Origin of the sequence: Streptomyces sp. NPDC002573 (assembly GCF_042889625.1) — a bacterium.
GTDB lineage: Bacteria > Actinomycetota > Actinomycetes > Streptomycetales > Streptomycetaceae > Streptomyces > Streptomyces gibsoniae.
The window spans coordinates 56,504-112,542 of record NZ_JBIARC010000014.1; the positions used below are offsets into that span (position 1 = coordinate 56,504).

Genomic DNA, 56,039 nt, shown 5'->3' on the forward strand with positions numbered 1-56,039 from the left:
ACCCGCCCCGGGTGAGGCCCGCCGCCGGATGCCGGGGGCACCCTGAAGGCCCCAGGGGCCGCTGTCGGGGCGCATGCCCGGAACGGAGGAGGAAATGGTCACACAGACGTACCTCGCGTACGACTACCCCCTGCTGAGCGCCTTCTGGACGCTGCTGTGGTTCTTCCTGTGGGTCATGTGGTTCGTCCTGCTCTTCCGGGTCGTCCTCGACATCTTCCGCGACGACTCCATGGGCGGCTGGGCCAAGGCCGGCTGGCTGGTCTTCTGTCTCGTCCTGCCCTTCCTCGGCGTCTTCGCGTACGTCATCGTGCGCGGCAGGGAGATGGGGCGCCGGGAGCTGGCCCAGGCCCGGGCGCAGCAACGCGCCGTCGACGACTACATCCGCGAGACCGCCGGCACCCGCGGGCCCACCAGCAGCGTCGACGAACTCGCCAGGCTCTCCGAGATCCGCGCCCGCGGCGACATCACGGACGACGAGTTCCGCAGGGCGAAGGAACTGGTCCTGTCGAGCCATGCCGCCGAGGCCCGCCCGACGTCCGAGCCGGCATCCACGCCCACCCCTCCGGGTCCCTCCACCCCCTTCACCACCTGAGGTTGCGGGACCGGGGGTGCATCACCCGCCCTGCGGCTGGTTCTGCGGACGGTGACGGAAGCCGTCGGCGTGAATGATCCGCTGGTGCGGACGCCCGTGATGGACGCTGGGCGTCCGGTGCAGCGCGATGAGCGCGGCGTCGTCGTCCAGGCGCCCGCCGGTGTGGGCGAGCAGATCACGACGGATGCGGTGCAGCAGCGTCTCGGGGTTCTCCTCGGTCCACTGGGCGACGCGGTCCGCGAGCGGATAGAAGCGGCCAGCGGCGTCGCGGGCCTCGATGACGCCGTCGGTGTAGAGCAGGAGGGTGTCGCCGGGCTCGAAGGAGAACACGTCCAGGTGGTAGTCGTCCGGGTGCGCCGATCCGATCCCCATCGGGGGTGCGGGGTGCACGCTCGGGACGGTGACCACGTGCCCAGGACTGAGCAGCAGTGGCGGAGGATGCCCGCAACTGGTCATACGGGTGATCGGGTCCCCGTCGGGGATCTCCATCAGCAGGGCGGTGGCGAAGCGTTCGCCCATTTCCTCGGGCGGCTCGAAGTCGGCCAGATAGCGGATCACGCTCTGCTCCAGGGTGGCGGCCAGATCCGGCAGCGACGACTGCCGGTGGCCCGCCTCACGGAAGGCTCCGAGCAGCAGGGCGGCCTCGCCGATGGCGGAGAGCCCCTTGCCGCGTACGTCGCCGATCAGGACGCGCACCCTGCTGTCGGCCCGGGTGGCGGCGTACAGGTCGCCGCCGATCTGCGCCTCGTCCTCGGCCGCCAGGTACAGGCACGCCACCCGCAACGGACCGATGTGCTCCGGCAGTGGCCACAGCAGGACATGCTGTGCGGCCTCGGCCACCGACCGGACCTGGGCCAGCTGTTCACGGTGCCGGTCCCGGATGGCGCGGTAGACCACGATCATCACCGACAGCACGGACAGGGTGAGGATCTGCACGATGTGGTTGGTGGTGCCCAGCCCGCCGTGCAGGACGGCGATGATGACCTGCGCGAGCACAGCGAGCGCCCCGACCAGGCCGGTCAGCCGGGGCCCGGCGAACGAGGACGTGAGCGCGGGCGCGATCACCAGTGCGGGGCCGAGATGGATGCTCTCGGGGGAGTGGATGTCCACGATCATGATCGCGACGATCAGCGCGACGGGGAGCAGCAGGAGGGCATGGTTCGACCGCCACTGCTCTCGTAGCCCCGCGACGGCCGATTGCCGGAGACCCATGCATACCACCCTGCCTCGCCATCGGTCGCGCGGCCACCGGGTGAAGGCCGCGCCCGCCCTGGTCGGGACGTCGCCGCCGTAAACGGGTCCGTGCCGGGTACTCGGCGCGATGACCAGGATCCGAGCGGCGGGCCCCGGCCGGTCGCGGTTCGATCAGCCGAAGGAGGCGCAGATGAGCACGGTCAAGGAAACGGTGGAGGTCGAGGTTCCCCTCCGTACCGCCTACAACCAGTGGACCCAGTTCGAGCAGTTCCCGAATTTCATGGAGGGTGTCGAGGAGGTCAGGCAGCTCGACGACCGCCACAATCACTGGACCACCAAGATCGGCGGCATCCGCCGGGAGTTCGACACCGAGATCGTCGACCAGCTTCCCGACGAGCGGATCACCTGGCGTACGACCAGCGGTGACACCCGGCAGAAGGGCTCGGTCCGCTTCCAGCGCGTGGACGACATGCACACCCGGGTGGAGCTCGTGATGGACGTCGAGCCCGCCGGGGCCGTGGAGCGGACGGCGGACACCCTGGGCGTCATCAACCGGCGCGTCAAGGGAGACCTGCGGCGCTTCAAGGAGTTCATCGAAGAGCGCGGGAGCGAATCCGGAGCCTGGCGGGATCGGATCCGGCCCGGTGACCCCGGCGGCCCCGGTCCGATCGGCTGAGGCCGTGGCTCCGCGGCGCCCCCGCCGTCTCCGGCGGCCGGGGCGCCGCGCTGTGCCGCCGTCCTCGGGCCCGCCCGGTGTGCCGTGGGCGGGGGCGGCCGTCCGCTCAGGGATGCAGACCGTCGAAGCCGATCCGCAGATGGCGCGGGCCGCGCAGCACCGCGTTCTGCCGGTAGGGGGGAGGGTCTTCCACCAAGTGGGGGTTGCCGAGACGGCGGGCCAGTTCGGACAGCGCGATCTGTGCCTCCAGCCGTGCGAGCGGCGCGCCGAAGCAGCTGTGGATGCCGCTGCCGAAACCCAGATGCTGGATGTCCCCGCGGTCGGGGTCGAACCGGTCGGGGTTCCTGAAGCGCTCGGGGTCCCGGTTGCCCGCGGCCAGCATCAGCCAGATCCGTGAACCCTTCGGGATGGTGATGCCGCGCACGTCGATGTCCGCGATGCAGGTCCGCTGCGGCACGAGCTGCACCGGTGGCTCATAGCGCAGCAGTTCCTCCACGATGTTGACGGACAGTCTGGGATCGTCGCGCAGCCTCTCGAGGTACTCCGGGTGGCGCAGCAGGGTGAGCATGCCGTTGGTGATCAGGTTGACGGTCGTCTCATGACCCGCGATCAACAGCAGCACCGCGGTGCTGAGTACCTCCATCGTCGTCATGGGGCCGTCCGGGCCATGGCTCGTGACCAGTTCGGACAGCATGTCCCCGGTGGGCTTCTTGCTCCGTTGCTCGACCAGCTGGGCCAGATACATACCCAGCTGCATCCGTGCATCCTGCGCCGCACTCCTGCGTTCGGCGTCCTCCCTGCCGGTGTCCGGGTCGAGGCTCGCCACGATCGGGTCGACCCAGGCGCGAAAGCGCGGCTCGTCCTCGCGTGGCACACCCAGCAGCCGGCAGATCACGGTCACCGGGAAGGGATACGCGAACTGATCCACCACATCGATCTGCCGGGTCTCTCCGAGGCCGTCGATCAGCTCGGAGACGATCTCGGCCAGTTCCCCGCGCATCGATTCGATCTTGTCGGGGCTGTGCGGGGGGCCGAAGGGACGATTGGCGATCCGGCGCAGCCGGTCGTGCTCCGGAGGGTCCTGCCGGATGAAACTCGGCGGCAGCCCCGTCTCCGCCCCGCCCATCTCGTCGGCGCCCGCGGCGGCGAGGTTGGCGGCGTCGGAGCTGATCCTCGGGTCGTGCAGCAGGTTGAGGATGTCCCAGTAGGAGCTGACCAGGTACGGGCCGCCGTCCCCCTCGTGCAGCACCGGGGTCTTGCGGAGCTCCTTGTACAGCGGATACGGGTCGGCGCGATTGGTGTAGTCGGTGATCTGGCGCAGGAGCGACTGGTGCGTCATGAGGGATCCTCGGGGCGTGAGGTCGGGCCGGCTGTCGGTCAGTGGTGGGCCGGGGTGAAGACCAGCCGCCGGTCGGCCGGCGAGTAACCGCTCAGGGTCACCGTCGGTCCGTGGCTCGGCAGGGACGGGTCGGGGAAGTCGGACGGGACCGGCCGCTGGCCCTCGGGACGGCGGTCCACCGTCGGGAACTCCACCGGGAAGGGCGCGGCCATCTCGATCTGCCGCCGGTAGAACTCCAGCCAGCGTGTGTTGTCGAAGCTCACGGCGGCGATGACCCGCCCCTGGTAGCCGTACGCCCCGACGAAACGGCGCTCGGCCAGCGAACCCTGCGTGATCATGATCTCGTCGCCCATGGGCGGGACGCCGACCGACTTGATGTTCACGCCGAACTGCGACGACCAGAAGGCGGGCACCCAGATGTGCGGGCGCCGGTCGGCGCTGGCGTTGATCATGTTGTGCGCGGCGACCTCGGCCTGGCTGACGGCGTTGCCCCAGTGTTCGAGGGACAGAAACTGGTAGTTGAACAGCGGGTGCGGGGAGCGTGCCACATCGCCCGCGACATAGATGTCGTCGGTGACGATGCCCCGGAAGTCGAAGGCCCGGCACCCCGCGTCGCAGGCGATGCCCCGAGGGCCCGCGCCCAGCCCCGATCCGGCCAGCCACTCGGTGTTGCGGGTCGCGCCGAGCGACACCACCACCACGTCCGCCTCGACGATGTCGCCGTCGGAGAGATGCGCGGCCCGCACCCGGCCCGCCGGGTCGCCCTCCAGGGCGGTGACCATGACGCCGGTGCGCAGGTCCACGCCGTTCTCGCGGTGCAGTTCCGCCGCCACCGCGCCGATCACCCCGCCGAGCGCACCCACCAGGGGCGCGCCCCCGCGTTCCGCCACCGTCACCGCGATGCCCTGGTCCCGGCAGGCGGAGGCGATCTCCGACCCGGTGAAACCGGCGCCGATGACGAGCACACGGCGTGGCGAGGCCCGCAGCCGCCGCTCCAGCCCCACCGCGTCGTCGCGGGTCCGCAGCACGAAGACGCCGTCGAGCTGGGCCTCCGCCTCCTTGGGCCAGGGCCGGGCGCGTACGCCGGTCGCGATCAGCAGCCGGTCGTACTCCACCTCGTCCCCGTCCTCCAGCCGTACCCGCTTGGCCGACAGATCGAGGCCGGTCGCCGCGACCCCGAGGAGCCACTTGGCATCGATGTCCCGGCGCCGGGGAAGCTCGGTGTACTGGGAGGAGGCCTTGCCCAGCAGGACCGCCTTCGACAGCGGCGGGCGGTCGTACGGCTCGTAGGGCTCGTCGCCGATCATGGTCAGCGAACCTGTGAAGCCCTCCTCGCGCAGTGTCTCGGCCGCGCGCAGTCCCGCGAGGGAAGCGCCCACGATCACGATCCGGCCCTCGCGCCGCAGCCATGCCAGATGGTCGTCAGCAGTCATGGGAGGCCTCCTGACCGGCCCGGACCGGCGGGTCGGCCGCGTCGTCCAGGCCCTCGTCCGTGATCGCCTGCACGGGACAGGCGGCCACGGCGCGCGCCACCTTGTCCCGGTGCTCCTCCTCGGCGCGCGGGTTGTAGACCAGGGACTCCTCACCGTGCATGGTGAAGACTTCCGGCGCCATGAACGCACACTGCGCATAGCCCTGGCACCTGTTGAGATCGACGACAAGCCTCATCACCACGCGCCCCTTCCGGCGACCAGGTCCGCCGGGCGCCTCACGCTCCGCGGGCACCCCCGGACGGCGGTCATCTCCCCACGCCAGCATGGGAGACCCGGGGGGACCGGCGCTCGCGGGGTGGGCCGGAGGAGTGAGGGCGGGCCCGAGGAGCGGCCGCTCCCGGCTCCGCGCCCCGTCTCAGGCCGCCGCCGGAGCGCCGGGCCGGGAGTGGCCCCACGCCGTGAGGATGTGGACGCTGACCAGCAGCGCCCACGCCGGGAACACCAGCTCCGACCAGGGGACGGCGGTCGCGACGAAGAGCAGCGTCAGGACGGTCAGAAAGCCCAGCAGGGCGAGCCAGCGGGGGAGCACCCCGATGCGGTACGCGATCGCCGACAGGGAGCAGGTGCAGACGGCCGCCATCCGCATCGCGTAGTCGATCATCAGCGTGTACGCGAAGTGACGGCCGTAGGCCCACGTGGGACCTCCGGGGGCGCCACGGGACGGGGGGGTGGTGTCCAGCACCGCCGCGGCGGCCGCGGCGGCCTCGAACAGCGTGGCCACGAAGATCAGCCCGCTGCCGAGGAACACGGTGGCGAGGAACTTGTCCTCCGCCGCCCCGATATGGGTCCGCACGACGCCGACGAACCACAGGAAGAAGATCCCGGCGAACGGGACGAGCCCGAGCGCCGCCCGCACCGAGCTGAGCCGCACGGGATCGGCCGACGCCTCCGGGGCGGGCGCGTCGGCGCCCTCGGGGATGCCCAGCCGGATCAGCACGATCATGGCCGTGAGCAGGACCGCGAAGACGACCCCTGCCAGCCCGGCGGCGCGTGGGGTCTGTAGTACCTGCTGCCTCGGCTCCGTTGTCTCCATGGGCGCTCGCTTCCTCCGTGCCGGATCTTGGCACCAGCAAGCCGCCGGCCGGAGGGGGCCGCCACCGGAGGGCGGCCGAACGGCAGACCATGACCGGCTTCGCACGGCGGTGGGGCCCGGCGTGTCGGTCCACGCCGTGAGCGCGCTCCGGACGGATGGTCACCGCCCCCTTGCTTCGGAGCGTCCGGTGACGGAAGTCCCCGGCCGAGAACCGGACTGACGGGCCGTCGGCAGCCAACGCGCCTTGTGCGCGAGGAAATTGACGCCCGAGCAGGTTGTCGGCATCCGGTGGGCCGCGCTCGGCCGGCAAGGCGTCCCGCAGTGGGCAATGACGCCGTGACCTGGCGAAATGACGAGGCGTCAGTGGCGGCGCTGCTCCGATCGGATTCATCCTCATATTGTCGGTATGTCCTGTATGACACGGATCGATCCGATATGTAATTTCAATCACGCATCGGTTCACAGCCGACGTGTCTGAGAACAGGAGAAGTGACATGGCAACGCGTTCCATCGCTGTTACTGCGGCCGTCGCGGCCGGCGCGGCCCTCGTGGCCACCGGCATCACGTACGCTTCCGCTGCCTCCGAGCCGGTCCAGGCTGCCCCCCTCGCTGCCCCTCAGGGGAGCAGTGGAAACAACAACAGTAACAACAACGACAACTACAACAACGACAACAACTCCAAGGGCAACGAGGGCCACCACCACGAGCACGGGGAAGAGCACGAGCACGAGCGCCACCACCACGGCGAGGGGCGCATCTTCGTCAACGAGCGGGAGTACTCCCCCCACGAGAGCAGCTGCATCACGGTCGTCAGCGGCCTCGGAGCGAACAGCCTCAACATTCGTAACGACAGCAAGAAGTTCGTCGAGGTCTTCAACGGCGCTACGTGCGACAACGGCGCCCCCATCGCCACGGTCGGCCCGCACAGCTCCAGCAACGGCCTGTTCCCCCGCCGCGTCCGCGGCGGCGTGAAGGTCAAGCACGGTGTGGTCGGCAGCATCCGGATCGTGCACCGTTTCGACGAGGATCACGGCGACAACGACAACGACAACGACGACGAGGGCAACTCGTACGAGTACGACTACAGCTACAGGAACAACAACAGCAACGACAACAGCACCACCACAAGCAGCCCCGCCCCCGGCAAGTGACACCCACTCGCCTCATACCGCAGAACGAGAACCCCGGCCCGCCGGAATCGGGCCGGGGTTCCGGTCTGTGTGGCCGTCGACCGGCGCGTTTCACCCTAGGACGTCGGCAGGCCCCCGCATGGACGCATCTCATCTCGGCAAAGAGTGTGAAAGTCGCGTAAACCCCCCGAATGGGGGAATCTTGTACAGGGCAGAGGCATTACAGCACTCGTGGAGAGGAGACGACAGCGATGTCGTATCCGCATCACTCCAGTGAGATGGGCACGCACCCCGAGATAGCCGAGATGCGGGAACGGCTCGAGCGTGCGGCCTCCGGCAAAGCGGTCATCATCGAGGGTCTGATCATGCTGGCGGGAATCTACGCCGCCATATCGCCCTGGGTCATGCACTTTTCGGGGGCTGAGCCCAACCTCACTGTGAACAACCTGATTGTCGGCCTGACCATCGGCCTTATCGGAGTCGGTCTGGCCATGATTCCGGAACGGATGCTCCGCCTGGCGTGGCTGGCCATTCCGCTCGGTGTCTGGCTGGTGATCTCGCCCTGGGTGGTCACCACCGGCCACGGCGCACGCGCCGGCATCATCTGGAGCAACTGCGTGGTCGGCGCGGTGACGATCCTGCTGGGTCTGGCCGCAATGGGCCTGACGATCGGCGTCGCCAACCGCACGCACCGGTGAGCTGGAGGGCCGGGAGCGCGGCCCCGACCGGGGCTCCGGTCGAGCCGTACCCCACCTCGCCCACGGCATGTGCCCCGCCATCGCCATGAGCGCACCGTTCGCCTGAGCGCGGCGCGCCGTACCCCACCGTATGCCCTGAGCAGGGTCCGGTACGGCGTCGGCGCGCTCGAACGGCGGCCGCACCGCAGAGACTCAAGCGGCGGCCGCTCCGTGAAGCTCAACCGGCGCCCGCACGGCAGAGTGCGAGCACCCGGGTGAGGACGTCGTCGCGGAAGAGCGTGCGCCCCCGGGCGACCCTGCGGTCCCGGTCGGGGCCGGCTGCGGTGAGCCGCCCCAGTGAGCCGAGCAGTCCGGCAGCGTCCGCGGCGAACTCCGAGAGGCCGAGTTCGGCCATCCTTCGTACGCCGTCCGCGCCGTGGCCCGGCAACGGGCGATAGCCCACCACCGGCAGTCCCGCGGCGAGGGCCTGCACGGCCGTCTGTCCGGCGGCGTTGTCCACCAGGGCGCCCGCCGCACGCAACAGACCCGGCATGTCGGACACCCAGCCCAGCGCGACGGTGCCCGGCACCTTGGCCAGCTCGTCACGGAGCCTTTCGTTCCGGCCGCACAGCACCACGGGCAGAAAGCCGTGCCCGGCCAGCAGCGCGGAGGTCGATGCCAGCTGCGAACCGACGCCCCAGGCGCCCGCGGAGAGCAGGACGGGCGCCCGCCCCGGGGCGTGCCGGGCGAACCGCGCGGACCACTGGGCCGCGCCAGGGGCGGCCGCGAGGAACTCGGGGGCGACGACCGCGCCGGGCGCCTCGGCGGGTACCGAGAGGTCCTGGCGCACCTCCCGCGCGGCCTCGTCCGTGAGGCAGAAGTACGTGTCGTTCCCCGGATGGAGCCATTGCCGGTGAACGGCGAAGTCGATCACCAGAACGGCGCTGGGCACCGCGAGCAGTCCCTTGGCCCTGAGGTGGCCGGTGAGCTGTGCGGCGAGATGGAAGACGGGTACCACCGCGTCCGCCCCGGTGCGGTCCGCCAGCTCCCGCAGACGCTGCCCGGCCAGTCGGGCCAACGGCACACCACTCGGGCGGCGGCCCCTCCCGCGCCGTAGAAAAGTGCGGTACAGGGCGCCGTACGCCCAGGGATAGTGCCGTACGGACGACCGGTAGAAGCCCCGCAGTCCGGGGCCCAGGCCGTACGGCAGGAGGGCCAGAACGTCCACGATCTGGGCGTGGTGGCCGTGCTGTACGGCGCGGCGAGCCAGTTCCGCGGCCACCGTGTCGTGCCCGGACCCCATGCTCGCGCTGACGATCAGCAGCCGTCTCGGCGCGTTCATGGAGCGCGCCGCTCACCGGCCACCGAGGGGGCCGCGGCGACCGCTCGCGTCGCCTGCCGTCGCCGAGCAGGGAAAAATACAGCCATCAGTACCGATTGTCCCTTTCCAAGGTCTTCCCCACACATCCATGCGTTCCGAGCTTCGGGGTGAGGCGGGCGGGTACCCGTCCCGCTCCGGCCGGAACCCGGGAGCAGTAGCCGTCCCGCCCGCCCGTCCGGTTTCGCCGTCGCAGCCGAGGTCAGCCGCCATGTCCCATGCTCCCTCCCGCGCACGATCCGTCCCCGGCCTGCCCGTGGCCACGCCGGGCCCGAGCGCCCGCCCGGGCCGCCGGGGGTCCGCAGGCCGGGCGGTCACCCGGGGCACGGCGCTCGTGACCGGCGCGTCCTCCGGGATCGGCGCCGCCGTGGTCGGCAGGCTGGTCGCCGAAGGGGGCTGGAGTCTGGTCCTGAACGGCCGTGACGTGCCACGGCTCACGGGTGTCGCCGCCCAGGCGTCGGCCGCCGTCTTCCCCGCGGACCTCACCCGGCCGGGCGCCGACCGGCGGCTGGCCGAGTTCGCCCTCCGACGCGTCGGCCGGGTGGACCTGCTGGTGGCCGGTGCGGGCATCGGCTGGGCGGGTGATTTCACCACCATGCCCCCGTCCGCCATCGCCGAGGTGATCGAGGTCGACGCGCTCGCCACGATGCGCCTGGTGCGGCATCTGCTCCCGCACATGGTCGACGCCGGTTCCGGACGAATCGTGATCATCGGTTCCTTCGCGGGCACCGTCGGCGTCCGGGGCGAGGCCGTCTACTCCGCCGCCAAGGGAGCACTCGCCACGTTCGCCGACGCCCTGCGCTACGAGGTGTGGGGCACCGGCGTGGGCATCAGCCTGGTGATCCCGGGGGTGGTCGACACCCCGTTCTTCGACCGCCGGGGCGTGCCCTACCGGCGCAGCAGGCCGAGGCCGGTGCCGGCCGAGCGCGTCGCGGACGCGGTCTGGCGTGCCGCGGTCCGCGGCCGGGACGAGATCTACGTCCCCGGCTGGCTGCGTCTGCCCGCCCGGGTGCGCGGCGCGGCGCCGGGCCTGTACCGGCGGCTAGCGGCCAGGTTCGGGTGAGTGCCGGGTGAGCGTCCTCACCGTCGTCCTCGCGCTGTTCACCGCGCTCTCCAACGCCTCGGCGTCCGTGCTTCAGCGCCGGGCGGCGACGGACCAGGCCGAAGGCGGCCGGGGAATCCGGCAGGCCGCCCGCTGGCTCGCCCAGGTGCTGCGCCGGCCGCACTGGCTGGCGGGCACCGGTCTGCTCGCGCTGTCCACCGTGCTGCAGGCCTCCGCGCTGGCCGTCGGCAGTCTCTCCGTCGTCCAGCCCCTGCTGGCCAGCGAACTGCTGTTCACCCTGATGGTCGGAAGCGTGGTCTTCCATCGGCGCCCCGACCGCCGTACCTGGCTGGCGTTCGCGGCGCTCGCGGCCGGGCTCGCGCTCTTCCTGGGGGCGGCGGCCCCCTCGGCCGGGCGGACCACGGCCGTGGCGGGCCGCTGGCTGGTGACGGGAACGGCGGTGCTGTGCGCGGTGGTGGTGCTCGTCGTGGCGGCCGTCCCGGTGACGGGATCGCCGCGTGCGGTGCTGCTCGGCCTGGCGTCGGCCGTGTCCTTCGCCGCCACCGCCGCGCTCATGAAGGAGGTCGTCGGGCAACTCGGGCAGGGTGTCGATGTCGTGGTGACGCACTGGCCGCTCTACGCCGGGATCGCCGCCGGAACGGTCGCCTTCCTGTTGCTGCAGAGCGCGTTCCGGGCCGGATCGCTGTCGGCCTCGCAGCCGGCTCTCACCCTGGGGGACGCGGTGACCAGCGTGGCTCTGGGGTGGGTGCTGTTCGAGGAGCGCATCGCCCTCGGGGTCCGGGTGCTGCCCGAGGTGGTCGGCGTGGCGCTCATCGGGGCGGGCAGCGTGGGCCTGGCGAGCGCCCTGGCCGCCGGCGGTGCCTGGGACACGGCGCCGATACGGCGGAACGGCCCGGGCCCCGGCGCCCAGGAGCCGACACCACAGCGGTCGTGAACGGGCCCGGAGTCGAACATCGACGAGGCCTGCCGAGTCCTCGGACCGTGGCGTCTCCCGGAGTTCGTGGACGAGTCGCGGGCGCACCCGGTGTGGGTTGCGGCCCGTGCCGCGCGGGCGTTACCTGGAAGGAGCCCGGCGGTGAGAACGAGAGCGCCCAGGGGCCACGGCACAGACCGCTGGCCCGCGCCTTTCTGTGTGCCCCGGTAGCGCCCCGACCGTCGCCGCCGTCATGCCAGCGTGCGACGCGGAGGTGACCCAGGTGAAGGCCGTCGTCTACGAGAAGCCTTTCAATGTGACGGTGCGCGAGGTCGACGATCCGCAGATCGAGCATCCGAACGATGTGATCGTGCGCGTCACGTCGACCGCGATCTGCGGCTCGGACCTGCATATGTACGAGGGGCGTACGGCTGCGGAGTCGGGCATCGTCTTCGGCCACGAGAACCTCGGCATCATCGAGGAGTTCGGCAGCGGTGTGGTCTCCCTGTTGCAGGGTGACCGTGTCGTGATGCCCTTCAACGTCGCCTGTGGATTCTGCAAGAACTGCCTGGCCGGCAAGACCGGTTTCTGTCTGACGGTGAATCCCGGCTTCGCCGGCGGAGCCTACGGATATGTGGCGATGGGTCCCTACAAGGGCGGTCAGGCGGAGCGGCTGCGGGTGCCGTTCGCGGACTTCAACTGCCTGAAGCTGCCGCCGGGGCGCGAGTTCGAGAACGATTTCGTCCTGCTCGCCGACATCTTCCCGACCGGTTACCACGGCTGTGAACTCGCCGAGGTGTCCACGGGTGACAGCGTGGCCGTCTACGGTGCCGGGCCGGTGGGACTGATGGCGGCCTACTCCGCCCTGCTCCGCGGTGCGGCGAAGGTGTTCTGCGTCGACCGGGTGCCCGAGCGGCTCGCCAAGGCGGAGGAGATCGGGGCCATCCCCATCGACTTCACCCAGGGTGACCCGGCCGAGCAGATCAAGGCGCAGACGAACGGCGAGGGCACCGACAAGGGCGTGGACGCCGTCGGTTACCAGGCCCAGGCGCACGACGCGAGCCACGAGGAACCCGCCGTCGTCCTCAACGCGCTCGTCGAGACCGTACGGCCGACCGGCCTGCTCGGTGTGCCCGGCCTGTATGTGCCCTCCGACCCGGGCGGACCGGACGACCACGCCAAGCACGGCCAACTGCTCGTCTCCATCGGCAAGATGTTCGAGAAGGGGCAGCAGATGGGCACCGGTCAGTGCAACGTCAAGCAGTACAACCGTCAGCTGCGCGACATGATCATCGCCGGTCGGGCCAAGCCCAGCTTCGTGGTCTCCCACGAGCTGCCGCTCGACCAGGCGCCGCAGGCGTACGAGAAGTTCGACAAGAGGGTCGAGGGCTACACCAAGGTGGTCCTGCACCCCGGCCACGCCCTGGCGGCCTGACGGCCCACGACACGCCCCGGCCGGTGCCCCGCCGGCCGGGGCGTGATCTGTCAGCACAATGCCGTAACTCCCCTGTGCGGCACGCTTCGTTGTGCTCCCGTGCGCCCCCTTGGGCAGAGGAATTCGGGCGGCCGTACGGGTTGCACTGGACGGGAAACGATTCAAGTGCCCCGCAGTCGGGACGTTTCACCGACTTCCATGTGCTGACCGAGGCAGGTGGTATTCCATGAGCGCTTCCATGCCCACCCAAGAGCGAGTCTGGAAGAGTGGAACTGCGCCAGGCATATTCCCATTCGTGGGGCACGGCATCTCCCTGTTCCGCCGGCCCCTGGCCTTTCTGAATTCCCTGCCCGCGTACGGGGATGTGGTCGAGATACGCCTCGGCGCCCAGCGCGCCTGGCTGGCCTGCCACCCGGAGCTGGTCCACCGCGTGCTCATGGACGCCCGCACCTTCGACAAGGGAGGCCCGCAGTACGACAGGCTCCGGCCGCTGATGGGCAACAGTCTCGTCACCTCGGCCCATGAGGAGCACCGACGGCAGCGCAGGCTCCTCCAGCCCGCCTTCCACCCCTCCCGCATCACGGGCTACACGCAGATCATGGCGGAGGAGGCGGAGGCGGTCTGCCGTACGTGGCGACCGGGGGAGACGGTCGATGTCAGCGCGGCGATGCTGGCACTGACCACCCGGGTGACCAGCCGGGTCCTCTTCTCGGACTCGCTCGACGCGGCGGCCGTCGCCGAGGTGCGGGACTGTCTCGCCGCCCTGGTCCGGGGCCTGTTCATCCGTACCGTCGTGCCCGTCGCCCCCCTGTTCCGGATACCGGCACCCGCGAACCTCCGCTATCGGCGGGCGTTCGACCGCCTGCACGCCATCACCGACTCCGTCGTCGAGCAGCGCCGCCGGAGCAGTCCTCGCGACGACCTGCTGGGCACCCTGCTGTCGGCCGAGGAGGAAGACGGGCCCGCGTCCCCGGTCACCGCGCAGGAGATACACGACCAGCTGATCACCCTGCTGCTCACCGGAGTCGAGAGCACGGCGATGTGCCTGGGCTCCCTCTTCGGCCTGCTCCCCGCTCATCCGGAGGCCGAGCGGCGACTGCACTCGGAGATCGACGCGGTGCTCCCGGGAGGCCGCCGGCCCGGGGGCGAGGACCTGCCGCGCCTGGTCTACACCCGCTGTGTCGTCGCCGAGACCCTGCGGACGTATCCGCCCGGCTGGCTGTTCACCAGGATCACCACCCGGGACACGGAGCTCGGCGGAGTGCGGCTCCCGAAGGGGACCACCGTCCTGTACAGCCCCTACCTCCTGCACCACGACCCCGCGTCCTTCCCGGAACCGGACCGCTTTCTCCCGGAGCGCTGGCTGCCGGGGCCCGGCGCGGCAGCCCGGCACGGCGCCATGCTCCCCTTCGCGGCGGGCAGCCGTAAGTGCATCGGTGACACGTTCGCCCTGGCGGAGGCCACGCTGGCCGTCGCGGCGATCGCCGGCCGCTGGCGGCTGCGGCCGCTGCCCGGACACGCCGAGCAACCGCGCCCCGCAGCCACTCTCGGGCCCAGGGCGCTCAGGATGATCTGCGAACCGCGCTCCCACGAACCGGCCACCGAACCGCGGCCGCACGGCACCACCGCCCGGGACCCGGGCCCCGCGCACTCGGCTCCCGCACCTTGAGCGGACCGGCCCCCGTCCAGCGCACCGCTCTCTCGGGACCGGAGCGAGGCTCCCCCGCAACCCGGACGGCGGTGACGTACAGCTCACGGGACTTCTCCAAAGAACCGGAAAGCACCGGAAAGAAGGTGAGAACGGTGACCACGGCGCACGAGGGCGGCCCGGCCGCGTCGCCCGTCCGGATACCGGCGGCGAGCCTGAAGGACCTGATCGAGACCCGGCTCCACATGCCCTTCCCCTTTCTCAGCAATCCCTACGAGGAACAGGCCGCGGCGGGCGTGGACCACTGGTTACGCGCCTGCGGGCTGACCGACGACCCGTCGGTGGCGGCGATGATCGCCCACACCCGCCCCGCCCAGCTGGCGTCCTACAACGGCCCCACGATGGACCCGGACATCCTCCAGGTCACGGCCAATCAGATCGCCTATCAGTTCGTCTTCGACGACCGGGCGGAGGAGGTCGGGCGACGGCGGCCGGGCCGGCTGATGCCGATGCTCTGCGAGAGCGTCGGCATCCTGCGCGACGGCCGGCCGCCGAGCACCCCGCTCGGGGCGGCCCTGGCTGATCTCCGGCGCCAGGTGACGGAGCGCTGCACCCCCGACCAGGCCGAACGCTGGGCATGGGCGGGCCGTGAGTATGTGCACGGCCTGCTGTACGAGGCGGTGGCCCAGGAGGACCCCGAGGGCCCCGGCATCGGGCTGTGCACCTCGATACGGTCGCTCATCGCGGGCGTGGAGCCCTTCTATCCGCTGTGCGAGGCCGCGCTGCCCGGCGAGTTGACGCCGGAGGAACTCGGTCACCCGGCCGTACGGCGCCTGCGTCGGCTGTCGGCTGACGCGGCCGTGTGGATTCCCGACCTGTTCTCCGCGGTCAAGGAACAGCGGCTGGGCGGAGTGATCAACTTGGCCCTCGCCTACCGCCGGGAGCACCGCTGCTCACTGGAGGAGGGGGTGATCCTGGCGGTGCGGCGCATCAACGACACCATCGGCGAGTTCGAGCGGCTCTTCAAGGAGACCGAGCCGGAGTTGAGCGCCCTGGGCATCGGCTATGTGAACGGCATGGCCGGCTGGATTCGCGGCTGTTACTACTGGTCCCGCGGCGTACCGCGCTATGCGGACACGGCCGCCGTACCCGTCGGCTCCCTGGAATAGGATTTTCGGCTTCCGCGCCACATCCGGGGCACACATCGGCATCCGTCCCGCAGGAAACTCGATTAACGTCCGTTACCCGAGGCACGGAAGGCCAAAACACCGAAATGGGTGATTCACTCTTTTCGTAGGCGAGGAACCTCCAAAACCTCTACTCGGCGTCCACCTGGGCGTACGCTCGTCGCTGTCGTCCGAAGCCGACGGCAGGAAGCGGCAGAGCACATGGTGGACGCAACCTCCTATCCGGTCATCGAGCGCCGGCCCCTGTTCGAGCGTCATCGGGAACTCCATGGCCTCGATGCCGCGTTCTCGGACCTCTGTGAGGCCGCCGACGGCCTGCCACGGGGGCGGCGGGGCGGGCTGCTCGCCTTCACGGGTTCGGCCGGACTGGGCAAGACGACCCTCCTCACGGAGGCGCGCGTGCGCGCCGTGGCACGGGGATGCACGGTCCTCTCGGGCCACGGCGGCGAGAACGAGCAGGGCGTGGCCTTCCGCCTGGTCCGCCGCCTGCTGCAACCCGCCCTGGCGGCCATGGAGGAGCCGGAACGCCGTGAACTGCTGGGGAGTTGGTACGACATCGTCGCCGCGGCCCTCGGCATCGAGGCGCAGGATGCCGCGCATGTGCCGGATCCGACCGCGGTGCGCGACGGTCTCGACTGGGTCCTGACCCGTCTGGCGGTGCGCAGGGCGCCCCTCGTCCTGCTCCTGGACGACATGCACTGGGCCGACGAGGAGTCGCTGAGCTGGCTCGCCTCCTTCGCACCACGGGCGGAGGACCTGCCCCTGCTGACCGTCGTCGCCTACCGGCCCGACGAACTGCCGCCCGGAGCGGCCGCCTTCCGCTCCCTCGCGGAACGGAACGGCAACCGCCCCTACTCCCTGGCGCCGCTGACCGCCGGCGGTGTGGCCCGCATCCTCCGGGACGAACTGGGGGAGCAGGCCGAGGACGGGTTCTGCGGCGAGTGCTGGGCCATCACCGGCGGAAGCCCGTTCGAGACGGTGGAGCTGGCCGTGCGGCTCGGTGAGCGGCGCGTCAGAGGCACCCCGCGGGACGTGCCCGTGCTGCGCGAACTCGCCTCGGCGGTCAAGGGACCCGGACTGGCCGAACGCCTCCAGCGCCTCGGCACCTCCACCGTCCGCTTCGCCTGGGCCGCCGCCGTACTGGGGACGGCCATCCCGCGGGAACTCGCCGCCACCATCGCCGTGGTCGGCAGCGAGCAGGCCGACGAGGCGACCGAGAAGCTGCGCGCCGCCCGGATCCTGGCCGACGGTCAGGGACCGGGCGGCGTCCTCGAGTTCGCCCACCCACTGATCGCCACGGCCGTCTACCGGGCCATTCCCCCGGGCCTCCGGGTCGGACTGCACAACGCGGCCGCCGAGGCGATCCGCACCGCGGGCCTTGGGGCCGCCGCCGCGGCGCGGCATCTGCTGGAGGTGCCGTGCGAGGGCAACTCCGAGGCGGTCGCGTGCCTGCGGGAGGCCGCCCGTGAGTTTCTGCGGGCGGGCGCGCCGGAGGCCGCCCGGCGCGTCCTGACCCGGGCCCTGCGGGAGCCGCCCGCCCAGGAGGACCGTGCCGCCCTCCTCTACGAACTCGCCTGCTCCACCTTTCTGATCGAACCCACCACCACGGTCGGCTATCTACGCGCGGCACTCGCGGAGCCCGTGATCACCGACGAGCTGCGCGCCTCCATCGTCTACCGGCTGACCCAGGCGCTGGCCCACACCGACCGGATGGCGGAGGCCGCGTCCGTGGCCGAGCAGGAGGCGCGGCTGACCTCCCATCCGCGGATCCGGCTGCGCATGCTGGCCGACCACTTCCAGTGGAGCCAGTGCCGCACCGACGAGCCCGACTCCGCGGCCCGCTCCCGCAGACTGGCCAAGCTGGCCGAGCGGTTGACCGGCCGCGGACCGGAGGAGCGCTCCATCCTGGGCCTACGGGCCTGGGACGCCCTGTTGCGCGGCGAGCCGAGGGACACCGTGCTCAGGTATGCCGGGGAGGCGCTGCGCGGCGGACTGAGCTGGACCGACGAGCACCGGGGCTTCGAGGTGCCGGTCTCGGTCGCCCTGACGTTCATGTACTGCGACCAGCCGCGACGGGCCGAGGAGCTGTTCACCCAGGGCATCGCCGAGTGCGAGGCGAAGGGCTGGCGCGGCTCGCACCTCGCCCTCGGTCAGACGCTCTTCGGCTACATCCGCCACCACCGAGGCTCGCTCGCCGAGGCGGAGGAACTGGTCCGGGAGGGGCTGCGTATCGCCGACCGGGTCGACGAGGGCGTGCCCGCCCAGTGGTTCGCGGTCGGCATCCTCATCCAGATCCTGCTGGCGCGCGGACGGACCCCCGAGGCGCGTCGGCTCGCCGATGCGCACGGCTACGGCAAGGTGGTCCCGAACGCCGTCATCTACCCCGACCCCCGTACGGTGTGCGCCGAACTGCTCCTGGCCGAAGGGCGGCACGGCGAGGCGGCGGACCTGCTGCTCGACGTGGGGGAGTGGCTGGAGTCACGGGCCTGGCGCAATCCCGCGTGGTGCCCCTGGCGGCTGGACCTGGCCGCGGCGCTCGCCCCCACCGCTCCCGAGCAGGCCGCCCGCCACGCGGAGGAGGCCGTCGCGCGGGCCCGGGAGTTCGGCGCGCCGTCCGCCGTCGGCCAGGCGCTGCGCACCCAGGCCGAGGTCGCCGTCGGAGCGGCCGCGCTGGAACCCTATGCGGAGGCCGTGACCCACCTGGAGCGCTCACCGGCGGCGTACGAGCTGGCCCGTGCGCTGATCGGCCAGGGCGCCGCACTGTTCCGGAACGGGCAGCCACATGAGGCCGCCGACCGGCTCTACCGGGGCCTGGAAGGCGCCGTCCACTGCGGCGCCGAGGGCCTGGCGGCCCGAGCCAGGAGGGAACTCGCCACGGCCGGGCTGAGGCCGTTGCCCCTGCGCTACGCACAGACGGACACGCTCACCGCCCAGGAGCGCAGAGCCGCCGAAATGACGGCCCGCAGCCACTCGACGGCGGTGGTCGCCCAGGAACTCCATCTCACCGAACAAGGCGTGCGGCAGCTGCTCTCCTCCGCCTACCGCAAGATCGGCACCGACGCCACCGGACTGGCCGCGGCCCTGGAGCACTTTCCCCGCCCCCGGCCCTCCGGCGCCCGTGGGTGACCGGCGCGGTCGGTCCGCGCGATCCCGGCCGGGAGTTGCGCGACCACGGTGCATCCGGTCCACCCGCCCCCGCTGACCGCGCTGGGGCCCGGCACGCCGCGGTGGCAGAGGGCGTGGTGGCCGCCCTAGAGTGAAAGAACGTTCTCCGTCAGGTCCCGCGCGCCGAGCGGCCAGGCGGCCACCGCACCGGCTGCGGTGTGCAGCCGCCCGGGCCCGGCGCCGATCTACGGCCGCGCCCCAGCGCTCCGCTCGCGGCCGCTGGGAATGAGGTGTGGCCCATGGCCGGACGCCCCCGGGATCCCGTCCCCCAGCCGGTGCTGTCGCCGCTGACCACCGCGGCGATCTTCCTGGTGACGACGATCGACACAGGGGGCGAGCCGGTGGTGCGGGACGTGCTGGCCGATCTCACCGGAATACAGCGGGCCGTCGGTTTCCGGGCCGAGCCGGACGGAAGGCTGAGCTGTGTCCTCGGTATCGGCTCCGCGGCATGGGACCGTCTGTTCGCCGGGCCGCGCCCGGCGGAACTGCACCCCTTCCGGGCACTGTCCGGGCCTGTCCACCGTGCCGTGTCGACGCCCGGCGACCTGCTCTTCCACATCCGTGCCGCGCGGCTCGACCTGTGCTTCGCGCTGGCCGCCGAGATCATGGAGCGGCTGCGGGACGTCGTCACGGTGCGCGACGAGGTCCATGGGTTCAAGTACTTCGACGTGCGTGATCTGCTGGGCTTCGTCGACGGCACCGAGAACCCCACGGGCCCGGCGGCCCAGGCGGCCGTGCTGGTCGGGGACGAGGATCCCGAGTTCACTGGCGGGAGTTATGTCATCGTCCAGAAGTACCTTCACGATCTGGACACCTGGAACGCCCTTCCGGTCGAGGCGCAGGAGCTGGTCATCGGCCGCCGGAAACTGACCGACATCGAACTGGACGACGAGGTCAAACCGGCCGACTCGCATGTCGCCCTGAACACACTGGTCGACCCCGACGGCACGAAACACGAGATCCTCCGCGACAACATGCCCTTCGGCACCGTCGGCAAGGGCGAGTTCGGCACTTACTTCATCGGGTACGCCCGCACCCCGACGGTGACGGAGAGGATGCTGGAGCGGATGTTCCTGGGCGCGCCGTCGGCGGCCCACGATCGGATCCTGGACTTCTCCACCGCGGTCACCGGATCGCTGTTCCACGTCCCCACCAGCGACTTCCTGGACGACCTGCCCGATCCGCCCGGCGCGAGCGCGTCATGTGAGTCGGGCACGCCCCGCGAGGAGTCGGGCTCGCCGTCGTACGCGGTCCCGCCGTCCACGTACGAGGCCGGCACGCCCCTGGACGACGGTGACGGCGAGAGCGACACCGTGCCCTCAGTACCGGCGCGGGTTCCGGACGGGTCCCTCGGGATCGGCGACCTGAAGCGCTGTCATGAACCGTGGTCCTGAAGGGCGGTTGGGCCGATGAACAACCTTCACCGCGAACTGGCACCCGTCTCCGCCGAGGCGTGGGCCGATCTGGAGGAGGAAGCCCGCCGTACCTTCAGACGCCATGTGGCGGCCCGCCGGATCGTCGATGTCCCCGAGCCGGGCGGTTCCGAGCTGGCCGGTGTGGGCACCGGACACCTCCAGGCGGTCGACGGCCCCGCCGACGGGGTCATCGCCCACACCCGTCTCTTCCAGCCGCTCGTCGAGCTGAGGGTCCCGTTCACCGTGGACCGGCGGCAGGTCGACGACGTCGCACGCGGAGCCAAGGACGCCGACTGGCAACCGGTCAAGGACGCCGCCCGCCGGATCGCGTACGCGGAGGACCGGGCGGTGTTCGAGGGCTATGCGGCCGCGGGCATCGCCGGACTGCGCGACAGCTCCTCGAACCCGCGCCTGGTCCTGCCCGAGAAGGTACCCGAGTACCCCAACGCCGTCAGCCAGGCCGTGAGCGCGCTGCGGCTCGCGGGTGTCGACGGCGCCTACACCCTGGTGCTGAGCGCGGCGGCGTACACCGCCGTCAGCGAGACCTCCGACTACGGCTATCCGGTCATCAACCACATGGCCCGGCTTCTGGACGGCGACATCGTGTGGGCGCCCGCCATCGACGGAGCCTTCCTGCTGTCCACGCGGGGCGGAGACTTCGAACTGCGCCTCGGCCAGGACCTGTCGATCGGCTATCTGTCGCACGACGAGGACAGCGTCCGGTTGTACTTCCAGGAGACGCTGACCTTCCTGGTCCACACGTCTGAGGCCGTGGTGGCCCTGGAGACCCCGGGGACGCGTCCCACGGCACTGTGAAGCCCCAGTCACTCGCCTACGCCTGTCGTCCACCCGCCGCCCGGTGCCGGAACACGGCACGGGCCGCGATGAGCGTGGCGGCCGCGACGAGCACGAAGGGCAGCGCCCCGGCCCATGCGGGCGCCACCCGGCGCAACGCCATCGCGGCCGCCGCGCCGACGATGAGCGCTCCGAGCCGGGCGGGCACCCAGCCGTCGGGGCGGGACCGTCCGACGCCGTGCACGATGTAGGTGGCGAGCGTCCCGGTCAGATAGGTGGTGGGGGCGGCGGCCCGGCCCGCGGCCACCATGGTCGCGGCCTGCCCGCCCATGGCCATCGCGGCGCCGCACTGCAGGGCGTCCCGGGCCACCGCTCCGGGTGCGCCGCCCGAGGCCGCCCAGAACCCCGCTCCCACCGCGAGCAGCACGGCCTCGCCGATCAGACAGAACATCACCCGCGGGGGCCAGTGCGTGGCGACCTCCGCCCGGCCGTGGGTCACCCAGGCGACCAGCCCGGCGCCCACGCCGAACCCCGCCAGGGCCAGCACGGCGGAGGCGACTCCCGTACCGCGGCCGCGGCCGATCGCCATCCCCAGCAGGGCGAGATTGCTCGTCATGACACCGGCGAAGACATGGTCGAGCGCCGTGAACGAGATGGCCTCCACCGCACCGGACGCGGCCACCAGCACCACCACCGCGACGCACGTCGTGGGCCCCGGACCGTCGCCCGGCCTCTCGCGCTGCTCCATCGCCGCTCCTCTCTAGTCACCGAGGGTAGGTGCTGGTCATCCTCCGTGACGGGCGGCGCGGTCAGACTCTGCCCCAGCGGGCCAGCGCGAAGGAGAACAGCCCGAACAGAGCGAGCCCGGCCGCGACCAGCGCCAGCAGCCATGGCCCGAACGGCGTGCCGGCGAAGGAGCGCAGCGTGTCGTCGAGTCCCTTGGCGCGGTCGGGCCGGTAGTCGAGCGCCGCACGCACCGCGAAGCCCCCCGCCGCGGCGAGGACCAGCCCCCGCGCCGCACCACCCCCGACGCCGGTGAAGTCCACCAGCCGCCGGGCCCCCGGGGACATCTCGCCCAGCCTCAGCTCGGCGTGGAAGTCACGCCGAACGGCCTGGACCCCGGCCCACACGCCCGCCACCACGATCCCGATCCCGGCGGCGCCGACGATCCACTGTCCGGCGGGCATCCCCAGCAGCCCGGCCGTGACATCCCGGGACTGCTGGTCGCTGGAGCGGCCCTGGTCGCCGTAGCCCGCGGCGAACGACAGCACGGAGTAGGCGACGCACCCGTAGAACACGGACCGGACCAGGGCCGACAGCCGCTGCGTCGCCTTGCGGCCGTCCGGCCCGACCGAACCGAACACCGACTCCGACAGCCGCCACAGCGCCATGCCGGCGAATCCCGTGCCCAGGGCCCACAGGAGTACGGCGCCGAACGGCTCGTGCGCGATCCGGTCGACGGCACCGCTGCGGTCGGCCTGCTCCCGGCGGTCGCCGAAGGCGATCCGCAGCGCCAGCAGACCGACCAGCAGATAGATCACTCCGCACGCGGTCAGTCCCGCCCGGGCGGCGCCCCGCATCACCGGGCTCCGTGCCGCGCGCCGGGCCCGTGTCCGGCCGCCCCGGGTCATCGCGCTCGTGTTCATCTCGACCTCCCGCACAACCGGATGCCCCGGCCGGGGACGCCCATACGCCGCGCGGCGCCGCCCTCGCCGCCGCGGCGGCACGTCCGTCGGATGCTCCGGATCGGCCGGGAATGCAGGGGCGGGTGTCGCTGTTACAGAGCACGTAGCTGACATGCGCGAGTCAGGATCGCGGATGTGGGTGAAGGGAGGACCTCATGGCACGCAGCAGCGCGCGCCCGGTCGTCAAGCTGAAGTCGACGGCCGGTACCGGCGTCACCTATGTGACGCGCAAGAACCGTCAGCACCACCCCGACCGGCTGGTGCTCCGCAAGTACGACCCGGTGGCCAACCAGCATGTCCTCTTCCGCGAGGAGCGCTGACCCGGGTCCCGGTCGGCCCCGAGGCCACGGGACACACACGAACGGCCACGAGAAAGGAAACTCCCATGAGGCCTGGCATCCACCCCGAACTGCGGTCGGTGGTCTTCCGTGACCGCGCAGCGAACGTCTCGTTCCTGACCCGCTCGACGGCGGACTCGACCCGGACCGTCGAGTGGGAGGACGGCCACACCTACCCGGTGGTCGACGTGGAGATCTCGTCGGCGAGCCACCCGTTCTACACCGGCACCTCGCGTGTCGTGGACACCGCCGGCCGGGTGGAGCGCTTCGAGCGCCGCTACGGCCGCACGGCCCCGGCCCAGCGCTGACGACCGGCCGGACGGCCTGCGAGAGGAGAAGACAGTCATGAAAGTACGCAAGTCCCTGCGCTCTCTGAAGTCGAAGCCCGGAGCCCAGGTGGTGCGCCGCCGGGGCGTGGTCTTCGTCGTGAACAAGAAGAACCCGCGCTTCAAGGCCCGCCAGGGCTGATTCCGCCGCCCCGGACACCGGACAGACACCGGCCCCTCTCCGTCCCGCACAGAGAGGGGCCGCTCTGCTGTGTCCGGCCTCGCTCGCGCGACCGTACGGCGCGCAGGCACCCCGGCGGTGATCCGCCGTTCACAAGGTGTGTGGCCCCGGCGCGGCGTCTGCGTGCGGCCGAACGTGCCTCTTCTGGGCGCTCTTTGTGAGCCATGAGACCGGGGTGCCGTGGTCGGCGGACACCGCGCGGTTACATGACCCGGGATGCGCACGGAGGCGATTCCCGCCGGTCTTCCGCCGTGCCGGGCAGCCCTAATGGGAGCTGCCGGGTCGGAGAGACTCGGTGCCGTAGCCGCCAGCAGGTGAGCACTCACCAGCCCGGAAGCATCGGACTTCTGTGGTCAGACCGTGCCCCCGCTGGTCGGCCGGAAGGCCAGACCGCTGATGGGGTGGCGTGCCCGCCGAGCAGAGCGTGAGCACTGGATCCATTAGGGAGCGTGCCGCGTCTGACCAGGATGCGAGGGAGAAATGAGCGAAGCGGGCGGAGACAAGGAAGCCGGTACCGCCACGTACGACGTGATCGTGCTGGGCGCGGGCCCGGTCGGCCAGAACGTCACCGACCGCACGCGCGGGCGGGCTCTCCGTGGCCGTGGTGGAGCGTGAACTCGTCGGCGGCGAGTGTTCCTACTGGGCGTGTGTCCCCAGCAAGGCACTACTGCGGCCGGTGATCGCCCTGGCCGACGTCCACCGGGTGGACGGCGCCCGGCAGGCCGTGACCGGCCGGATCGACAGCGAACGGGTCTTCGGCCGCCGCAACCACTACGTCTCCGACTGGGACGACAGCGGGCAGGCCGAGGCGGTCAAGTCCATGGGCGCCGACCTGTTCCGCGGGCAGGGCAGGATCGACGGCCCCCGCCGGGTCACCGTCACCAGCGACGACGGCGCGCGCCGGACCATGACCGCGCGGCACGCCGTGGCCGTCGCCACCGGCAGTCTGCCGTCCCTGCCGGATCTGCCGGGCATCCAGGAGGCCCGGCCCTGGACCAACCGCCAGGACACCGACTCCAGCAACGTGCCCGCCCGCCTCGCGATCGTCGGCGGTGGCGGGGTCGGCGTCGAGATGGCCACCCTCTGGCAGGGCCTCGGCTTCCAGGTCACCCTGCTCGCCCGCCGCGCCCTGCTGCCCCGGATGGAACCCGTCGCGGGCGAACTGCTGGAACGCGGGCTCACCGAGGCGGGGGTGGACGTGCGCATCGGCCGGCAGGTGACCGCGCTACGGCGTCCGCAAGCGCAGGGGCCCGTCACGCTCACCCTCGACGACGGCAGCGAACTGGAGGTCGACGAGGTCCTGTTCGCCACCGGCCGGAGGGCCGCCACCGACGACATCGGCCTCGACACGGTCGGCCTGACCCCCGGGTCCTGGCTGGACGTGGACACGACCTGCCTGGTGCGCGACGTCGACGGCGACTGGCTGTACGCCTGCGGGGACGTCAACCACCGCGCCCTGCTCACCCACCAGGGCAAGTACCAGGCCCGCACCGCCGGAGACGCCATCGCCGCCCGTGCTGCGGGCCGCCCGCTGGACGACGCGCCCTGGGGCGACCACGCCACCACCGCCGACCAGCACGCCCTGCCCCAGGTCTTCCTCACCGATCCCGAGGCGGCGGCGGTGGGCCTGACCGCCGAACAGGCGGCCCGGGCCGGTCACCGCGTCAGAACCGTCGACGTGCCCTTCAACGCCGCCCAGGGCGCCAACCTCTTCGCCGACGGCTACCGGGCCACGCCCGGCTCGTCGTCGACGAGGACCGGGAGACCCTGCTGGGAGTGACCTTCTTCGGGCCGGGGGTCAGCGAGCTGCTGCACTCGGCGACTGTCGCGGTCGCCGGTGAGGTGCCGCTGAAACGGCTGCGGCACGCGATCGCCTGCTTCCCGACCGTCAGCGAGATCTGGCTCTTTCTCCTGGCCGCCTACCAGCGCGAACGCGGCTGAGCCCGACCGCCGGGGGCGCGCCCCACCGCGGTGCGTCCCCGGCCGGAGGTCTCAGCGGACGAAGTGCCGATGGGAGCGGCGGGACCAGCGGAACCCCGACAGCAACAGGGTCGCCGCGAAGACCACGACTCCGATGATCAAGAGGTAGAAGAGCCCCTTGAGGATCGCGCCGAGGAACCCGAGGACGACCGCCGCGAGGATCAGGAACAGGACAAACGCTAGGAACGCCATGAGGGAACACATCCTCCGGCCGGTGGTGCGGATGACGGATCGCCGACGTTCAGCGGGCCGGTCGGCGACATGACTGGTCAGCGGCGTGCGAGGCGGCGTCCACGCTCGGCGCCGGGCGCGTAGGCCTGGTCGTAGTGCTGGAAGATCTCCGCTTCGCGCTCGGCCGGCAGGACGTCGTCCAGGCCTATGGACGGCGCCTTCTTCACCAGCCCTCTGGAATGCGCCACTTTGACATAGCCCGGCCCGAGGGTTGCCTCGTCGAGGGGGACGAAGACGAGCCGCTGACGGGTCGGTATCCCGGTACGGACGGTGGCCATGGCCGGCGTGTCGGTGGTGGTGTCCACGTAGACCGCCTCCAGGGCCCCGATCTTGCGCCCTTTGGGGTCCAGCACGTCACGGTTGCGCCATTCGCGGATGTCGGCTGAATGGATCATGCCTCGCTCCTTGCGGCCCGCGGCCTCCCACAGCCACCCCCGAACCTGGGAGCGGTGTGCGAGAGCCGGCACTGTTTTCACTGTACGTCCCTGGAGCCTCGACCCGCAGCTACGGCGGCGGCCGCTGGTCAGCGCAGCGCCTCGTAGACGGAGGCCGTGGTCAGGCCGTAGGCGAGATGCGGCACCGCGTCCGACACCCATGACGTCAGGGGCCAGGAGGCCGGGTCGGGTCACCTTCAGCACGGTGGCCGGGAGGTCGCTGCCCGCCATGGCGGCCGCGCCGAGCAGCGGCCCGGCGGTCCAGAGCGACGGCGGGCCGGCCCAGCAGCGCCACAGCCCGTACGCACCGCCGATCCCGAGACCGATGACGTACCCAGCAGGGCGCCGACGGCCTGTTCACGGCTGGATCTCGCCTCCCCGTCACCCAGTGCGACACCGGTGCGCCCGGCGAGACGATCGGCCACCTCGGCGGGTACATCGCTGGACGAACGGCCCCGCAGCAGCATGTCGCCGTAGCCGACCAGGTTCAGTACGACGGTGCCGGCCGCCCCCGCCAGCAGGCCTTTGGTCACGGGCCCCATACGCGACACCTCCTCGGTTCCGCTGCGGCCGTGCCGGACAGACCCTTCGGGTTCCGCCCACGGGACCCGGCAAACGGAGCGGCGCCACGCCCGTCCCGTCACGGGCTTGCGGCGCCGGCGCCCGTCACGCGAGAGGAGGCCCGGCGCCCGCTGCGCGACGATGGTGGGGCGGGCCGCTCTCCCACGGCGGGCTTCACCGGAAGCAGGGCCGACCGATTCCGACCTGTCGCAGGGACCGCGGCCGGGAGGTGGTGTCATGTCGATCAGCCGGGTGGGACTCGTGGTGCACGGGGGCCGTCCACAGGCGGTCGCCGGGGCGCAGACGGTACGGGAGTGGTGCTCGCAGCACGGAATCAAGTGCGTCGACATCGATGTGTGGCAGGACGGCGCGAGTCGCCGGCACGCCCGGGAGGAGGTGCGGGCGGCGGGCGGTCCGGACCTCATCGTCACACTCGGCGGGGACGGTACGTTTCTGCGCGGCGCACGCATCGCAGCCAAGAACGACGCCATGGTGCTGGGCGTGGACGTGGGCAGGGTCGGCTTCCTGACCGAGACCCCGGTCACCCAGGTGGCGCAGGCACTGGAGGCGATCCAGGCAGGCCGGTCCGAGTGCGAGGAACGCATGATGCTGATGATGCGGTCCTCCAGGCTGCTGGAGATTCCCGTCGGCATGGAGCAGACCCTGTGCTACGGGCGGGGCCCGGCGCTGCCGCCGCCGCAGCCGCAGCCGGAGCCGGACGTCGCGGAGGACGACGGCTGGGGGATCCCGCTGGACGTCAACGCGCTGAACGACATCGTGGTGGAGAAACTCGCGCGGGACCGGCAGGTCAGCGTGGGGGTGTACTTCGCGGGCCGACTGCTCGCGTCGTACTCGGCCGACGGCGTCATCCTGGCCACGCCGACCGGCTCGACCGCGTACAGCTTCGCCGCGGGAGGACCGGTGCTCTCGCCACGGATGAAGGCCCTCGTCTTCACCCCCGTGGCCCCGCACATGGCGTTCAACCGCACGGTGGTCGCCAACCTGGACGAGCCGATCGCCCTGCTGGTGCTGCCCCACTCCGGGCGGGCCGCGGTGAGTGTCGACGGGCAGTCGCGCGGCATCCTGGAGCCGGGCGACTGGGTCGGGGTGGCCGCGGCGCCGCGCCCGCTGCGCCTGGTCAGGCTGGCCCCCGCCAACTTCTACGGGCGGCTCAGGGACCGGATGCGGCTCACCGACGCGCCCGCGACGGTCGCCGACGGTCCGGCGGCGCCCGTGTTCCGGCCCGCGGGCCCGCTGCCGGAGGATCTGCACGGCTACCACCTGCCTCCGGCACCGTGACCTGCCCTGTGACAGAACGTCAGCGGTGGGAGGCGAGGTAGCCGTTGCCGCCCCGACCGCGCCCCGTCGGTCAGGCGCTACGTGTGAAGACCGGGAGGTAGCCGCGGGACTGCCCGAGCGAGGTGGGGTGGTACGACTCGACGGGCGCCAGCAGGCTGACGCTGCGCACCCAGGGGCTGGAGGTGCAGATCTCGTGGTCCCTGAAGGCGCCGCGTACGTCGGCGAACGTGAATCCGTGGTCGGCGACCCGCTTCGCGATCACGGTGTCGAGGTGGTCGACGGCGTTGTTCAGCGCGGACCGTGAGGCGTCGGCCAGGCCGCCCGTGCAGGTGCCGTGGACCTTGTACAGATGCGGATAGCCGAGGACGATCACCCGGGCGGCCGGGGCCTTGCGCCGGATGGCCGTGTAGAGACGGTCCAGGTCGTGCGGGAGGGTGCTGTCCATGTAGGTGCGCGCCTCTGACACGGCCGACAGACACGCGGCGCTGCCGCGCAGCACACAGGTCGTCATCACATGGCCGAAGCCCGAGTCGCTGCCGCCGACGGTGACGCTGACCAGCCCGGTACGGGCACCGAGCGTGCCGAGCTGGTGGTCCATGACATCACCCGTGCGGGCGCCGTTGCACGCGGTGAAGCTGAACGACGACCGACGATGGGAAGCGGCCCACAGGGCGGGATACGCCCGGCTGCTGCGCAGGCAGTCGCCGCTGTTGGCGAAGTAGCCGCCGGCTCCCACCCCGGAGGAGTAGGAGTCCCCGAGGGCCACATAGCCCGTGCCCGCTGCTTCCGGGGCGGCCTGTGCCGCCGTGGTACCCGTGAGGGTGCAGACGGCGGACAGGAGGAGCGAGGACACACATGCCGCGATTCGGGAATGTCTCATAGCCTTCGCTTAGCACGTCCGGGCTGGTGGGGGCGGGCCCGGCGCCGTGGTGTCGGCGGCCCGTCGGGCGCCGTCCCGGGTCGTGGTCCTGTCCAAGTCGCGTGTGTGCTAGGGCACTTGAAGCCGACGGCGGGGGACAGCGGTGTGCGCTGTCCCGCGTGGACGTCACCCGTTGGGCCGTCACCCGTCCGGCCCTGTCTCCGTCGGGGCGCCGGTCCGGCCGTGGACCGTGCGGCCGCCGACCGCGCCGGGCCTCGCGCACCGCACCGCGTGCCGGATACCTATGGTGGGATGTGATGAGCCGTGACACCGAACGCCGTCGACCGGCCCCTCGGCCCGGATACGTGGCCGCGGCGTGCGTCTTCGCCGCCGGCATGATGGGCACCACCCTGCCCACGCCGCTGTACGGGCTGTACCGCCACCAGATCGGGTTCTCCGAGCTGACCGTCACCGTGGTCTTCGCCGTCTACGCGGTGGGCGTCATCGCCGCCCTGCTGGTGGCCGGTGACTTCTCCGATCTGCTGGGGCGACGCCCGGTGCTGCTGGCCGCGCTCGGGCTGGCCGCGCTCAGTGCGGTGTGCTTCCTCTGCGAGGCCGGGCTGCCGCTGCTGTACGTGGGACGGGTCCTGTCGGGGTTCTCCGCGGGCCTGTTGAGCGGCACCGGCACCGCGGCCGTCCTGGAGTTGGCACCGCCGGAGCGACGCACCCGCGCCGGTCTCGCGGCGACCGCGGCCAACATGGGCGGCCTCGGACTCGGTCCCCTCGTCTCCGGTGCCCTCGCCCAGTACACGCCCTGGCCGCTCAAGCTGCCCTTCCTCGTGCATCTGACGCTGCTGGCGGCCGCCGCCGTGGTCACCGTTCTGCTGCCGGAGACCGTACGCCGGTCCGGCCCACGGCCCCCGCTGCGCCCCCAGGGCATGAAGGTCCCGCCCGAAGTGCGCGGGGTGTTCGCGCCCTGCGCCCTCGCGGCCTTCGCCGGTTTCTCGCTGCTCGGCCTGTTCACCGCGGTCGCCCCGGCCTTCCTCGGCCAGACGCTCGGCGAGCGCAATCTGGCGGCGGTCGGAGCCGTCGTTTTCTCCGTGTTCTGCGCCTCGACCGGCGGACAGCTGCTCCAGGGGCGGGTGGGGACGCGCAGAGCCCTGCCGCTCGGCTGTCTGGTGCTCGTCGCCGGTCTCGTGCTCGTCGGGGTCTCACTGCTGCTGGAGTCGCTGCCGGTGCTCCTCCTGGGGGCCGTGACCGGCGGTGCCGGGCAGGGCATGGCGTTCCGGGCCGGTCTGACCGCGGTGAGCTCCGCGGCGCCCGAGACGCACCGGGGCGCCACCATCTCGGCGTTCTTCGTCGTCGCGTACGTGGGCATCTCGTTGCCCGTCGTGGGGATCGGCGCCCTGGCCGTGGCCCTCGGAGTGCGCGACGCAGGTGTGGTTTTCGCGGGCTGCGCGACCCTCCTCGTCGCCGGAGTGGGCACCGTCCTGTGGCGACGGCCGGCCCCGGATTCGTGACAGGATCCGGACGGCGGCAAGGGCTCCAACCGGTCGGCAGGCCGCCGTCACTCCAACGGGCGATCATTGCCCCGTTCGGGCCACGCGGCCGGGCCACCCGCCACGAACGGGTGAACACTCGGGGTCACGGAGACCTCGAGCAAAGCGAGAACGCCATGACAGCATCTGCGATCCACGGCACAGCGCGCCGCATACGAGGCGCGCACCTCACCGCGGTGGGGTGCGCCCTGGCCCTGTGCGCCGTCGGGGCAGCCCCCGCCGGCGCGGCCGACGCCACCTCCGACACCAAGCCCACCGTCGTCCTGGTGCACGGGGCGTTCGCGGACGCCTCCAGCTGGAACGGAGTTGTCGAACGGCTGCAACGGCAGGGCTACACCGTCGTCGCCCCGGCCAATCCGCTGCGCGGGCTGTACAACGACTCCACCTACATCGCCTCGGTGCTGAAGAGCATCAAGGGGCCGATCGTGCTGGTGGGCCACTCCTACGGCGGCGCGGTGATCAGCTCCGCCGCGGCAGGCAACAAGCAGGTGCGGTCACTTGTGTTCGTGTCGGCCCTGGTGCCGGACAAGGGCGAGAGCGGGATGTCGCTGTCCGGCAAGTTCCCGAGTGAACTCGCCAGTTCCCTCCGTTCCGTTCCGTACCGGGCCGGTGGAGGGATGAGCGGGACCGATCTCTACCTCCAGCCGGACAAGCTCCACCGGGTGTTCGCCGCCGATCTGCCGGAGAGCACGGCGCGCGTGCTCGCGGCGACCCAGCGGCCCGCGAGCACGCGCGCCTTCTCCGAGCGGGCCAAAGAGGCCGCCTGGCGCACGATTCCGTCCTGGTTCCTCGTCGCGAAGCAGGACATGACCATCAACCCGGCCCAGGAACGCTTCGAGGCGCAGCGTGCGGGTTCGCACATGGTGGAGATCGACTCCTCCCATGTAGCCATGATCTCCCACCCCGACGCCGTCACCGACCTCGTCCTCCAGGCCACGAAGTCGGCTGGTTCCGCAGAACAGTGACGACTCGTCAGTAATGACGAAAACCCGCCAGCAGTGACGATCCGTCAGAAGCGGCAATTCGCGTCGCGCCGGAGCCGGGCGAGCGCCGCCGGGCCCCGACCGTCAGGCCGTGCCCGCCTGTCCGGCCCGCGCGCCGAACGGCACGGAACCGCTGTCGACGCCGAGCGCCGGCCACTCAGTCGCGCGTCTTCGTGTCGGCGGAAGCCCGGCCGCCGATGGCCGCCGCGGCGCGTCGCAGCTCACCGAGAACGGTCCGGACGGCCGTGCGGGCCGTGCGTTCGGGGCGGTGGAGCGCGTCGACATGACGCCGTGCGCTCACACCGACCAGGGGCCTGAGAACCACGTCGGGATGCGGGCGGGCGGTCCAGCGCGGCATCAGGGCGATTCCGGCCCCGGCGGCCACGACTTCGGCGACCACCGCGAACTCGTTGATGCGATGGGCGAGGTGGAGCCGACGGTCGGCCGCCGCGGCGATGGCCTCGATGGTGGCCATCAGCGGGAAGCCGTCATGGACGGTGACCCAGGGCTCGCCGGCCACGTCACGGGGTTTCAGCCGCCGCTTGGCGGTCAACGGATGGCCGGCGGGCAGCGCGACGTCGAGCGGTTCGTGCAGCAGGGCGGTGGCGGACACGGTTCCCGGCCAGGGGGCGGCGTGGTCGAGGCGGTGGGCCAGGACGACGTCGTACTCGCGGGTGAGGAGCGGGAAGTCGTTCTGGGGGACGTCCTCGTCCGCGAACGTGAGTCTCGGAGAGCCCGGGGCGGACAGGGCGCGCACCAGGTGCGGCCAGAAGGCCGCGGCGGCGCTGTGGAAGGCCGCCACCGACACCAGGCCGTCGGCTTGGCCGAGGAACTCCTCGACGCTGTGGCGGGCCCGGGCCAGGGCGGCCTCGACCTCGATCGCGGCGCCGGCCAGAGCCCGGCCGGCGGGGGTGAGCACCAGCCGCCGGCCCTCGCGCTCGGTGAGCGGGACGGGGACCGAACGCTGCAACAGGCGCAGCTGCTGCGAGATCGCCGAAGGAGTGACCATCAGCGCCTCAGCCGCGGCCGTGACACTGCCCAGCTCGCCCAGCTCACGCAGGACCCGTAGCTGCCTCTCGTCCACAGCGACATTGTAGCCCTGCTAAATCTTTATTTCAGTAGCTGCTACTTGGCTTCATTGTCCTGGTCGGGCACCGTGGAGCGCATGCCTGACACACGTCGAACCGATCTGGTGCTCCTGATCGTCGCGATGGTCTGGGGATCCAGCTATCTGACGGCGAAGAACGCCACCGAGGTCGCTCCGGTCCTGGTGGTGCTGTTCCTGCGCTATCTCCTGTCCGCCCTGGCCGGCATGCCCCTCGTCCCGGCCCTCGCACGCCGGCGACAGGTTCCCTGGACCCGGGAGGAGATCCGCATCGGGTCGGTGCTGGGCCTGACCCAGACGGCGGTGCTGGTGCTGGAGATGTACGGCGTGGCGCACACCAGCGCCGCGAACGCGGGCCTGCTCATCAGTCTGACGCTGGTGATCACACCGCTGCTGGACCGCTCGGGCGGCCGCGGCAGGGTGCCCCCGCGCTTCTTCCTCGCCGCCGGCGTGTGCGTCGTGGCGGTCGGCCTGCTCACGTCGGTCCACGGGCTGCACACCCCCGGGGTGGGGGACGTCCTGATGCTGGCCGCGGCCGTGGTCCGAGCCGTCCATGTGGCCCTGGTCGGACGGCTCACCTCGGGCCGCGCGCTCAGGCCGCTCCAGCTGACGTCCGTACAGACCGTCGTCGGGGCGGTGCTGTGTCTCGCACCGGCCGCCGTGAGCGGTCGGGCGGCTGTGGCTCACATCACCGCCGGCACCTGGGCCCAGCTGGCGTATCTCGCCCTGTTCTGCAGCGTGTTCGCCTTCATCGCGCAGACCTGGGCCATCCAGCGGACCTCCGCGAGCAGGGCCAGCCTGCTGCTGGGCACCGAACCCGTGTGGGCAGCCGCCATCGGTATCGGCATCGGAGGCGAGCGTCTGACGGTCCTCGCCGCTCTCGGCGCGGTGCTGATGGTCGCGGGCACCTACTGGGGCCAGGCCATCGAGCAGGCGCACCGCACCGCCCAAGGGGCGACCGCCCCAGGGACGACTGCCGAAGAGACGACCGCCGAAGAGCCGGGAAGGGACGGCACGAGCCCGGCCACGACGCCGGTCGGCGCCTGACCTGCCCCCTTGCCGGACCACGCGGGACGTCGCGCCTCCTTTAGAGTGCTTCCGTCCCCTGCACGCGCCGGAGGCCCCGGCCCCGCGGCGCGTGCCGACCGTCCACGAGCACGACCGAGGAGCCACCGTGACCGACCCGACGTCCATATCCCTGCAGCAGGACATCGCCCGGGATCTCCAGGTGAGCGAGTCCTTCGACGCACAGCAGGAGATCGAGCGCCGGGTGGCCTTCCTCGCCGACCAGTTGACCTCCACGGGCCTGCGCTCGCTGGTCCTGGGCATCAGTGGCGGGGTGGACTCCTCGACCGCGGGCCGGCTGTGCCAGCTGGCGGTCGAGCGGGTGCGCGCCGCCGGGCAGGAGTCGACGTTCTTCGCGATGCGGCTGCCGTACGGCACCCAGGCCGACGAGAAGGACGCGCAGCGGGCGCTGGAGTTCATCCGGCCGGACCGGGTGCTGACCGTCGATGTGAAGCCCGCCAGCGACGCCGCGCTGGAGGCGGTGGTGGCCGGCGGCACCGTCTTCCGTGACGCGCACCACCAGGACTTCGTGCACGGCAACATCAAGGCCCGGCAGCGCATGATCGCCCAGTACGCGGTGGCGGGCGCTCACGAGGGCCTGGTCGTGGGCACCGACCACGCGGCCGAGGCGGTCTCCGGCTTCTTCACCAAGTTCGGCGACGGCGCCGCCGACGTGGTTCCGCTCACCGGCCTCACCAAGCGGCGGGTGCGGGCCCTGTCGGGGGCTCTGGGCGCACCGGCCGAACTGGTCTGGAAGACCCCGACCGCGGACCTGGAGACGCTGAACCCGGGCAAGCCCGACGAGGAGGCGCTCGGCGTCACCTACGACGACATCGACGACTTCCTGGAAGGCAAGCCGGTCGGTGAGGCCGCCTTCGCGGCGATCGTCCGCCGCTACCGGCTCACCGGGCACAAGCGACAGCTGCCGATCGCTCCCTGAGTCGCGCGCCTCCTCGGCCTGGCCAGACCCGCCGACGGGCCCCGTCCGGACGTCAGCGGGTGGCCGAGGAGTGCACGGCGGAGCGGGCCTCGCCCTCCACCAGCGTGATGCCTTCCTTCATCGACGGGCTGCCGTTCGAGAGGACCGCGACCAGATAGCGGTGTCCGTCCACCGTGATCTGCCCGATGCTGTTGACGTCCCACAGCCTGGTCGCGGTGCGCTGCAGCCAGCCGTTCTTCAGCGCCCACCCCGATTTCGTGGCGGCGGAGACGCCCCATGCCTGGTCGTCCTCGATACGGGTCATCAGCGTCCGGATGTACTCACGCGAGTCCTCGTTCAGTGCCGTGGAGCCGGTGTCGAACACCGCACGCAGCAGCCGTATCTGGTCCCGTGCCGTGGTCTGGGTCAGCCCCCACAGCAGACCGGGGCCACCCTTCGTCGTGGCCATGCCCAGTCGCTTGTTGGCCGCCTCCAGCCCCGGGGCCTGGCCGATCTGCTGCCACAGCGCGGTCGCCGAGTCGTTGTCGCTGTGCCGGATCATCGCCTCGGCGCGGGTGACCTCCTGCGGGGTCAGCGTCCGGCCCGCGTCCTGCGCCTGGAGCAGCACTGTCGCGAGGATGTCGACCTTGACGATGCTCGCGGTGTCGTACGGCGTGTCGTCGCCGTGCACAGTGGGCTCGCGGCCCGTGCCGTCCAGGCTGAGCACTGCGGACGTCACCCGCGGCTTGGCGTGCGGCTGCACGGGCGCGGGGGAGGGGGTGTGAGTGGTCGGGGTGGTGGCGGGCGTGGTCGACGCCACGGCCGCCTCGGCCGGGGCCGAGTGCAGGGCGCCGATCGAGATCAGCGTCGTCGCCGACGCCAGGAGCACACCGGCGCAGGCGACGGCACGCTTGCCCCGGCGCTTGTCCGTGGTGTCCGGCCGCCGCCGGGAGAACGGTCGAAAGAGCATGGTGGAGCAGCCTCAACGGTTCCTGGGGGAGGGGGCACTGAACGTCGAACGTAGACAAAACGCCCGTATGTCGCGGTGACCGCCATCACTCAGGGCCGTCTTTCGCCCCGAATTGTGGGCGGAACCACAGAGAAATGTGTGATCGGCGTCACGACGGCCGATGCTCACGGCCGCCGAGTTGCCCGACCCGCGCACCGACGCCCTCCCGGGCCTCACGCCCGGTCGCCGGTGCCCCCGTCAGGAACCGTCGGTGTCGGCGCACTGAGCGGGCGGCCTGAAGCACGCGTCGACGATCTTGCCGTCGGGGCAGCGCCGCGCCTGCCATTCGTCGGCCAGCGCGTCGACGAGCAGCATCCCGCGCCCGCCGAGCCGCTCCTCGCTCGGCGGCCGAGGCGTGGGCAGCCGGTCGGAGGTGTCGTGGACCAGCACGTGCAGACAGTGGGTGTCCCAGGTCAGCACCAACTGCGCGGAGCTGCGCGCGTGCACATGGGCGTTCGTCACGAGTTCCGAGACGGTCAGCAGGACCGCGTCCACCGTCTGCGGCGCGCACTCGGTCCAGCCCAGTGCCCTCAGGTGTTCGCGAACCCAGTCACGGGCCGCCTTCACCTCGCTGTTCAGCGGCAGGGAGCGCGCCCAACCCACCGCCCTCACCGATGATCCGCTCACCGTGTCCCTCCCAGCCGAGACCGTGTGAGCACCGGGTACCCGCCCGGCCCCTGTTGACGCCGCCCGGTGCGGGCCCGTTCGGCGCGGGACATGGCAGGGCGAGAAGGCGCTCACGCCGTGCCGTCCGGGAGTTCGGCGTCGTCGTCGGCGGCGCTGCGGGCCGCCGAGAGGTAGTTGTAGGCGGAGGCCCGGGAGATGCCGAGCCGTGCCGCGACCTGCTGCACCGCGCCGCGTACGGCGAACACCCCGCGCCGGTCGAGGTCGCGGAACAGCTGAAGCCGTTCCGCACGGCCGAGTTGGCTCCATGACTTGTTCTGGCGGAGCTGGTGCTCGTCGACGATGGCGTCCAGCACCGCGCCGATGTCGTCGCCGAACGTCGTGGTCGGTACGGCCGCGGGGGAGACGCCGACACCGGCGATCTCGCCTATCAGGGCGTGGGCCTGGTTGACGGCGGTGATGTCGAGGTTGACGCACAGGGCGCCGAAGACCGCGCCGCCGGAGTCACGGAGCACCATGGTCGACGACTTGACCATCTTCCCGTCCTGGGTGCGGGTGAGGTAGTTCAGCTCGTCGCGCGCCTGGTCGCCGCGCGCCAGGAGCTGCATGCCGATCTCGCTCATGGACCCGCCGGGGCCGCGCCCGGTGACCGAGCCGGCGAGGGCGACGATGGAGTGCTCGGGCTGCCGGAAGTCATGGATCACCACCTCGCAGAAGGACCCGAGGGTCGCGGCGATCCCGTCGATCACGGGGGTGAGGGCGGCGATGATGGCGTCCTGCTCACCGGCCGTCGCCCCGGACCTGACCGGACCCGCCGTGCCCCCGGCCCGGACACCGGACCGGCCGGAGCCCTCGGGGCGCCCGTCCTCGGCCTCACTCATGCCTGACCGCCCATCCGCCGTCCGCCCGTCTCCGTGGTCAGCCCGTCTGACCTGTGCCACAACGATGCTCCCAGTTCTTGGACGTCGAGTACAGGCTCTGGACAACAATTCCAAGCTGCGTAAGAGTGGCGGCGACGACGATCGCAGGGCGCTCATCCGCGACCCGGAACGGAGCACGAACATGACCGACACCCAGCGCGTCACCCTGGAGGACGTGCAGGACGCCGCGGCGCGGATCAAGGGCGTGGCCCACCGCACCCCGGTGCTGCGTTCACGCACTCTGGACCGGCTGGTCGGCGCCGAGGTCTTCGTCAAGTGCGAGAACTTCCAGCGCGTCGGCGCCTTCAAGTTCCGCGGCGCGTACAACGCCGCGTCACGGCTGTCCCCCGAGCAATTGGCGAAGGGGATCGCCGCGTACTCCTCCGGCAACCACGCGCAGGCCGTCGCCCTGACCGCACGGGAGCTCGGGACCAGCGCCGTGATCGTCATGCCGGAGGACACGCCGCGCTCCAAGCGGGAGGCGACCGCCGGATACGGGGCGGAGATCATCACCTACGACCGCTACACGGGCGACCGGGTCGCGATCGGGGAAGCGCTCGCCGCCGATCGGGGTCTCGCGCTCGTACCGCCCTATGAGCATCCGCATGTCATCGCGGGGCAGGGCACGGCGGCCCTCGAACTGATCGAGGAAGTGGGAGAGTTGGACGCGGTCGTGGTGCCGGTCGGCGGCGGCGGGCTGATCGCCGGGACCGCCACGGCCGCCAAGGGACTCCACCCTGCCATGCGGGTGATCGGCGTCGAGCCGGAGGCCGGCGACGACACCAAGCGCTCCCTGGAAGCGGGCCGGCGGGTGTCCGTCCCGGTCCCGCGCACCATCGCCGACGGCCAGGCCGCGGACATTCCCGGTGAACTGACCTTCTCCGTCAACCAGCGGCTGGTGGACGAGATAGCCCTGGTCAGCGACGAGGGGATCCGGGACGCCATGCGGTTCGCCTTCGAACGCATGAAGCTCGTCATCGAACCGAGCGGCGCGAGCGGCCTGGCCGCACTGCTGGGCCACCGGATCGCCCCCCTGCCCCGCAGGATCGGTGTCATCGTCTCGGGCGGCAACATCAGCGCCGAGCGGTTCGGCGAGATCGTCGGCTGCTGACCGCCTCGCACAGGGCTGCGCCCGACCGGGCGCAGCCCTGTGAGCGTACACATGCCGACGTCCTCGTGTGCCGGACACGGGGGAGTCGTCCTCGCGGCCCCGGCCGAGGGACTATCGTGCCCTCATGTCCGTCGATCTCATCCGCATCGTCTCCCGTGACTCCCCCATGGCGCTCGCCCAGGTGGAGCGAGTCCGTGCCGGACTGGCCGCGCTGCACCCGACGGTGCGCACCGAGGTGATCCCGGTGAAGACGACCGGTGACAAGTGGATGGGCGACCTCTCGCAGGTGGAGGGAAAGGGCGCCTTCACCAAGGAGGTCGACGCGGCGCTGCTGGCCGGTGAGGCCGATCTGGCGGTCCACTGCGTCAAGGACATCCCCGCCGACCGTCCGCTGCCGGCGGGCACGATGTTCGCGGCCTTCCTCAAGCGCGACGACATCCGGGACGCCCTGGTCGACTCGGCGGGCCGCACCCTCGACGAACTCCCCGCCGGTACCCGTATCGGCACCTCCTCCGTGCGCCGGACCGCCCAGCTCGCCGCGTCCCACCCGCATCTGCAGTGCGTTCCGATGCGCGGCAACGCCAACCGCCGTCTGGAGAAGCTCGCCGCGGGGGACGCCGACGCCCTGCTCCTCGCCCTCTCCGGCCTGCGCCGGATCGACCGTGCCGACGTGGTCACCGAGATCCTGCCGGTGGAGACGATGATTCCGCCGATCGGCGCGGGCGTCCTCGCCCTGCAGTGCCGTGAGGACGACACCGAGACCATCGAGACCGTCAGTGGCCTCGGTGACCCGGACACGCACCGTGAGACCCTCGCCGAGCGTATGTTCCTGCATGTCCTGCAGGGCCACTGCAACAGCCCGATCGCCGGGTTCGCCCGCTCCGACCGGAGCGGTGAGCTCTCCCTGCGCGCCTGTGTGTTCACTCCCGACGGCAAGACCGTGCTCAACGCCCACGAGTGGGCCGGCCGCCTCGATCCGGCCACCCTCGGCACCTCCGTCGCCGTGGCCCTCCTCCGGCAGGGCGCACGCGAACTGATCGACAGCATCGCCCACTGAGCGCCTTGAACCGGCCGCCCACGCACGCCTCGTCGACAAGCCCCTGGTCAACTCCTGTGTGACCGGGGGCTTTCGGTGTGAACCGCCGGTGCTGTCGGAGCGGGCCGGGCCGGGGCGATGCGCGGTGGCGGTCTGGTATGTCGGATTCCTGGGTTTCGTGTGTCTTCCCCGGCCCCCCGGTGCCGCTTCCCGCTGCTTTCCGAGGCGCGTGCCGGGCCCGGCACGCAGCCCGGACCGGACGCCGGTCCTCGCAACTCTCTCAGCGCCCTCTCAGCAGCCACCGGACAGGCTGGAGGGGTGACCGACAGGCGAGCCAGCACCCTGCGCACGGGAAAGAGTGAGCCCTTATGGCCTCCCACACCTCGGCCCCGCCCCTGTCTCCAGTCGGAGGTCGCACCGGCCCCAGGAAGGCGGGCCAGATCCGTCGACTGCACGGCTTCTACGAGGCGGCCTGTGACCGGGCGCCGTCGTCGATGGCGCTCGAGTGCGACGGGCGGCGGCTGACCTACGCCGACCTCGACGCCCGCGCCAATCAGATCGCCCACTGTCTGCGCCGCGCGGGGATCGGCCCGGGCGACCGCGTAGGGCTGCTGCTGCCGCGCTCGATCGACATGTACGCGTCACTGCTGGGCGTCAGCAAGGCGGGCGCGGCGTTCATCCCCATCGACCCCGCGTCCCCGCCCGACCGGGTCTCCTTCATCCTGGACGACGCCGGTGCCACCGTACTGCTGACCGTGCCCGCACCGGCCCCCGGAGCTTCGTCACCGGCGCGGACACCGGCCCGGTGCAGCCTGATCGACCTCGACGCGTGCGCCCGCGAACTCGCCTCCCAACCCACCAGCCGCCCGTCTCCCGCGCACGCGAACGGGAGCGATCCGCTCGCGTACATCATGTACACCTCCGGATCCAGCGGCAGGCCCAAGGGCGTGCAGATCGCCCAGTCGAGCATCTGCAACTTCCTTCGCGTCGTCACCCCGATCTACGACGTACGCGCCCATGACCGGGTGTACCAGGGCATGACCATCTCGTTCGACTTCTCCATCGAGGAGATCTGGCCGACGTGGGCGGCGGGCGCCACCGTCGTCGCCGGTCCGGCCGGTCCCGGGCGACTCGGCGACGACCTCGCCGACTTCCTGGAGCAGCACGGCGTCACGGTGCTGTACTGCGTCCCGACGCTGCTGGCCACCATTCCGCGGGAAGTGCCGCGGATCCGCACCATCGCCGTCGGCGGCGAGGCCTGCCCGGGACAGCTCGTCGAGCGGTGGAGCAGGCCGGGGCGCCGCATCCTCAACACCTACGGACCCACCGAGGCCACCGTCACCGCCACCTGGAAGGAACTGCTTCCCGGACGGCCCGTGACCATCGGGCGGCCGCTGCCGACGTACTCCGTGGTGCTGCTCGACGAGATGTGCCGGCCCGTGCCGCCCGGCACCGTCGGCGAGATCTGCCTGGGCGGCCCCGGTCTCGCCCGTGGCTATGTGGGCAGGCCGGACCTGACCGCCGACCGCTTCATCGAGCACCCGGAGGCGCCCCAGGGCGGCCGGCTCTACCGCACCGGGGACCTCGGGCGGATCAATGACGACGGCGACATCGAATACCTGGGCCGGGCCGACTCCGAAGTCAAGATCCGCGGCTACCGGGTCGCCCTCGACGAGATCGACAACGTACTCCTGGAGGACCCCGGCGTGGCCGAGGCGGTCACCGCGCTGGTCCCGGTCCCCGGCACCCCCGAGCGCGCCCCGGACAGTCAGGACGCGTGCGACGACGGCGAGGACGGCAGGACTCTCGCCGCCTACGTCGTACGCGCCCTGGAGCACCCCGCCCCGGACGCGCCCGGCGGCGACGCCCCCGCTGACGACGGCCTCGCCGCCCGGCTGCACGAGCGCCTGCGCCGCACCCTGCCCTCCTACATGGTGCCGGCGTACCTCGACGTCCTGGACCGGCTTCCGGCCATGCCCAGCGGCAAGGTCGACCGCCGCCGGCTGCCCGCCCCGACCTGCCGCCTGGTCATGGGCGGCGGGCCGGTCACGCCCGCCCGCGGCCCGTGGGAGATGAGGGTGCGGGACGTCTGGGCGCAGCTCCTCGGCATCGCCCCCGACCAACTGTCCGCCGAGGCGGACTTCTTCACCGACCTGGGCGGCCATTCCCTGTTGGCCGCCCGGGTCGTGTCCGTGCTGCGCGGCAGGAACGGCGAGGCCGGCCCCACGCTGCGTGACCTCTACGGGCACCCGACCGTGCGGACGTTCGCGGCGCGACTGCGCACCGCGGCCGCCACCGCACCGTCGGTGGCGCCGCCCCGCCCGGAGCCCCTCCGCCACCGCGGCGGCCGGATCGCGCTCGCCGGGCTGGCTCAGATGGCAGTGCTCTATCTCGTGCTGCTCCTGTTCACGTTGCCCGTCGCCCTCTACGCCACCGAGCACAACGAGATCGCGGACTGGTCGCTCGTGGAGCTGGCCGGCATCGCACTGGCCGGGTACGGCGTCATGCGCTGGATCGTGCCCTTCGTCCTGGTGCGCCCGCTCGCTGAGGGCATCCGCCCGGGCCGCTACCCGCTCTGGGGAGCGACCTATCTGCGTCTGTGGGGGGTCAGTCTGCTCCTCGGCCTCAGCCCGCTGCGAACCCTCAGCGGTTCCCCGATGATGGCCCCTTGCCTGCGGCTGCTCGGCGCCCGTGTGGGAGCCCGCACCACCATCGCCACCGGCATGGTCTCCCTGCCGGCCCTGGTGACCATCGGCAGCGACACGGCGATCGGCTACGGGGCCTCGCTGCGCGCCTGGCAGGTCGCGGACGGTTGGGTGACGGTCGCCCCGATCACGATCGGCGAAGCAGCGTTCGTCGGCGCCAACGCGGTGCTCGAACCCGGCGCCCGTATGGGAGACCGGTCCGCGCTCGGGGAACAGTCCGTCCTCGCCCCGGACGAGGCGGTCCCCGACGGGGCACGCCGGGCCGGATCCCCCGCACGCCCGGTCGAGACCCTCGCCCCGGCCGTCGAGACCATGCTGCGCAGGCACGGCGGTACGGACCGCTGGCAGCCCCGGCAACTGGCCGCAGCAGTGCTCGGCCTCGTCCTTCTGGAGCTGGCCGTACCGGCCATGGGCCTGCCGTGCCTGGCACTGTTCTGGTTCGTCTGGGGGCGCTGGGGCATGGGACCGGGCCTCGCGGCCATCGCCCTCGTCGGCCCGCTCTGGGTGGTCACGGTGTGCTGCGTGGTCGCCGTCGGCAAACGTGTGGTCCTGCCCGAGCTGCCCGTCGGCATCCATCCGGCCCGTTCCGCGCTCGGTGTGCGCAAGTGGATCGCGGACAAACTGCTGGAGTCCAGCCTCACGTTCACCAACTCGCTCTACGCCACCCTCTACACCGTGCCCTGGCTGCGGCTGCTCGGCGCACGCGTCGGCCGCGGCGCCGAGGTGTCCACCGCCGCGTACATCGACCCGGACCTGCTCACCCTGGGGGAGAGCAGCTTCGTGGCGGACATGGCGAGCGTCGGGTCCGCCGCCTTCGCGGCCGACCGGGTGGCCTTCGGGCCCACCGAGGTGGGCAGCCGCGCCTTCGTCGGCAACGCGGCGCTGATACCGGCGGGAACGGAGCTGGGAGCGGGCTCGCTGGTCGGCGTGGGGACCGTCCCGCCGCGGGACCGGGTGCCCGACGGCACCACCTGGCTGGGCTCGCCCGCGCTGCGGCTGCCGGTGCGTCAGAGCAGCGGCTCGTACCCCGAGGAACTGACCTACCGGCCGACCCGTGGCGCGGTCCTGGTCCGCCTCACCATCGAGTTCTTCCGTGCCACCGTGCCGCCCGCCGTGCTGGCGTCCAGCGTCTACCTCTATCTGACGGTGCTGTCCGGTGTGGCCCGGCGTGTGGGGCCGGCGGCGGTGCTCGTGTCGCCGTTCCTGGCCATGGCCGGGTCCCTCGCCGTCATCGCGTTCTGCGTGGCCCTCAAGCGCCTGGTCGTCGGCACGTACCGGCCGCGCGTCGAGCCGCTGTGGAGCCTGTTCGTCCGGCGTACGGAGTTCGTCACGGGTGTCTTCGAGGCCGCCGCGGTCCCGGCCGGGGTGGGTACGCTGGTGGGCACACCGTTCCTGCCACCGGTACTCCGTCTCTTCGGTGCCCGCATCGGCCGGCGCACCTGGATCGGCACCACCTACCTCACCGAGTTCGACCTGGTGGAGGTGGGTGACGACGCCACGATCGACACCAACGTCTCGTTGCAGACCCACCTGTTCGAAGACCGCGTGATGAAGATGTCCAAGGTCACCGTCCACGCCGGCGCCAGCATTGGAACCCGGGCGATCGTGCTGTACGACGCGGTGGTCGGCGAGGGCGTCCGGCTCGGGCCGCTGTCGCTGGTCATGAAGGGCGAGCGGCTGACGCCGGGGACGAGCTGGCGCGGGCTGCCCGCCGAAGGACTGGTGGAGCGCTCCACCACGGGGCCGCGGGAACGGCTGCCCGTCCGCGCCGACGAGGGCGCGGAGCACGAGGAACAGGAAGAAAGGTCGGCGAACCGGACATGACCTATTCCGCGAGTCCCGGCGGCGGACATCGCCCCCTCGCGCTTGTCTACCGGGGACCCGCCTCGAAGCCCGGCTGCCCCGAGGCGGTCGCCGCACTCCTCGCCGAGGGCCCCTGGAACCTGGACGTGCGCTTCACCGGCCCCCGCCAGGAAATGCCGCTGTCGGCCGAGTCGCTGTCCCGGGCCCGCGTGTACGCCCAGCCGGGCGGCGGCACGCTGCGCTGGGCCTACTGGAGGCTGCGGCGACGGCGGGACGCCATCCGTGACTTCGTCCAGGGCGGCGGCCGCTACCTGGGCTTCTGCCTGGGCGGCTATCTGGCCGGGGCCACGCCCGGATTCGGTCTGCTGCCCGGCGACACCGACCAGTACATCTCCTCGCCCGGTTGCTCGGTCCACGACGAGAGCAACACCCTGGTCGGGGTGCGGTGGCACGGCCGGCCCCGCACCGTGTTCTTCCAGGACGGGCCGTACTTCGTGCTCGACCAGGGGGCGGACGCCACCGTCCTGGCCACCTACGACAACGGCACGCCCGCCATGGTGGTGTCCCGGTTCGGGGCCGGCCGCGTCGGCGTCACCGGCCCGCACCCGGAGGCCACGGAGGACTGGTACACCGACGAAGGCCTGCCGCTCCAGTACACCCTCGACCTGGCGCGGGACCTCGTGGAGTCGACCCTGGCACCGTGACCGGGGCGCCCCGCGGCGAGGGAAGGACCCGTGCGCCGTCCCGGAGACCACAGGGGGCGCCTCCACCACGGCAAGTCGGAGGGACCATGGGAGGAGGAGGCCGGGGGCGCGTGTGCCGGGGACCGCCGGCGGTGCCGGCCCGCCCCACTCCGTACCGGCGCCCGCCGCAGGCGTCACGGGGAGGCCTCCCGAAGGAGGCGGTGCACGGTGATCACGCGAGTGCGGATGCCGCACCGGCATCTGACGCCGTCGGCCAGGTCCGGGCCGCCACGGGAGCCGCCGAGGCCGCCCACACAGCCGCCCCGGGCGGGCTGGCAGTGGTGGATCATGCCGCTGGTCTGGGTGCTCTTCCTGGTCGTCCTCATGCTCGTCCGCGCCCCCAGCGGCACGCCACCCACTCACCTCACCTACACCGACTTCGTCGGCAAGGTCGGCGTGGGCCAGGTGAAGACCGTCGACATCAACGACAAGGGTGGGGTCAGCGGCACCCTGAAGAACGGCACCAAGTTCACCACCCAGCTGCCGACGGCGCTGGGCACGGGGCAACTCCAGCAGCAGCTCCAGTCCCAGCATGTGCAGATCACCGCGTCCCAGAGCAAGGGCGGCGGCAACGCGTTCACGTCGATCCTGTCCGCTCTGCTGCCGGTGCTGCTCCTCGTCGGCGTCTTCTACTGGTTCGGCCGCCGCGCCGCGCGGTCCATGACGGGCGGGCTGAGCGCCATCGGCCGTTCCCGCGCGAAGATCATCGAGGCGGAGCGCCCGACCACCGGGTTCGACGACGTGGCCGGCTACGACGGCGTCAAGCAGGAGATCAGCGAGGTCGTCGACTTCCTGCGCAACCCGGCCCGGTACGCCGCCGCAGGCGCCAAGGGCCCGCGCGGTGTGATCATGGTCGGGCCGCCCGGCACCGGCAAGACGCTCTTCGCCCGCGCCGTCGCCGGAGAGGCCGATGTGCCGTTCCTGTCCGTGACCGGATCGGCCTTCGTCGAGATGTTCGTCGGGGTGGGCGCGTCCCGGGTGCGGGATCTGTTCGACGAGGCCCGCAAGCGTGGGCCGTCCATCATCTTCATCGACGAGATCGACGCCGTCGGCGCCCGGCGCGCGGGCACCGGCCGGATCGGGGGCAACGACGAACGCGAGCAGACCCTCAACCAGTTGCTGGCCGAGATGGACGGCTTCGACCAGTCCACCGGCATCGTCGTCCTCGCCGCCACCAACCGGCCCGAGGCCCTCGACCCCGCGCTGCTGCGCCCGGGCCGATTCGACCGCCAGGTCACCGTCCCGCTGCCCAACCAGGCCGAACGGGCCGCCATCCTCCGGGTCCACGCCCGCGGCAAGACCCTCGCCCCCGACGTCGACCTGGACATCGTCGCCCGGGCCACACCGGGTTTCTCCGGCGCGGACCTCGCCAACCTGGTCAACGAGGGCGCCATCAACGCCGTCCGGGCGGACCGCACCCTGATCGAGCCCGACGACCTCGACGCCGCCCGCGACCGCGTCCTGCTCGGCCGCCGCGAGGCGTCCAACGCCCTGCTGCCCGAGGAGCGCCACGCCGTCGCCGTGCACGAGTCGGGCCACGCCCTGGTCGCCGCGCTGTGCGAGCACGCCGACCCCGTCGCCAAGGTCACCGTCCTGCCGTCGGGCATGACCCTCGGGGTGACCGAGCAACTGCCCGAGGCCGAGCGCCATCTGTACAGCGAGGGCTATCTGACCGATCTGCTCGCGGTCCGGCTCGGCGGCCGGGCCGCCGAACTCGTCGTCTTCGGGGAAGGGTCCAGCGGCGCCGCCAACGACCTGTCCGGCGCCACCCATATCGCCACGCGGATGGTCCGCGACTTCGGCCTCTCGCCCGCCGTCGGCCCGGTCGGCTACGCGACCGCACATCCGAGCCAGCTGGGCGAGACGACCGAGGAGGGCGCCCCGCAGCCGTACTCGCAGCAGACGCAGCGGATCATCGACCAGGAGGCCGCACGCCTGCTCCGCGAGGCCGAGGAGCGGGCGACCGGGCTGCTCCGGGACCACCGCCGGGCCCTGGACCGGCTCAGCGATCTGCTCGTCGTACGGGAGACCGTCGACGGTTCCGCGGTGCTCGACGTGCTCCGGCAGGAGGAGCGGGAGCGGCGGGATGCCGACGGCGGGCCGACGGACCGTGCCCCCGGCGATCTGCGCCCCCTGCCGCCGCAGGCCCGCGTCCCGGGCGAGGGAGACCGCTCGGCGGGGCCGGCGGCGGACCACGAGACGCCGGGCACCGGCGGGCCGGCCGACGGTTCGGCCTGACGGCGCGGCGGTCCGAGTCGGTTCGCCCGCTCCGCCCCGGCGGGTTCAACGCGAAGTGAGCGGCACCGCGATGACCGGGCAGCGGGCACGGCGCAGTACGGCCCGGCTCACCGAGCCCAGCAGCGCGCCCGTGAAGGCGCCATGACCCCGGGTCCCCACGACGGGGCCGAGCGCGTCGGCGGACGCCTCGGTCAGCGCCTCCGCCGGATGGCCGCTGACGAGTTCATGGCGCAGCTCCACGTCCGGGTACGCGGCACCGCGGCCGGCCACGCTCTCGTGGAGCAGACGCCGGCATTCCTGCCGCGCCGACTGTGCGTCGAGCACCCCGAGCAGGCCCGGCCGCCAGACGTACAGCGCCCGCAGCGCCGCGCCGTGCAGGGACGCCTCCTCGAAGGCGAAGGCGAAGGCGAAGGCGAAGGCGACGGCGGCGGTGCAGCGTGCGCTGCCGTCCACGCCGACGACGACGTACGGGGGCTGCTCGGGGACGTGCTCCGGCTCGGGCACCACCACCACGGGGCAGCGGGCATGCGCCAGGACGGACAGGGCGACCGCGGCGGAGCCGAACAGCCCCAGCGCCAGGTTCAGATGCCGGGATCCCAGCACGAGGGCCGTTGCATCGTGGCTCTGCTCCTGAAGGATCTGCGCCGGGTGCCCCTCCACCGGCAGGGCGGACACCTCCACCCCCGGCCGCCGGGCCGCCACGAAGGCCGCCGCCCGCTGGAGCGCCTGCTCCCCGGCCGCGTGCACCGTGCGGTTCTGTGCCTCCCACGAGGCCGGCACATCCCAGCGGCGCAGCTCGGTGGTCGGCACGCTCTCGGCATGGACCAGACGAAGCGGCGTCCCGCGCCGCTCGGCCTCGTCGGCCGCCCAGGCCAGCGCCGTCCGCCGTGCGGGGTCGGGGTCGACACCGGCCACGATCGGCCGGCGGGCATCCGATCGGGACATCGTCATCTCCTGCGGATCGGGCTTCGGCGCGTCGCGACTTCGACGATCTGTCACCCAAGGCGGATTGTCTTACCTTCTTCTAACGTTCTGCAACTGAATAGAGACATTCTGTTATCCCCCGTGAGCTGCGCAAAGAGCATGCAAAGGAAACTTCTGTGAAAGGGTCAAATTTCGGGCAACGGTCTTCTCTATGGGTGTCCCGATTCCTAGTGTGAGCCGCCATTGAGCGTTAATTCGGTGTTCAGATACTGAGAGGCCCCTTGACATGGCGAAACTCGACCATGCCGTCCCCGATGTCACACGGGACCAGACCGCGCTACGGCGAGATGTCGGTCTGATCGGACTGATGTGGGCCTCGGTCGGTTCCATCATCGGATCCGGCTGGCTCTACGGCGCCGAGAAGGCCGTGGTGACGGCCGGCCCCGCAGCGATCATCTCCTGGCTGATCGGCACGGTGGCCATCGTTCTGCTGGCACTCGTGCACGCCGAACTCGGCGGCATGTTCCCGGTGGCGGGCGGCACGGCCCGTTACCCGCACTACGCCTTCGGCGGCCTGGCCGGCATGTCCTTCGGCTGGTTCTCCTGGCTGCAGGCCGCCACCGTGGCCCCGATCGAGGTCGAGGCCATGATCGGCTACGCCGGTCACTGGCACTGGGCCCAGGGGCTGCAGCACAGCGACAGCACGCTGACCACCAGCGGCTTCATCGTCGCGGTCGTCCTGATGGCCGTCTTCGTCGTGGTCAACTTCCTCGGTGTCCGCGTCCTCGCCCACACCAACAGCGCGGCCACCTGGTGGAAGATCGCCGTCCCGCTGGCCGCCATCTTCATCATCGCGGTGGGCAACTTCCACCCGCACAACTTCACCGCCCACGGCTTCGCCCCGTTCGGCGCCAAGGGCGTGCTGGGCGCCATCAGCGGCAGCGGCATCATCTTCGCCCTCCTCGGCTTCGAACAGGCGATCCAGCTGGCGGGCGAGAGCCGCAACCCCAAGCGTGACCTGCCGCGCGCCACGCTCGGCTCGGTCGCCATCGGCGCGGCCATCTACGTCCTGCTGCAGGTCGTCTTCATCGGCGCGCTGCCGCTCAGCTCCTTCGCCCACGGCTGGGACAAGCTCAACTTCCCGGGGATCAGCGGCCCCTGGGCGGGCCTCGCGACGCTGGTCGGCCTCGGCTGGCTGAGCGTGGTGCTGTACATCGACGCCGTCATCTCCCCCGGTGGCACCGGCCTCATCTACACCACCGCGACCTCGCGCGTCTCCTACGGCCTGTCCAAGAACGGCTACGCGCCCAAGCTCTTCGAGAAGACCGACGCCCGTGGCGTGCCGTGGTTCGGCCTCGCCATCTCCTTCATCACCGGCGTGATCTGCTTCCTGCCCTTCCCCAGCTGGCAGGAACTGGTCGGCTTCATCACCTCCGCCAGTGTCCTGATGTACGCCGGCGCGCCGCTGGCCTACGGTGTCTTCGCCGACCGGCTCCCGAACCTCGAGCGCCCCTACCGCCTGCCCGCGGGCAAGGTGATCGCGCCGCTGTCCTTCGTCGTCGCCAACTTCATCATCTACTGGGCCGGCTGGGACACGCTGTGGCGCCTGGGCGTGGCGATCATCCTCGGCTATGTGCTCCTCGGCGGCTACGCCTGGTACGCCACCGCCAAGGGTCTGCCGGACGCTCCCCGGCTGGACTGGAAGGCCGCCCAGTGGCTGCCCGCCTACCTGGTGGGCCTGGGCCTGATCTCCTGGCAGGGCGGCTTCGGCGGCCAGGGCCACATCGGCCTGTGGTGGGACATGCTGGTCGTCGCGGCCTTCTCCCTGGTCATCTACTACTGGGCCAAGGCCACCGCGTCCCACTCGGAGCAGATCGAGCGGAGCATCGACGAGGTCGTCGTCACCGACGCCCCCGCTCACTGACCCTGATCCCCGAGGTGTCCCGTCAGCCCGGCCGTCCGGCCGTGGCCGACGGGACACCGTCATGTCGGGGGCCTGCTCAGGCGGTCTTCGGCGCCGCCTGCTGCACGACCTCGAAGGACCACAGCGTGGACCCGCTCGCCGCCGGCTTCGGCCGCTCGCCGCTCTCCGCGCCGCCGCCCTGGTGGGCCGTCTTCATGGGACCCTCCATCCACGCCTGGAAGGATTCGTCGTCACGCCACCGGGTGTAGACGAGGTACGTGTCGGTCCCCTCGACCGGCCTGAGGAGCTCGAACCACTCGAACCCGTCGGAGCTCTCCACGGCGTGGGCACGGGAGGCGAAGCGCTTCTCCAGCGTCTCCCGCTGCTCGGCGGGAACGGTCAGTACGTTGATCTTGACTACGCTCATGGCCCCATCCTGCCGCACGGCGGCCCGCGGCCGGTGAGCGGCTCGTCCCTCGCGTGACCGAACAAGTCCCCCGGTCGGGACCCCGATCGCGGCGCGGGGCCGACGGCCGGGGCCCGACGTGCGCCGATGCCTCCCCGGGGTGAGGGTGAAGGTATGAGCGAGCCGCGTGTGATCGTGTCCGCGCCCTCCGAGACCGGTGGCCGACGAATCCGGTCCGACGGCGAGATCCTCGGGATGGCGTACAGCCTGCACGATCTGGCCGTGCTGTTGCAGCGGGCCGGCCTGGAAGGCTGGGACGAGGTGGACGTGGCCGAGTCCCCGATGATCGAGTGGCACGGCGGGGGGCCGGAGGTCTGGCCGAGAAGCTGCGGCGGCCAGGGCTCGTGACCGGCGCAGACTCACCGGGTGCCCCTTCCCGACCGCGCTTTCCGACGGAAGCGGACGGAGCGTGCACCTGCGCGCCGGCGGCGCAGTGTCACCGGCGCAGGACCTCGGCGACGGCCGGGTCCTCCAGCACGGAGACGCACCACGCGCAGTGCTCGTCCCCGCCGCCCGGCGCGAAGGCGTCGCTGGTGGCCATCGCATAGGCGGCCCGGTACAACAGGAGATCGTCGATCGCGTACCCGAACTCGTCCGCGAACCGCGCGGTGAGCCGCCGGGTGATCTCCGGGGCCCGCTCGGTGGCCGCCGGGAATCTGGCCGCGGTGACGGCGGCGTCGAACCGGGGGTCCCCGCCCGTGGACAGGAAGCCGTAGTCCACGAGGGCGAGAGGCCGCAGCTCGTCGTCCACCAGCACGGTCTCCGGGAAGATGTCGCCGTGCACGACCGCCTCGTCGGCGCGGGGGAGCGAGCGCAGCTTCTCGATGAGCACGGCGCGTTTGCGGTAGAAGTCGTGGACCTGTACGGCGAACACACCCGCGCACCGGCTGACCCGCCGCTCCACGAGGTCCGCGAGGGCGGATCCGAAGGTGGTGTGGCCCTCCCAGAGGGGGCGCTCCTCGTCCAGGACGGGTAGTTCCTTGACCTCCGCCACCTCATGGGCCGCCGCGAGGGCGCGCAGAACATCGACCAGACAGTCGACCGCCTCGGGCAGCACCTCCGGGTCGTCGGTGCGGATCCTGCGTGCCAACGGCGCGCCGGACAGTTCCCGTTCCACGGTCATCGGGACTCCGTCGATGTCCTCGACGGTGAGGATCTCCGGGGCGTCGAACGGCAGGTGCGCCGCGGCATCGGCGTAGAAACGCTGCATCCGCCGTAGGTCGGAGCCCTGCCGGTGCTCCCACACCTTGGCCACCGTGCCGTCGCCGAGCCGGTAGACGGCACCCTCCACCGCCGCTTCGACGGGCCCGGCGTCGGGATATCCGGCGTCGACGAAATGCCTTACGCGCCGGGCCGTGGTGTCGTGTGTCGTATCGGTCATCTCGTGCCTCCCCGGTGTGAGCGACCGGGCCGGTCGGCGAGGCCGTGACCGGCACCCTCTCCCACGGTAGGCCCCGCGTCCGCGCCGCACCTCCCCGGTACGTCTCCAGGTCGCCCGCACCTGTTTCCTCGTCGGCGGAGCCACCACGGCCGTTCCTCCGTACACTGACGGCCGTCGCCCGCCGGCGGGCGAGTCCGGCCGCCCGGCGGGGAACCGCCGACGGGCACCACGCACTGCGGCGTCCGTTCGGCCGCGCCACCCCCCATCCGCGTACCATCGCTCACCCGCAGAGGGCCGTATGCCGACCACCAGACTTGTCCGGAACCTGACAGGAGCGGCCGCGGTGCTCCTCCTGCTGACCGCGGCGCCCGGAGCGGTCGCCGCCGCCCCGGAACCCGCGGCCCGCACCGCCGCCACCACCCCCGCGGCCGACACCTGGCAGCCGCCGCTGTCCACCCGCGGCCGCTACATCGTCGATGCCGCGGGCAACCGCTTCCGGCTGAGATCGGCCAACTGGGACGGCGCGCAAGGATCCTGGACCGGCAGCGGCAGCATCGACGACCCCGCCAACCACCACGCCGGCCAGGACTCCTACGGCATCCCCCTCGGCCTCGACCGAGTCGCGCTGCCCAAGCTGCTCGCCGACTTCCACGCCCTCGGGATCAACAGCATCCGGCTGCCGTTCTCCAACGAGATGATCCACACGACGGCCCCCGTGCCCGACGTCGCCGTCACGGCCAACCCCCAGCTGCGGGGCAAGACGCCGCTGCAGATCTACGACGCCGTGGTGGCCGCCCTCACCGGCGACGGCTTCGCGGTCATCCTCAACAACCACACCAACACCTCCCGTTGGTGCTGCGGCATCGACGGCAACGAGCGCTGGAACACCGGGCGGTCCACCCAGCAGTGGGCCGACGACTGGGTCTTCATGGCCCGCCGCTACGCCTCCGACCCACGCGTGGTGGGAGCCGACCTCTACAACGAGGTACGGCGCGACATCATGGACGACCCCAACTGGGGTCTCGGCGACGACCACGACTGGTACGCCGCCGCCCAGCTCGCCGCGGACCGCATCCTCACCGAGGCCAACCCCAACCTCCTCATCGTCATCGAGGGCATCAACTGGACCGGCCTGCCCGTCGACGGGCTGCCGCACGGCCGCCCCATGCTCACTCCCGCCCGCACGCTCTCGCACACCCTGGTGGCCGCCCACAAACTGGTCTACTCCGCCCACTTCTACGGCTACACCGGCCCCCACCACAGCGGTGCCACCGGCATCGGGGAGACACACGACGCCCGCTACCAGGACCTCACCCGCGACGAGCTGTACCAGGCCCTGGACGACGAGGCGTTCTTCGTGACCGAGGAGGGCGGCCGGCACTACACCGCACCGCTGTGGATCAGCGAGTTCGGTATCGGAGCCGGTGAGACGGGCACCGCCGCCCGCGCCTGGTTCGGCAACATCACCGACTACTTCGCCGACCACGACGCCGACTTCGCCTACTGGCCGCTGGTCGGGTGGGAAGGCCACGATGACTGGTCGCTTCTGCGCTACGACACCGCGGGGCACCGATCCGGCATCCTCGACGGGTCCGACTGGCGCGGCACCGCATGGAACCACCTCATGACCGCGCCCACGCGCACCGGGCCCGTGGCGGAGGTGCCCTCCTGGCGCATGCTCGCCACCGACCACGGCGACCGGGTCCAGTCACTCCGGGTGCGTGCCACCGGGGACTGGGACACCGGTGCCTCCAAGGCGGCCTGTCCCGACGGTCTGCGGCTGACGGGGCTCGGCCACACGTCCGGCCGTGCGCTGTGCACCGACATCACCGCCGGTGATCTGCGCGCGGGGGGCAACGCCCAGACGGTGGTCACCGACGAACGCTACGTCCCGCAGGGCGGCGACTGGGCCTCGGGTTACACCAAACTCCAGTGCCCCACCGACAACTTCCTGATCGGCTACAGCCACCGCGGCGGCCGGGTGTCGGCGGCCCTCTGCGTTCCCGCCCGGGACCGGCTGGGCGACACGGGACGGACCGTGTGGTTCGACCGGTCCGACAACCGCCCCGCCGACGCCGCCGGCGGCGACTTCGCCTACGGCGACTACAAGGGCCAGTGCGCCGACAACGAGTACGCCGCCGGAATCGCCTTCACCACGCGACTGGGCAGCACGGCGGGCCCCGCCGCCCTGCTGTGCCGCAAGCTGTTTTGAAACACCTGGCCGGCTGTTCAAGGCCCTTGTCCCGCTGGCCGGATGAGTCCAGGGCGGACCACCCGGATCAAAGGCGTGACAGGAACTCGAGATCTTTACGCGCGAAAGCGCCCCGGGGCGCACAAGCGTGCACTCCGGGGCGCTTTCGCGCACCGTCCCTGAGGGTGAGTGTCAGCGGGAGCTGAGCAGTCCTTCGCGCAGCCGGGCCAGCATGCGGGACAGCAGTCGCGAGACATGCATCTGGGAGACCCCGAGGCGCTCGCCGATCTGGGCCTGGGTGAGCTCCTCGACGAACCGCATATGGATGATCTGCCGGTCGCGCTCGTCCAACTCGGCGATCATCGGGGCCAGTGCGTGGAAGTCCTCCACCAGCTCCAGTGCCGCGTCCTCGGTGCCGATGAAGTCCGCCAGCGCGGTCTCGCCGTCCTCGTCGGTGCTGATCGCGGCGTCCAGGGAGGAGGAGTTGTACCCGTTGGAGGCCAGCCTGGCCTCGGTGACCTCCTCCTCCGAGAGGCACATCAGTTCCGCCAGCTCCTTCGTGGTGGGGACACGGCCCAGTCGGCTGCGCAGCTCCTCCGTCGCCTTCGCCAGTTGTACCCGCGCCTCCTGGAGCCGGCGCGGGACATGCACGGCCCAGGAGGTGTCGCGGAAGAACCGCTTGATCTCGCCGACGATGTACGGCACGGCGAACGAGGTGAACTCCACCTCGCGCGAGAGCTCGAACCGGTCGATGGCCTTGATGAGGCCGATCATGCCGACCTGGACGATGTCCTCCATCTCCTCGGGTCCACGGCTGCGGAACCGGGCGGCCGCGAACCGGACCAGGGACATGTTCATCTCGATCAGCGTGTTGCGTGCGTACTGGTACTCGGGCGTGCCCTCGTCCAGCGAGGCCAGCTGGTCGAAGAACAGCTTCGACAGCTCGCGGGCGTCCCGCGGGGCAACCCGCGACGGGTCGGCGACCTCCGGCAGTGCAGTTGTGCCCGCCTCCGCCGCTGTCGTCATCGCCGACATCATGTTCCCTCCCGGTTCGACTACGTGCCTGTGAGCCCGTTTCGGGCTGACGACACTCCGCCTGCCCCGAGGCCGGGAGGGTATGCCTGACGATCCGTGTCCCCGCCGCCGGCGCGCGCGGAGGCGGGCCGTCGCGCGCCCGACTACAGCATGTGAGATGCGCGAGGCGGCCGTGACTCCGGCTCGTTGTGGTGTCGCAGTGAGGGGCCTGCTCGCCATCGAGGCACTCGGGACCGGTATTGACCAAGATGCGACGGAACTTGTCCGATCTGAGAGGCCGAACGCGCCGGTAACCGCAATCATGCCATTTACGCACCGTAGCGGTAGGCATTCGTTTGAGTGAGCGGGTAGCGTCCCCACACACACGAGCGGGCCCCGGCACGGCGGGATACCAGACCGGGGCCCAACTCAACTCTGTTCAACGATCGAGGAGATGACATGCCTCCTGACCGAAACAACCACTTCGGCCGGCCACTCGAGCGGAGCCGGGCGGAGCGGTTCGACCGTAACATCCCGCAGGCGGGCGCGGTTGAAACCCGCGACCTGCGTGACAGGGAAGTCAACATGCAGGTAGGGGCGTTCGTCGCCGCCCCGGTCCTGGGCATCGTGCTGGTCCTGCGGCCCGAGCTGTACCAGCTCGCCGCAGCGGCGGTCTGCATGCTGCTGGCCGCAACCCGTCGCTCATACCTGCGCTACCGGCGGGTTCGCATCGCCTGACGGCCGGTCGGCCGCCGCCCGAGCAGTTCCAACTGCCCGGACGGCGGCCGCCCGACCGGCGGCACACCGTCACCCACCCATGGAGCCGCCCCGAGTCCGGCTGACGGCTTCTGCGGAATCTCTCAGTTTCCGTGCCCCGGCCCCGGTAGCACTTGCCCGCAAAGGACACCCGATCCCATGACGCCCAAGGACCCAGGCCCCGCCTACTGCCTGAACCCCGACTGCGGAAGGCCGATTGACCGCAGCGGCGGCTCCGGCAGGCCGCGCCACTACTGCAACGACGTCTGCGGTCGCGCGTACCGCCGGGCGCGCGAGAAGCACCCGACCCCGGACGCGGTCGCCCACAACCTCTTCGCCGACGAGGTCGCCGACGACATGGCGCGCGGCGCCGAGCACCTGCGGCGACTGACCCGTACGCGCCAGCCGCTGGCGGCCCTGAGCCTGCTGCGCATCGTGGAACGCGATCTGGAGGACCTCAAGGCCGCCTTGGTGCAACAGGCCCGCGACCAGCGGGAGAAGAACGCCGAGATCGCGCGTTCCCTGAGTCTGCCGCCCGAGCAACTCACCCGGAAACT

Annotated in this window: 50 protein-coding genes and 1 pseudogene (1 of these 51 cut by a window edge); 31 read left to right on the forward strand and 20 right to left on the reverse strand. The window is 71.7% G+C overall.

The window, feature by feature from the left end; translation table 11 throughout:
- Positions 1-94 precede the first annotated feature (94 nt).
- Entirely contained in the window at positions 95-592 is a 498-nt protein-coding gene (locus tag ACFYX0_RS15910; protein WP_388970653.1) for an SHOCT domain-containing protein, read from the forward strand.
- A 21-nt stretch (positions 593-613) separates the two neighbouring features.
- Here ACFYX0_RS15910 and ACFYX0_RS15915 read toward each other — a convergent pair whose 3' ends face one another.
- The gene (locus ACFYX0_RS15915) at positions 614-1,804 is read right to left on the reverse strand and encodes a PP2C family protein-serine/threonine phosphatase (protein WP_388970655.1); all 1,191 of its coding nucleotides are present in this window, start codon (positions 1,802-1,804) and stop codon (positions 614-616) included.
- A 172-nt stretch (positions 1,805-1,976) separates the two neighbouring features.
- On the opposite strand from ACFYX0_RS15915, the gene ACFYX0_RS15920 reads away from it, so the two are divergent.
- Positions 1,977-2,462 (forward strand): SRPBCC family protein, encoded by a 486-nt coding sequence (locus tag ACFYX0_RS15920; protein WP_355915025.1) that lies wholly within the window; start codon positions 1,977-1,979, stop codon positions 2,460-2,462.
- Positions 2,463-2,568: 106 nt separating this feature from the next.
- Here ACFYX0_RS15920 and ACFYX0_RS15925 read toward each other — a convergent pair whose 3' ends face one another.
- The 4 genes from ACFYX0_RS15925 to ACFYX0_RS15940 all read right to left on the reverse strand — a co-directional run bounded on the left by ACFYX0_RS15925 (position 2,569) and on the right by ACFYX0_RS15940 (position 6,327).
- Positions 2,569-3,801 (reverse strand): cytochrome P450, encoded by a 1,233-nt coding sequence (locus ACFYX0_RS15925; RefSeq protein WP_388970657.1) that lies wholly within the window; start codon positions 3,799-3,801, stop codon positions 2,569-2,571.
- A 38-nt stretch (positions 3,802-3,839) separates the two neighbouring features.
- Positions 3,840-5,234 (reverse strand): NAD(P)/FAD-dependent oxidoreductase, encoded by a 1,395-nt coding sequence (locus ACFYX0_RS15930; protein ID WP_388970659.1) that lies wholly within the window; start codon positions 5,232-5,234, stop codon positions 3,840-3,842.
- Positions 5,224-5,469, reverse strand: a complete 246-nt coding sequence (locus ACFYX0_RS15935; protein ID WP_388970661.1) for a ferredoxin — start codon at positions 5,467-5,469, stop codon at positions 5,224-5,226. Before ACFYX0_RS15935 ends, ACFYX0_RS15930 begins: the two co-directional genes overlap by 11 nt.
- A 180-nt stretch (positions 5,470-5,649) precedes the next feature.
- Complete coding sequence (locus ACFYX0_RS15940; protein ID WP_388970663.1) at positions 5,650-6,327, reverse strand: hypothetical protein; 678 nt, start codon at positions 6,325-6,327, stop codon at positions 5,650-5,652.
- A 494-nt stretch (positions 6,328-6,821) separates the two neighbouring features.
- Here ACFYX0_RS15940 and ACFYX0_RS15945 point away from each other — a divergent pair, with 494 nt between their 5' ends.
- Complete coding sequence (locus ACFYX0_RS15945) at positions 6,822-7,478, forward strand: hypothetical protein (protein ID WP_388970665.1); 657 nt, start codon at positions 6,822-6,824, stop codon at positions 7,476-7,478.
- Between the two features lie 230 nt (positions 7,479-7,708).
- Positions 7,709-8,155 carry an SPW repeat protein gene (locus tag ACFYX0_RS15950; protein ID WP_388970667.1) on the forward strand — a complete coding sequence of 149 codons (447 nt, stop codon included), beginning with the start codon at positions 7,709-7,711 and terminating at the stop codon, positions 8,153-8,155.
- Positions 8,156-8,372: 217 nt separating this feature from the next.
- Here the strand turns inward: ACFYX0_RS15950 and ACFYX0_RS15955 are convergent, their stop codons facing one another.
- Complete coding sequence (locus ACFYX0_RS15955; protein WP_388970783.1) at positions 8,373-9,437, reverse strand: galactosyldiacylglycerol synthase; 1,065 nt, start codon at positions 9,435-9,437, stop codon at positions 8,373-8,375.
- Between the two features lie 286 nt (positions 9,438-9,723).
- On the opposite strand from ACFYX0_RS15955, the gene ACFYX0_RS15960 reads away from it, so the two are divergent.
- From ACFYX0_RS15960 to ACFYX0_RS15995, 8 genes are all read left to right on the forward strand, one after another.
- Positions 9,724-10,575 (forward strand): SDR family NAD(P)-dependent oxidoreductase, encoded by an 852-nt coding sequence (locus tag ACFYX0_RS15960; protein ID WP_388970669.1) that lies wholly within the window; start codon positions 9,724-9,726, stop codon positions 10,573-10,575.
- Positions 10,576-10,582: 7 nt separating this feature from the next.
- The gene (locus tag ACFYX0_RS15965) at positions 10,583-11,509 is read left to right on the forward strand and encodes a DMT family transporter (RefSeq protein ID WP_388970671.1); all 927 of its coding nucleotides are present in this window, start codon (positions 10,583-10,585) and stop codon (positions 11,507-11,509) included.
- Positions 11,510-11,771: 262 nt separating this feature from the next.
- Complete coding sequence (locus tag ACFYX0_RS15970; RefSeq protein WP_388970785.1) at positions 11,772-12,923, forward strand: glutathione-independent formaldehyde dehydrogenase; 1,152 nt, start codon at positions 11,772-11,774, stop codon at positions 12,921-12,923.
- Positions 12,924-13,218: 295 nt separating this feature from the next.
- On the forward strand, positions 13,219-14,592 hold the full coding sequence (locus tag ACFYX0_RS15975) for a cytochrome P450 (RefSeq protein WP_388970673.1): 1,374 nt from the start codon (positions 13,219-13,221) through the stop codon (positions 14,590-14,592).
- A gap of 134 nt (positions 14,593-14,726) precedes the next feature.
- The gene (locus ACFYX0_RS15980; protein ID WP_388970675.1) at positions 14,727-15,740 is read left to right on the forward strand and encodes a (-)-alpha-amorphene synthase; all 1,014 of its coding nucleotides are present in this window, start codon (positions 14,727-14,729) and stop codon (positions 15,738-15,740) included.
- Positions 15,741-15,959: 219 nt separating this feature from the next.
- Positions 15,960-18,884 (forward strand): ATP-binding protein, encoded by a 2,925-nt coding sequence (locus ACFYX0_RS15985; protein ID WP_388970677.1) that lies wholly within the window; start codon positions 15,960-15,962, stop codon positions 18,882-18,884.
- A 278-nt stretch (positions 18,885-19,162) separates the two neighbouring features.
- A complete protein-coding gene (locus ACFYX0_RS15990) occupies positions 19,163-20,317 on the forward strand; it encodes a Dyp-type peroxidase (protein ID WP_388970679.1) in 1,155 nt (384 codons plus the stop codon).
- Positions 20,318-20,332: 15 nt separating this feature from the next.
- Entirely contained in the window at positions 20,333-21,154 is an 822-nt protein-coding gene (locus ACFYX0_RS15995) for a family 1 encapsulin nanocompartment shell protein (protein ID WP_388970681.1), read from the forward strand.
- 16 nt (positions 21,155-21,170) lie between these two features.
- Here ACFYX0_RS15995 and ACFYX0_RS16000 read toward each other — a convergent pair whose 3' ends face one another.
- Both ACFYX0_RS16000 and ACFYX0_RS16005 read right to left on the reverse strand, forming a co-directional pair.
- The gene (locus ACFYX0_RS16000; RefSeq protein ID WP_388970683.1) at positions 21,171-21,881 is read right to left on the reverse strand and encodes a DUF1275 family protein; all 711 of its coding nucleotides are present in this window, start codon (positions 21,879-21,881) and stop codon (positions 21,171-21,173) included.
- A gap of 61 nt (positions 21,882-21,942) precedes the next feature.
- Complete coding sequence (locus tag ACFYX0_RS16005; protein WP_388970685.1) at positions 21,943-22,779, reverse strand: DUF1206 domain-containing protein; 837 nt, start codon at positions 22,777-22,779, stop codon at positions 21,943-21,945.
- 194 nt (positions 22,780-22,973) lie between these two features.
- On the opposite strand from ACFYX0_RS16005, the gene rpmG reads away from it, so the two are divergent.
- The 4 genes and pseudogenes from rpmG (at position 22,974) to ACFYX0_RS16025 (ending at position 25,604) form a co-directional block, all read left to right on the forward strand.
- Positions 22,974-23,138 (forward strand): 50S ribosomal protein L33, encoded by a 165-nt coding sequence (gene rpmG / locus ACFYX0_RS16010; protein ID WP_311697647.1) that lies wholly within the window; start codon positions 22,974-22,976, stop codon positions 23,136-23,138.
- Positions 23,139-23,203: 65 nt separating this feature from the next.
- Positions 23,204-23,464 carry a type B 50S ribosomal protein L31 gene (locus ACFYX0_RS16015; RefSeq protein ID WP_311697646.1) on the forward strand — a complete coding sequence of 87 codons (261 nt, stop codon included), beginning with the start codon at positions 23,204-23,206 and terminating at the stop codon, positions 23,462-23,464.
- 37 nt (positions 23,465-23,501) lie between these two features.
- Complete coding sequence (gene ykgO / locus ACFYX0_RS16020) at positions 23,502-23,624, forward strand: type B 50S ribosomal protein L36 (protein ID WP_054244622.1); 123 nt, start codon at positions 23,502-23,504, stop codon at positions 23,622-23,624.
- Positions 23,625-24,143: 519 nt separating this feature from the next.
- Positions 24,144-25,604 (forward strand): annotated as a pseudogene (locus ACFYX0_RS16025) (dihydrolipoyl dehydrogenase family protein).
- Positions 25,605-25,655: 51 nt separating this feature from the next.
- Here ACFYX0_RS16025 and ACFYX0_RS16030 read toward each other — a convergent pair.
- The 3 genes from ACFYX0_RS16030 to ACFYX0_RS16040 all read right to left on the reverse strand — a co-directional run bounded on the left by ACFYX0_RS16030 (position 25,656) and on the right by ACFYX0_RS16040 (position 26,850).
- The gene (locus ACFYX0_RS16030; RefSeq protein ID WP_355917696.1) at positions 25,656-25,835 is read right to left on the reverse strand and encodes a hypothetical protein; all 180 of its coding nucleotides are present in this window, start codon (positions 25,833-25,835) and stop codon (positions 25,656-25,658) included.
- A 77-nt stretch (positions 25,836-25,912) separates the two neighbouring features.
- Positions 25,913-26,269, reverse strand: coding sequence for a PRC-barrel domain-containing protein (locus tag ACFYX0_RS16035; RefSeq protein WP_355917726.1), 357 nt, complete (start codon positions 26,267-26,269; stop codon positions 25,913-25,915).
- Positions 26,270-26,505: 236 nt separating this feature from the next.
- Positions 26,506-26,850 carry a hypothetical protein gene (locus tag ACFYX0_RS16040; protein WP_388970687.1) on the reverse strand — a complete coding sequence of 115 codons (345 nt, stop codon included), beginning with the start codon at positions 26,848-26,850 and terminating at the stop codon, positions 26,506-26,508.
- Between the two features lie 256 nt (positions 26,851-27,106).
- Between ACFYX0_RS16040 and ACFYX0_RS16045 the strand changes: the two genes are divergently transcribed.
- Positions 27,107-28,168: an NAD(+)/NADH kinase gene (locus tag ACFYX0_RS16045; protein WP_311697641.1), complete on the forward strand. Its 1,062-nt coding sequence runs from the start codon at positions 27,107-27,109 to the stop codon at positions 28,166-28,168.
- 70 nt (positions 28,169-28,238) lie between these two features.
- On the opposite strand, the gene ACFYX0_RS16050 is transcribed toward ACFYX0_RS16045, so the two are convergent.
- Positions 28,239-29,048, reverse strand: a complete 810-nt coding sequence (locus ACFYX0_RS16050; RefSeq protein ID WP_388970689.1) for an SGNH/GDSL hydrolase family protein — start codon at positions 29,046-29,048, stop codon at positions 28,239-28,241.
- Between the two features lie 296 nt (positions 29,049-29,344).
- On the opposite strand from ACFYX0_RS16050, the gene ACFYX0_RS16055 reads away from it, so the two are divergent.
- A complete protein-coding gene (locus ACFYX0_RS16055; RefSeq protein WP_388970691.1) occupies positions 29,345-30,547 on the forward strand; it encodes an MFS transporter in 1,203 nt (400 codons plus the stop codon).
- 155 nt (positions 30,548-30,702) lie between these two features.
- Positions 30,703-31,551 carry an alpha/beta fold hydrolase gene (locus tag ACFYX0_RS16060; RefSeq protein WP_388970693.1) on the forward strand — a complete coding sequence of 283 codons (849 nt, stop codon included), beginning with the start codon at positions 30,703-30,705 and terminating at the stop codon, positions 31,549-31,551.
- A 175-nt stretch (positions 31,552-31,726) separates the two neighbouring features.
- On the opposite strand, the gene ACFYX0_RS16065 is transcribed toward ACFYX0_RS16060, so the two are convergent.
- Positions 31,727-32,653 (reverse strand): LysR family transcriptional regulator, encoded by a 927-nt coding sequence (locus ACFYX0_RS16065; protein ID WP_388970695.1) that lies wholly within the window; start codon positions 32,651-32,653, stop codon positions 31,727-31,729.
- Between the two features lie 81 nt (positions 32,654-32,734).
- On the opposite strand from ACFYX0_RS16065, the gene ACFYX0_RS16070 reads away from it, so the two are divergent.
- Both ACFYX0_RS16070 and nadE read left to right on the forward strand, forming a co-directional pair.
- Positions 32,735-33,721, forward strand: a complete 987-nt coding sequence (locus ACFYX0_RS16070; RefSeq protein WP_388970697.1) for a DMT family transporter — start codon at positions 32,735-32,737, stop codon at positions 33,719-33,721.
- A gap of 127 nt (positions 33,722-33,848) precedes the next feature.
- A complete protein-coding gene (gene nadE / locus ACFYX0_RS16075; protein ID WP_355917677.1) occupies positions 33,849-34,679 on the forward strand; it encodes an ammonia-dependent NAD(+) synthetase in 831 nt (276 codons plus the stop codon).
- Positions 34,680-34,731: 52 nt separating this feature from the next.
- Here nadE and ACFYX0_RS16080 read toward each other — a convergent pair whose 3' ends face one another.
- The 3 genes from ACFYX0_RS16080 to ACFYX0_RS16090 all read right to left on the reverse strand — a co-directional run bounded on the left by ACFYX0_RS16080 (position 34,732) and on the right by ACFYX0_RS16090 (position 37,172).
- On the reverse strand, positions 34,732-35,628 hold the full coding sequence (locus ACFYX0_RS16080; protein ID WP_388970699.1) for a serine hydrolase: 897 nt from the start codon (positions 35,626-35,628) through the stop codon (positions 34,732-34,734).
- 237 nt (positions 35,629-35,865) lie between these two features.
- Positions 35,866-36,294, reverse strand: a complete 429-nt coding sequence (locus ACFYX0_RS16085; protein WP_388970701.1) for an ATP-binding protein — start codon at positions 36,292-36,294, stop codon at positions 35,866-35,868.
- 110 nt (positions 36,295-36,404) lie between these two features.
- On the reverse strand, positions 36,405-37,172 hold the full coding sequence (locus ACFYX0_RS16090; RefSeq protein ID WP_388970703.1) for a transcriptional regulator: 768 nt from the start codon (positions 37,170-37,172) through the stop codon (positions 36,405-36,407).
- A 181-nt stretch (positions 37,173-37,353) separates the two neighbouring features.
- On the opposite strand from ACFYX0_RS16090, the gene ACFYX0_RS16095 reads away from it, so the two are divergent.
- From ACFYX0_RS16095 to ftsH, 5 genes are all read left to right on the forward strand, one after another.
- Positions 37,354-38,322 carry a threo-3-hydroxy-L-aspartate ammonia-lyase gene (locus ACFYX0_RS16095; protein WP_388970705.1) on the forward strand — a complete coding sequence of 323 codons (969 nt, stop codon included), beginning with the start codon at positions 37,354-37,356 and terminating at the stop codon, positions 38,320-38,322.
- 124 nt (positions 38,323-38,446) lie between these two features.
- A complete protein-coding gene (gene hemC / locus ACFYX0_RS16100; protein ID WP_388970707.1) occupies positions 38,447-39,379 on the forward strand; it encodes a hydroxymethylbilane synthase in 933 nt (310 codons plus the stop codon).
- 347 nt (positions 39,380-39,726) lie between these two features.
- Positions 39,727-43,887, forward strand: coding sequence for a Pls/PosA family non-ribosomal peptide synthetase (locus tag ACFYX0_RS16105; protein WP_388970709.1), 4,161 nt, complete (start codon positions 39,727-39,729; stop codon positions 43,885-43,887).
- Complete coding sequence (locus ACFYX0_RS16110; protein ID WP_388970711.1) at positions 43,884-44,570, forward strand: BPL-N domain-containing protein; 687 nt, start codon at positions 43,884-43,886, stop codon at positions 44,568-44,570. Before ACFYX0_RS16105 ends, ACFYX0_RS16110 begins: the two co-directional genes overlap by 4 nt.
- A 207-nt stretch (positions 44,571-44,777) precedes the next feature.
- Positions 44,778-46,847 (forward strand): ATP-dependent zinc metalloprotease FtsH, encoded by a 2,070-nt coding sequence (ftsH, locus tag ACFYX0_RS16115; RefSeq protein WP_388970712.1) that lies wholly within the window; start codon positions 44,778-44,780, stop codon positions 46,845-46,847.
- Positions 46,848-46,892: 45 nt separating this feature from the next.
- On the opposite strand, the gene ACFYX0_RS16120 is transcribed toward ftsH, so the two are convergent.
- Positions 46,893-47,792: a universal stress protein gene (locus tag ACFYX0_RS16120; protein WP_388970714.1), complete on the reverse strand. Its 900-nt coding sequence runs from the start codon at positions 47,790-47,792 to the stop codon at positions 46,893-46,895.
- Between the two features lie 265 nt (positions 47,793-48,057).
- Between ACFYX0_RS16120 and ACFYX0_RS16125 the strand changes: the two genes are divergently transcribed.
- The gene (locus ACFYX0_RS16125; protein WP_355917649.1) at positions 48,058-49,695 is read left to right on the forward strand and encodes an APC family permease; all 1,638 of its coding nucleotides are present in this window, start codon (positions 48,058-48,060) and stop codon (positions 49,693-49,695) included.
- 76 nt (positions 49,696-49,771) lie between these two features.
- Here ACFYX0_RS16125 and ACFYX0_RS16130 read toward each other — a convergent pair whose 3' ends face one another.
- Positions 49,772-50,101, reverse strand: a complete 330-nt coding sequence (locus ACFYX0_RS16130) for an antibiotic biosynthesis monooxygenase (RefSeq protein ID WP_355917646.1) — start codon at positions 50,099-50,101, stop codon at positions 49,772-49,774.
- 153 nt (positions 50,102-50,254) lie between these two features.
- On the opposite strand from ACFYX0_RS16130, the gene ACFYX0_RS16135 reads away from it, so the two are divergent.
- The gene (locus tag ACFYX0_RS16135) at positions 50,255-50,488 is read left to right on the forward strand and encodes a hypothetical protein (RefSeq protein WP_388970716.1); all 234 of its coding nucleotides are present in this window, start codon (positions 50,255-50,257) and stop codon (positions 50,486-50,488) included.
- Positions 50,489-50,576: 88 nt separating this feature from the next.
- Here the strand turns inward: ACFYX0_RS16135 and ACFYX0_RS16140 are convergent, their stop codons facing one another.
- Positions 50,577-51,521 carry a phosphotransferase gene (locus ACFYX0_RS16140; protein WP_355917643.1) on the reverse strand — a complete coding sequence of 315 codons (945 nt, stop codon included), beginning with the start codon at positions 51,519-51,521 and terminating at the stop codon, positions 50,577-50,579.
- Between the two features lie 298 nt (positions 51,522-51,819).
- Here ACFYX0_RS16140 and ACFYX0_RS16145 point away from each other — a divergent pair, with 298 nt between their 5' ends.
- Positions 51,820-53,733 carry a glycoside hydrolase family 5 protein gene (locus ACFYX0_RS16145; RefSeq protein ID WP_388970717.1) on the forward strand — a complete coding sequence of 638 codons (1,914 nt, stop codon included), beginning with the start codon at positions 51,820-51,822 and terminating at the stop codon, positions 53,731-53,733.
- Between the two features lie 171 nt (positions 53,734-53,904).
- Here ACFYX0_RS16145 and ACFYX0_RS16150 read toward each other — a convergent pair whose 3' ends face one another.
- Positions 53,905-54,747 (reverse strand): RNA polymerase sigma factor SigF, encoded by an 843-nt coding sequence (locus tag ACFYX0_RS16150; protein WP_355917724.1) that lies wholly within the window; start codon positions 54,745-54,747, stop codon positions 53,905-53,907.
- Between the two features lie 438 nt (positions 54,748-55,185).
- Here ACFYX0_RS16150 and ACFYX0_RS16155 point away from each other — a divergent pair, with 438 nt between their 5' ends.
- Together ACFYX0_RS16155 and ACFYX0_RS16160 are read left to right on the forward strand one after the other, a co-directional pair.
- Positions 55,186-55,464, forward strand: a complete 279-nt coding sequence (locus ACFYX0_RS16155) for a hypothetical protein (RefSeq protein WP_355917637.1) — start codon at positions 55,186-55,188, stop codon at positions 55,462-55,464.
- A gap of 177 nt (positions 55,465-55,641) precedes the next feature.
- Positions 55,642-56,039: the 5' portion of a helix-turn-helix domain-containing protein gene (locus tag ACFYX0_RS16160; RefSeq protein WP_388970719.1), read on the forward strand. 715 nt of this gene lie beyond the right edge of the window; 398 of the gene's 1,113 nt are visible here — the first part of the coding sequence; it begins with the start codon at positions 55,642-55,644; its stop codon lies off the right edge, out of view.

Excerpts from the sequence above, each read along its gene's own strand:
- ACFYX0_RS15910 (WP_388970653.1), top strand. The coding sequence starts at position 95 with ATGGTCACACAGACGTACCTCGCGTACGACTACCCCCTGCTGAGCGCC.
- ACFYX0_RS15915 (WP_388970655.1), bottom strand. The coding sequence starts at position 1,804 with ATGGGTCTCCGGCAATCGGCCGTCGCGGGGCTACGAGAGCAGTGGCGG.
- ACFYX0_RS15920 (WP_355915025.1), top strand. The coding sequence starts at position 1,977 with ATGAGCACGGTCAAGGAAACGGTGGAGGTCGAGGTTCCCCTCCGTACC.
- ACFYX0_RS15925 (WP_388970657.1), bottom strand. The coding sequence starts at position 3,801 with ATGACGCACCAGTCGCTCCTGCGCCAGATCACCGACTACACCAATCGC.
- ACFYX0_RS15930 (WP_388970659.1), bottom strand. The coding sequence starts at position 5,234 with ATGACTGCTGACGACCATCTGGCATGGCTGCGGCGCGAGGGCCGGATC.
- ACFYX0_RS15935 (WP_388970661.1), bottom strand. The coding sequence starts at position 5,469 with ATGAGGCTTGTCGTCGATCTCAACAGGTGCCAGGGCTATGCGCAGTGT.
- ACFYX0_RS15940 (WP_388970663.1), bottom strand. The coding sequence starts at position 6,327 with ATGGAGACAACGGAGCCGAGGCAGCAGGTACTACAGACCCCACGCGCC.
- ACFYX0_RS15945 (WP_388970665.1), top strand. The coding sequence starts at position 6,822 with ATGGCAACGCGTTCCATCGCTGTTACTGCGGCCGTCGCGGCCGGCGCG.
- ACFYX0_RS15950 (WP_388970667.1), top strand. The coding sequence starts at position 7,709 with ATGTCGTATCCGCATCACTCCAGTGAGATGGGCACGCACCCCGAGATA.
- ACFYX0_RS15955 (WP_388970783.1), bottom strand. The coding sequence starts at position 9,437 with ATGGGGTCCGGGCACGACACGGTGGCCGCGGAACTGGCTCGCCGCGCC.
- ACFYX0_RS15960 (WP_388970669.1), top strand. The coding sequence starts at position 9,724 with ATGTCCCATGCTCCCTCCCGCGCACGATCCGTCCCCGGCCTGCCCGTG.
- ACFYX0_RS15985 (WP_388970677.1), top strand. The coding sequence starts at position 15,960 with ATGGTGGACGCAACCTCCTATCCGGTCATCGAGCGCCGGCCCCTGTTC.
- ACFYX0_RS15990 (WP_388970679.1), top strand. The coding sequence starts at position 19,163 with ATGGCCGGACGCCCCCGGGATCCCGTCCCCCAGCCGGTGCTGTCGCCG.
- ACFYX0_RS15995 (WP_388970681.1), top strand. The coding sequence starts at position 20,333 with ATGAACAACCTTCACCGCGAACTGGCACCCGTCTCCGCCGAGGCGTGG.
- ACFYX0_RS16000 (WP_388970683.1), bottom strand. The coding sequence starts at position 21,881 with ATGGAGCAGCGCGAGAGGCCGGGCGACGGTCCGGGGCCCACGACGTGC.
- ACFYX0_RS16005 (WP_388970685.1), bottom strand. The coding sequence starts at position 22,779 with ATGAACACGAGCGCGATGACCCGGGGCGGCCGGACACGGGCCCGGCGC.
- rpmG (WP_311697647.1), top strand. The coding sequence starts at position 22,974 with ATGGCACGCAGCAGCGCGCGCCCGGTCGTCAAGCTGAAGTCGACGGCC.
- ACFYX0_RS16015 (WP_311697646.1), top strand. The coding sequence starts at position 23,204 with ATGAGGCCTGGCATCCACCCCGAACTGCGGTCGGTGGTCTTCCGTGAC.
- ykgO (WP_054244622.1), top strand. The coding sequence starts at position 23,502 with ATGAAAGTACGCAAGTCCCTGCGCTCTCTGAAGTCGAAGCCCGGAGCC.
- ACFYX0_RS16030 (WP_355917696.1), bottom strand. The coding sequence starts at position 25,835 with ATGGCGTTCCTAGCGTTTGTCCTGTTCCTGATCCTCGCGGCGGTCGTC.
- ACFYX0_RS16035 (WP_355917726.1), bottom strand. The coding sequence starts at position 26,269 with ATGATCCATTCAGCCGACATCCGCGAATGGCGCAACCGTGACGTGCTG.
- ACFYX0_RS16040 (WP_388970687.1), bottom strand. The coding sequence starts at position 26,850 with ATGGGGCCCGTGACCAAAGGCCTGCTGGCGGGGGCGGCCGGCACCGTC.
- ACFYX0_RS16045 (WP_311697641.1), top strand. The coding sequence starts at position 27,107 with ATGTCGATCAGCCGGGTGGGACTCGTGGTGCACGGGGGCCGTCCACAG.
- ACFYX0_RS16050 (WP_388970689.1), bottom strand. The coding sequence starts at position 29,048 with ATGAGACATTCCCGAATCGCGGCATGTGTGTCCTCGCTCCTCCTGTCC.
- ACFYX0_RS16055 (WP_388970691.1), top strand. The coding sequence starts at position 29,345 with ATGAGCCGTGACACCGAACGCCGTCGACCGGCCCCTCGGCCCGGATAC.
- ACFYX0_RS16060 (WP_388970693.1), top strand. The coding sequence starts at position 30,703 with ATGACAGCATCTGCGATCCACGGCACAGCGCGCCGCATACGAGGCGCG.
- ACFYX0_RS16070 (WP_388970697.1), top strand. The coding sequence starts at position 32,735 with ATGCCTGACACACGTCGAACCGATCTGGTGCTCCTGATCGTCGCGATG.
- ACFYX0_RS16080 (WP_388970699.1), bottom strand. The coding sequence starts at position 35,628 with ATGCTCTTTCGACCGTTCTCCCGGCGGCGGCCGGACACCACGGACAAG.
- ACFYX0_RS16090 (WP_388970703.1), bottom strand. The coding sequence starts at position 37,172 with ATGAGTGAGGCCGAGGACGGGCGCCCCGAGGGCTCCGGCCGGTCCGGT.
- ACFYX0_RS16095 (WP_388970705.1), top strand. The coding sequence starts at position 37,354 with ATGACCGACACCCAGCGCGTCACCCTGGAGGACGTGCAGGACGCCGCG.
- hemC (WP_388970707.1), top strand. The coding sequence starts at position 38,447 with ATGTCCGTCGATCTCATCCGCATCGTCTCCCGTGACTCCCCCATGGCG.
- ACFYX0_RS16105 (WP_388970709.1), top strand. The coding sequence starts at position 39,727 with ATGGCCTCCCACACCTCGGCCCCGCCCCTGTCTCCAGTCGGAGGTCGC.
- ACFYX0_RS16110 (WP_388970711.1), top strand. The coding sequence starts at position 43,884 with ATGACCTATTCCGCGAGTCCCGGCGGCGGACATCGCCCCCTCGCGCTT.
- ACFYX0_RS16120 (WP_388970714.1), bottom strand. The coding sequence starts at position 47,792 with ATGTCCCGATCGGATGCCCGCCGGCCGATCGTGGCCGGTGTCGACCCC.
- ACFYX0_RS16125 (WP_355917649.1), top strand. The coding sequence starts at position 48,058 with ATGGCGAAACTCGACCATGCCGTCCCCGATGTCACACGGGACCAGACC.
- ACFYX0_RS16130 (WP_355917646.1), bottom strand. The coding sequence starts at position 50,101 with ATGAGCGTAGTCAAGATCAACGTACTGACCGTTCCCGCCGAGCAGCGG.
- ACFYX0_RS16135 (WP_388970716.1), top strand. The coding sequence starts at position 50,255 with ATGAGCGAGCCGCGTGTGATCGTGTCCGCGCCCTCCGAGACCGGTGGC.
- ACFYX0_RS16140 (WP_355917643.1), bottom strand. The coding sequence starts at position 51,521 with ATGACCGATACGACACACGACACCACGGCCCGGCGCGTAAGGCATTTC.
- ACFYX0_RS16145 (WP_388970717.1), top strand. The coding sequence starts at position 51,820 with ATGCCGACCACCAGACTTGTCCGGAACCTGACAGGAGCGGCCGCGGTG.
- ACFYX0_RS16150 (WP_355917724.1), bottom strand. The coding sequence starts at position 54,747 with ATGTCGGCGATGACGACAGCGGCGGAGGCGGGCACAACTGCACTGCCG.
- ACFYX0_RS16155 (WP_355917637.1), top strand. The coding sequence starts at position 55,186 with ATGCCTCCTGACCGAAACAACCACTTCGGCCGGCCACTCGAGCGGAGC.